A 54,825-nucleotide genomic window follows, 5' to 3' on the forward strand; every position below is an offset into this window, starting at 1 on the left:
AATTCCCCGATTTCGGGCTGACGCCCGAGCAGCGCCGCGAGGCGGTGCGCGGCCACTATTACGAATGGCCGGGAATGGATGGCCCGAGCGGCGAGATCTGGTGCTACAGCGACCGGTTTTCCTATCGCCCCGGCGAGACGGTAACGCTCTTCGTCAGCGCGTCGGCGCCGCAATTCAGCCTTGCCGTCATCCGCGACGGCGAGAGCGAAACAAAAGTTTTCGAGGGAGCGGGCCTGTCGGCGCGCTGGCAGGATACGCCCGACCAATGCTCGGTCGAAGGCTGCAACTGGGAGGCTTCGTTCGAATTCCGCGTCGGCGTCGACTGGCCGTCCGGCGCCTATCGCGTGACGCTCTCGGCCGAAGGCCGCGACGGGACGCCAATCCACAGCCATCATCTCTTCATCGTCACACCCCTGCCCGGCCGCAAGCCCGGCCGCCTGCTGCAGGTCGCCGCGACCGGTACCTGGCTCGCCTACAACACGTGGGGTGGCTCGAACCACTATCAGGGCATAACCGGCCCGAACCGCGATCAATACGCCACGACGGTCTCGACGCAGCGACCCTGGTGCCGCGGCTTCGTGGTACTGCCTAAGGACGCGCCGCGCGTGCCGCTGGAAGTCGCGGTGCCGCCGAAGACCGTGCCACGCTATCCGCATATGGAGTGGGCCTTCGCCACTGGACATTCGAAGAAATATGCCTCTTCGGGCTGGGCGAGCTATGACAGCCATTTCTTTCGCTTCGCCGAGCGCGCCGGCTATCAGGTCGATCTCGCCAACCAGCACGAGCTCCATTTCTCGCCCGAAATCCTCGACGGCTACGACTGCGTCGTCTTCGTCGGCCACGACGAATACTGGACCTGGGAGATGCGCGACGCCGTCGACAATTATATCGAGCGCGGCGGGCATGCGGCGCGCTTCGCCGGCAATTTCATGTGGCAGACGAGGCTGGAGAACCAAGGCCGCCGCCAGGTCTGCTACAAATACAAGGCACGCGCGGAAGACCCGGCCTATCGCGGCGGCGACGTCACCCGCGCAACCAATTCCTGGGAAGCGCCTGAGATCGGCCGTCCAGGCAGCGCCACCTTCGGCCTCAATGCGACCCGAGGCGTCTATGCCGGCTGGGGCGGCTGCGCGCCGCGGGGCGTGCGTGGCTTCCCGGTCTACCGGCCCGAGCACTGGGCCTTTGCCGGCACCGGCATCTATTACGGCGACCTGCTCGGCGCCGACAGTCATGTCTACGGCTATGAAGTCGACGGCCTCGATTTCGAGATCCGTGGCGGCCTGCCCTACCCGACCGCGACCAGCGGCGCGCCGGACGGCTTGCAGGTGCTGGCGGTCGGCATGGCGAGCCAGGTCGAGGAAAGCGCCGACATCCCGATCGAGGACCAGTTCCTCGCCGACGAGGATGGCCGCTTCACCGCCGAGACGTTGTTCGGCGAGGCGAGCGACGCCAATCTCGACAAGGTCAAGCGCGGCAACGGCATGATCGTCAATTTCCCGCGCGGCAAAGGCGAGGTCTTCCACGCCGGAAGCTGCGAATGGGTCGCCGGCCTGCTAAGGCAGGACGCGATGGTCGAACGCGTGACCAAAAATGTTCTCGACCGCTATCTCGGAAAGTCCTGACATGTCGAAACTGGAAGTCCAGCCCGTAGCAGAGGCCGAAGCGCGGCCGCCGTCGCATCTGTTCTACCTCTCCAGCCTGCGCCGGCCGCTCGTCGACCGCGCCGAGGGCATCTATTTCTGGACGAAGGACGGCCGCCGCTTCATCGACGGCTCGAGCGGGCCGATGGTCGCCAATATCGGCCATTCCAACCGCAACGTGCTCGACGCCATGAAGCGGCAGATGGACAAGACCACCTTCGCCTACCGGCTGCATTTCGAGAACGAGCCCGCCGAAGAGCTTGCGCGCGCGCTGGCCGGCAAGCTGCCCCAAGGCATGGACCGCATCTTCTTTGTTTCCGGCGGCTCGGAAGCAACCGAATCCTGCATCAAGCTCGCCCGCCAATGGGCGGTCGCCACCGGCCAGCCCAAGCGCTGGAAGGTGATCACCCGCTTCCCGTCCTATCATGGCGGCACGCTGGGCTCGCTTTCCGTCACCGGCGATGATGCGCTGGCCGAAACCTTCACGCCGATGATGAAGGTGATGCCGACAGTGCCTGCACCCACAGCTTGGCGCGACCGCGACAATCTCTCGATGGAGCAGCGCGGCATCCGCTACGCCGACATGCTGGAGGAAAAGATTCTCGCAGAAGGCCCGGAAAGCGTTTTGGCCTTCATCATGGAGCCGATCGGCGGTGCTGCGACCGCAGCCCTTGTCGCGCCCGACAGCTATTATCCGCGCATCCGCGAGATCTGCGACCGCTACGGCATTCTTCTGATTCATGACGAAGTGATGAGCGGCGCCGGCAGGACAGGCAAGTTCCTCGGCGGCGACCACTGGAACTGCAGGCCCGACATCGTCGCCCTCTCGAAGGGGCTGGGCTCCGGTTACGCGCCGCTCGGCGCCCTCGCCGCGCCGATGCGCCTGGTCGAGCCGCTGCTGGCCTCCGGCGGCTTTCAGCACGGCCACACCTACGCCGGCAATCCGCTTGCCTGCGCCGCCGGCCTCGCCGTGCTCGGCGAGATGGACCGGCTCGACCTCATCGCCAACGCCGCCGCGATGGGCGAGGTGCTGATGGCAGAGTTGAAGGGCTTGCAAAAGCGCTTCCCCTTCATCGCCGACGTGCGCGGCAAGGGCCTGCTCACCGGCGCCGAAATGGTCGCCGATCCGGAGACACTGAAGCCCATCGATCCGGCCAGCAAGGCGACGCAGCGCCTTCTCGACCACGCCTATGCGCGCGGCCTGATCATCTATGGCCGCAAGGTCAAGGGCGGCGTCGACGGCGACAATTTCATGGTGGCGCCGCCGATGATCATCACCAGAGACCAGATCGGCGAGATGATTTCCATCATCGGAGATTCGCTGGAGGCGCTGGCGGAGGAACTCGATCTGCCGGTGGAGGGATGAGAAAGGTGTTTTGATGCCGGCACCAATCACCCTCCGCCCCGGCACCATCGATGATGTCGAAACCATCCACGCCGCCCTGCTGCGCCTCGGTACCGATATCGGCGCGCATCAGGAAATCACTTCGACGCCCGAGGATCTGCGCCGCTACGGCTTCGGCGCCAAACCCGCCTTCTCGACCCTGATCGCTGAGATCGACGGCGAGTTCGCCGGGCTTTGCCTGCATTTCCCGATTTTCTCGACCTGGATGGGCCGTCCCGGCGTCTATGTGCAGGACCTTTACGTCGAGGATCGTTTTCGCGGCCGCCGCATCGGCGAAAAACTGCTCAGACGCGTGGCGAAGGAGTGCCGCGCGGCCGGCGGTGGCTATCTGAGGCTGTCCGTCGATACCGACAATGAGACGGCCAAGGCCTTCTACGAAAGACTGGGCATCGGCCGGTCGAGCTACGAGCAGGTGCAGAAAATCGTCGGCGATGCCTTTTTCGCGTTTGCCGATACACCGGAGGAATGACGATGAAAGCCTTCTATGCCGAGGAGCAGAAGCGCCATGACCCGAAAGCTTTCCTCTCCAGCGGCGCGCAGCAGCCCAACCCGGAAAAGCCGGAGCGGATTGAACGATTGTTAGCCGGCGCAAGATTGGCCGGCTTGACGGTCGAACGTCCAGGCAATCATGGACTTGGCCCGATCGCCGCGGTGCATACGCCTGAATATCTCGATTTTCTCAAGCACATTTTTGCGCGCTGGCAGCGCATCGAAGGCGCCTCGGCGGAAGTCATCCCGAACATCCACCCGATCGCCCGCGCCGGCTCCTACCCGGCCTCGGCGGTCGGCCAGGCCGGCTACCACATGGCCGACACCGCCTGCCCGATTTCGGCCGAGACCTGGAACAGCGCGCTGTGGAGCGCCTGGAGCGCGGTAGAAGCTGCCGAAGCGGTGATGGCCGGCGCGCCTTCGGCCTATGCGCTCTGCCGCCCGCCCGGACATCACGCCTTCGCCGATGTAGCCGGCGGCTTCTGCTTCATCAACAATTCGGCGGTCGCGGCGCAGGTGCTGCGCAAGAACGCCGCCCGCGTCGCCATCCTCGATGTCGACCTGCATCACGGCAACGGCACGCAAGGCATCTTCTATGCCCGCCCCGACGTGCTCACCGTCTCGCTGCACGCCGATCCGGTGCGTTTCTACCCGTTCTTCTGGGGATATGCAGACGAGCGCGGCGAAGGTTCCGGCCTCGGCTACAATCTCAACCTGCCGCTTCTGCGCAAGTCCGGCGACGCGGCCTTTCTGGAAGTGCTGGCGACGGCCTTCCGGCGCATCCGCGCCTTCGCGCCGGAAGCGCTCGTCGTGGCGCTCGGCCTCGATGCTTTCGAGGGCGACCCATTCGGCGGCCTGTCGGTGACGACGCCGGGCTTCTCGCGCATCGGCGAAGCGATCGCCGGACTCGGCCTGCCGACGGTCATCGTCCAGGAAGGCGGCTATCTCTGCGATGCGCTCGGCGACAACCTCACCGCATTCCTCACCGGCTTCGCCGGCAAGCAGAGTTAGAAGCAATTCCAGGAAAAGTGTGTAGCGGTTTTTCGTCCGGAATTGCGTAAAGCTAAAAAACTACGAGCGCTGCTGCCGCAGCATCGCGATCACGCGGTGCACGCTTTCGAGCGTCTCCTCGATCTCGGCCGCCGTGTTGTAATGGGCAATGCCGATGCGCACGACGCCCTGCTCGGCGGGTATTCCGAGCTGGTGGACGACCTCCCACGCATAATTGTGGCCGGACCAGACGAAGATGTTCTCGGCATTCATCTGCCGCACGATCGTTTCCGGCGCGATGCCTTCGACGGTGAAGGAAACGGTCGGCACCCGCTCGGCGAGGCGTTCCGGATCGGTGATGCCGTGGATCACCAGGCCGTCGATGCTGGACAGGCCTTCGATCAGTTGCCGGGCCAGCGTATTCTCGTAGGCCATCGAGACCTCGAACGCCTTGGCGATCCGCTGCCGCCGCGACCCGCTCTCGCCGGCGGCAGTGCCGAGATCGGCGAAATAGTCGATTGCCGCCGTCAACCCGGCCATCAGCTCGATCTGCGGCGTGCCGAGCTCGAACCGCTCGGGCAGGACGTTCGACGAGCAGCGGCATTTGTAAGGCTGGAGCGCGTCGATGACGTCGCGCCGGCCCCACAATATGCCCAAATGCGGCCCGAAGAATTTATAGGCCGAGCAGATCAGGAAATCGCAGCCGAGCGCCTGCACGTCGACCAGCCCGTGCGGCGCGAATTGCACGGCATCGACATAAACCAGCGCGCCGGCCTGTTTAGCTGCCGCCGTCAGCGCCTTCACCTTGTTGATCGAGCCGGTGAGATTGGAGGCATAGTTCAGCGCGACAAGCCGCGTCTTTTCCGAAAGCAGTCCCTTGAGCGCCGTCTCCTCCACCTGCCAGCTCCGCTCGTCGAACGGCAGGAAGCGCACGACAAGGCCGAGATCCTCGGCAAGCTGCAGCCAGGGCGAGACATTGCCCTCATGGTCCATGCGCGTGACGATGATCTCGTCGCCAGGTTTCATCATCCGGCCAAGCGTGCGCGACATGTGGTAGGTCAGCGTCGTCATGTTGGCGCCGATGACGATCTCCTCGACGCTCGGTGCGTTCAGGAAATCGGCCATCGCGGCATGCGCAGCGTCGACCACTTTTTGGGCCGCGACCGTCGTTTCAAAGAAACCACCGAGATTGGCATTGGTCGTCAGCAGGCAGCGGGATACTGCGTCGGCCACCGCTTGTGGCACCTGTGTGCCGGCGGGATTGTCCAGATAGATGCGGCGACGCCCGTCATCGGTCAGCGAAAGCGCCGGAAACTTGCCGCGTACGGCTTCGATCGGAAATTCTGCCATCGTCTCCATCCCTTTGTTTTTCTCGCTTAAGGGCATGGATTGCCGACACGTTGGTGGATGGCGTCGACCGCTTTCTGCATCTCATCCGTCCAAGCGACATCGACCGAGGACAGCGCCGTCCCGAGCTGCGCGATCGTGGTCGCGCCGACGATGTTCGCGGTCACGAAGGGCCGGCTCGCCACATAGGCGTTGGCGAAAAGCGCTGGCTCCATGCCGAAGGAACGTGCCAGCTCATTGTACTGAAGCAGCACCTCCGCCGCGTTCGGCGTCTCGTAGCGCTGGCCTCGATTGAACAGCTGCGAGCGCGAGCCCTGCGGTCGCGCGCCATGATCGTATTTGCCGGTGAGATAACCCTGCGCCAACGGCGAATAGGGAAGAAACGCGATCTCCTCGCGCTCGCAGACCTCCGCAAGGTTCACCTCGAAGGTGCGGTTGACGAGGTTGTAGGCGTTCTGCAGCGAGGCGACGCGCGGCCCGGAGCCCTTCTCGGCTTCGAAGACGAAGCGCATGACACCCCAGGAGCTTTCGTTCGATAGGCCGAGATGGCGGATCTTGCCGGCTTTCACCAGGTCCTGGAAGACGGCGAGCGTCTCGGCAATCGGTGTTTCGTCTGCGGGCGCGGCTGCGGCATTGGCCCGGCGCGCCACCGCTCCGATCCGCGTCGGGTTCGAACCCCACGGAATGTCCCGGTCCGGCCAGTGGATCTGGTAGAGGTCGATATAGTCGGTGCCGAGCTTGGCCAGCGATTTCTCGACCGCGTCGAAAATGTCGGCGCGCACCAGCTTCGACGGACGATCGCCGCGGAACCATGCGTTGGCCGTGCGGCCGACCACCTTCGAGGCAAGGATGACCTTGTCGCGGTTTCGATTGGCCTTCATCCAGCTGCCGATGATCCTCTCGGTTCGCCCTTGCGTCTCTGCCTTGGGCGGGATCGGGTAAAGCTCGGCCGTGTCGATGAAATTCACCCCGCGCGAGAACGCCAGATCCATCTGCGCGTGGCCCTCGGCCTCGCTGTTCTGCTGACCCCAGGTCATCGAGCCGAGGCAGATTTGCGAAACAAGGAGATCGGTCCGACCGAGGCGGCGCTTATGCATGGAATTCTCCGGCGGGAGGTTTGCGCGGACAGCGCGGGGAGGAAGTTGAACATAGAGCAAAACGCTTGCGTTTTGCAAAGTCGCCCAGTTTCGAGATTGGCCGAAGCGTCAGTCAGTTCGTCATTCTAGGGCGGAGCAAGGAGCGAAGCGACGCGCGCAGACCCTAGAATCCATTCCGTTACCCTAAAGCGTTGCAACGATTACAGAATTCTGCACCGTTGCACTCTACGTTGAAGGTCACGGAATGGATCCTTGGGTCCGCGCTCCGCTTCGCGTCGCTACGCCCAAGGATGACGAATATTGGAGAGGCTCCAGCCAATTTCGATAGCGAAGTCTCTGATGGAGGGAACTACCGCCTCGCCCCGGCCTGCGCCCGCCGCTTGGCCTCGTCGATCAGCATGTTGGCAACCTGCATGCGGATCATGGCACGCTGGCGCAGATGCGGCGCGACCCGGTCCGGATGGTTGGCGAAGGCGAAGTTACGGCGGATGCGACTGAAATCGGCGTTCTTGGCCGGACGGTCGAGGCCGAGCTCGCCGGCGATCGCTTCGGGATCGATCGGCGGCAGCTTCTCCTCGGGCCACTGCTCTTCGCCGGCAAGCGTCAGTTTCGCCTGGTCGAGAAGTGCTGCGAACTCGGCAGCGAGGTCGGCGGCGGACTCGCGATATTCGGCGGCGACGCTCTCGCCGGCGACCTTGATGCGGCCGGAATGCAGTTCATCGGCCACGGACAGATAATCAAACGGGATGGACGGTCGGGCGCCCTCGTCCTCGCCCTTCTCCGAGGCGACGATCAGGTCGTCGAGCAACGAAGCGAAATCGAGCTTGTTCCCGGTGCCGATCTCAACCTCCCTGTCGTGACGGCATGCAGTGATGCCGCCAAACATAGTGGGCTCTCGTTAAGAATGAATTCTGGCGATATTGACAATTGGCGGCTTTTCCGCCCGGCAAAATGGCATCGGAAAATAAAAAGCCGGACTGCTCATTCATGCAGTCCGGCAAGTCGCCAGGAGTGGCGAGGAAAAAGCCAGCCATGTGCCAGCACAGGTGCCTACGGTCGAGCCTGCCGAAAAGTTTCACGGAAAATCGATTGTGGCGGGAAAAATTGTCGCGGCATGGCAGCCATGCAAATGCTGCACTGCACAATTTTAACAAATCGGCTATATGCTAAGGTCGGGAGGACCAACTGGGGCAACTGAGTCATGGGGTTCTTCACTGAAATGTTCGCTCGGCCGAGGCCGCAGGAACACCAGCGTTACCGCTCGGCGCTTGCGCTTCTGAACGCGATGAGCAATGCGGACCGCGCCGATATCGGCGTCAAGCCGGCGGATTTTCCGCGCATCGCGCGCGAAATGTCGATCCGCTGAGCTGAGCCAAAGAGGTTTCCCGGAATCCCGGGAAACCTCCAAGCCATTCAAAATCAACGACTTCCGAGGAAAGTCTGCTTGCTGAGCGGCACGCCATTGTGGCGCAGGATGTCGTAGGCCGTGGTGACGTGAAAGTAGAAATTCGGCATCGCCAGGTGCAGCAGATATTGCAGGCCAGGCAGCGTGGTTTCGCGGCCGCCGAGCCGCACTTCGACCGTCCTGTCCTCAGATCCTTCCAGATCGGCCGCCGCAAATGTCGCCAGATAATCGAGTGTCTTGGCGATCCGGGCCTGCAACTCGGCAAAGCTCGCTTCATTGTCCTCATATTTCGGCACCTCGCGCCCGGCGAGCCGCGACGGCGCGCCCTTGGCATGGTCGGTGGCGATCTGGATCTGCCTGGCCAGCGCGAACATGTCGGGCGCCAGCCGCGCCGTGAGGAACACCTGCGGATCAATCTTGCGTTCGCCGGCATTCTGCTCCGCCGCCGTCAAGACGCTGGCCAGCGCCTTCAGCCTGGCGGAAAAAACGCCCACCGATATGTCGTACATGGAAATGGTCACGGGCAATCTCCCCACGCGGCCCAGCGCCGCGGGCCGTGAACTAGCGCCTCCCGCCACGATTCTTCAAGCGGTCCTCCCCATGGCGTCACCGCGCCGCCGCAATCGCCGTGGTAGTATTTTCGTTACCGAGCGGAGGATCGATGAAAAGAGCCACTTTCGCAGCGACTGTCTTTTTCTCATTGGCCGGCCTCACGCATTCCGCGTCCGCGGCGGATGCGCCCTATGTCGATGACCGATCAAGCGCCGATGCGGTCGTCCGCTCGCTTTACAGCGCCATCAACCGTCACGAATTCGCCCGCGCCTGGGGCTATTTCGGCGATACGAAGCCGGCAAAGGACTTCAATGCCTTCGTCAAGGGTTACGACGGCACCGACAGCGTCGAAGTCAAGACTGGCGCCATCTCGGAGGACGGTGCTGCCGGCAGCATCTATTACAGCGTCCCGGTCGCCATCCAGGCGACCGACAAAAAAGGCGAGGCCAAGGTTTTCGCCGGCTGCTACACGGTCCGCCAGGTCAATGCGCAGATCCAGGAGCCGCCCTTTCAGCCGATCTTCATCGACAAGGGCGCGTTGAAGCCGTCGACCGAGGATTTCGACAGCGCCGTGCCGGCAAGCTGTGGCGACGGCCCGCCGCCGCCGAAGAAGGACGAGGCCCTGGAGCAGGCCAAGAAGGCCTTCCTCGCCACCTATGGCGACCAGTGCGACAAGCAGGATCCTGACGGCAAGCCGATCGGCGAGCCAGAGGCTCATTCCATCCACTATAAGGACAAGGACGCCCAGCCCAGCGACCCGGAGCGCGAGACGCGGCTGTTCCGTTTCTTCTGCTCGATGGCCGCCTACAACGAGACGGCGGTCTACTACATCACCGACGACGTCGATGGCGTCTCACAGTTGCAGTTCACCGAGCCGGACCTCGACATCCGCTACGAGAACAACAACAGCGAAAGCAAGGTCGAATCGATCCATATCATCGGGTTCAAGACCAGCGGCTGGGCGACCAATTCGGACTATGACGACAACACCAAAACCATCACCACATCGAACAAATGGCGTGGCGTGGGGGATGCCTCGTCATCGGGAACCTACCTTTTCCGCAACGGCGATTTCTCGCTCGTCCAGTACGACGTCGATGCATCCTATGACGGCGAGCAAAATCCGCAGACGGTCATCGACTACAACACGGCGCCTTGAGGCGCTGCAGCGCAATCACGGCGCTTTCGTCAGCATCCAGTTCAGCGTGCCGCGCCAGTCGACCATGCGGATCGGCGTGCCGTGCGTGCCGGTCTCGAAGCGTACGAAGCGGGTCGGATAAGCCTTCCTGGCCAGAATCGAGCGGAAGAAGGCTTCCTGCTTCTCCACCGGGAAGACCACGTCATGGCTGCCCTGGCCGAAGAACACCGGCACGCGGCGCTTGAAGGCGGGGCTGGTGAGAAAGCTGTCGTCCCACAGCGATCCGAGCAGCAGCAGCCCGCTGATGCGGCCGCCCGTGTCCTTGCGCGCGGCGAGCTTCCAGCAGATGATCCCGCCCATCGAGCCGCAGGCGACGAAGATTTTCGCGCTCGGCGATGTCTCGGCATAGTGGTCGATGAGCGCCGCGATCTGCGCCGCGCCCTTGTCGCCGAAATCGGGGAAATCGGGCGAAAGATAGAGCCCGTTGTTGGCGGCCATCAGGTTCTTGATGCGATTGAAATTGCCGCCGAAGGTGAAGTCGTCCACGCCTTGCTTGCGGCTGCCGCCTTGACCATGCAGGTAGAGAACGATGATGGAGGCGCCCTCGGTCCTGCCCACCGCGACATGCCTGATATCGCCGGCGTCGGTCTTCAGCATCAGGTCCTGCTGCACCTTGCGCACCCCGGGATCGGTATACTGCGCATGCACGCGCCTTTCCGGCACCTCGTCGCGCTGATTGATGTCGCGCATCTCGCGATAGTCGAGGACGGTGTAAGCGCCGTTGTCGCTCGTCGACAGTGTCGCCGGATATCCGAAGAGATCGTCCTTGAACGATTTCAGCGAAAGCGTTTGCCCCTCGGCCGTCGAGAGGGAAAGCGCTGTCACGGCGATCAGGGCGAAGAAAAGTCGGAAACGCAAAGCCATGCCGAGAGGCATGCGAAATTCGGCTCCGCTTTGTCAATCCTGCAGAACGCCGCCCGCCCCTTCCAGCGCCTCGCGCGTGTCGACATCGATCGAGGCGCCCTGCCCGATTTCGACATCGACGACGTCGAGACCCTCGGCCTCGACCAGATGCCGCGCCCCGGTATCGCCCTCGAGCTGCGCGACGGCCGCGAAAAGCGAGCGCGGCAAAAGCACCGGATTGCCGCGCTTGCCTTGGTGCGAAGCGCGCACCACGGAGCGACCGTCGGAGCTGCGGAACGCGTCGATCAGGCTGTCGAGGTCCCCCGACGAAACGCCCGGCATGTCGCCAAGCACGATCAGGGCGCCGGCCGCGTCGGGCGCGACCTTCGCGATGCCCGCCTTCAACGACGAAGCGAGGCCATCGGCGAAATTCGGATTGTCCGCGAATGTCACGCCAAGACCGCCAAGCGCCGAACGCACGCGCTCGCGCTGATGGCCGGTGACGACGACGGTGGCGGCGGCCTTCGAGGCCAGCGCACGACCGGCGGTGCGGCGCACAAGCGGCTCGCCGTCGAACAGCGCCAAAAGCTTGTTCGGCCCGCCCATGCGGCTCGAGCGGCCGGCGGCCAGAAGCACGATATCGACTTTCAGCGCCGACCTTGCCGGCTGCGGCGCCGGCTCGCGCGGCTGCGGCCTGGTCGGGATTTCCATCAAGAGCCCGCCGACCCCCATGCCGGCAATGTCGCTCGCGGTTACTTCAAGCCCGGCAACCAGGCGATCGAGCACCCAGTCGAAGCCATTCTCCTTCGGGCTGCGCGCGCAGCCGGGCGCGCCGACGATGCGCTTGCCGTCGAGCGTCCCCAGCACCAGCAGATTGCCGGGGTCGACCGGCATGCCCGCGCGGACGACGGTACCGCCGGCACGCTCGATCGCGGCCGGCACGACATCGGCGAAGTCGCTCATCGCCGAGGCGCCGAAGATTACCACCATGTCGTTGTCGCGCGCCAGCTGAGTTGCGGCCGCGGCGACCGGAGCCACGACGTGCGGCGTGCGCCGTTCAGCCGTCAGTCGGCCGCCGAAACGCGCCAGCCGGGCCTCGGTAACGCGCAGCGTCTTGTCGAGCACGCTCGGCTTGACGCCGGGAAGGATCGTCTGGATGACGCCGACAGTTATGGGGCGATAGGCATTGACGGCAAATATCTCGCGACCGGCACAAATCCTCACCACGGTGTCTACCAGGCTTGCGGCGACGGCAAAGGGGATGATCTTGACCGTCGCCACCATCTGGCCCTTCTCGACCGGCGCATGCTGCACCAGCGTCGCGATGGTGATGGCCGGATCGACGGCATTAATGGCGTCGATCATCCCGGCGTCGACGGTAAAGACGCCTGAGACTTCCGCATGCAAGTTCACCCGACCGGTCGCGGCCGGCTTGACCTCGACGTTGCGGTGACGCATGGCGGAGGCGATCTTCGCGGCTGCGACATCCTCGCCCAGATCATCCTCGGCAAGCACCGCGGCGACGACTTCGCCGACGCCCGCCGCCTTGAGCGCAGCGATATCGTCTCGGCTCAATCGGTGCGCCTTGCGGAAGCGTTTTTCGCCGGCGGTGGTCGCATGCGCCAGCACCGCCCCTTCCGCCTCGTCGATCGGAACCGGTCCGAATTTCACGCCACGGCGCCTTTTGCTTCGAAACCGCGCGAGCGGAAGGCGTGGATCGTCTGCGCAAGGACGGCGACGGCGATCTCGGCCGGACTGGCAGCACCGATATCGAGGCCGATCGGCGCGTGGATGCGGGCGATCTGGTCGGCACCGGCGCCGAGCGCCAGCAGGCGTTCGACACGCTTGGCGTGGGTTTTGCGGCTGCCCAACGCCCCGACATAGAAGCATCGCGCGTCGAGCGCCGCCTTCAGCGCGAAATCGTCGATCTTCGGATCGTGGGTGACGGCGGCAAGGGCGGTATAGTTGTCGAGCGGCGCACGCTTCAGCACATCCTGCGGCCATTCGGCATGCAGCGCGACGTCGGGGAACCGTTCCGGGGTCGCAAACGCGGTGCGCGGATCGATGATCTCGACCGGATAGCCGGCGATCCTGGCCATCGGCGCCAGCGCCTGGCTGATATGCACGGCGCCGATCACCACGAGGCGCGGACGCGGCAGATGCGCGTTGAGGAAGAACGTCCGCCCTTCCGCCTCCACCGACCTCGAATTGCCGGTACGGAACGCGTCAGCGATCGCAGTCCCGAGATCGCCCGCAACATGGTCGCCCTCGCGTACGATGCGGTCGCGACCGTCGCCCAGGTCGGTGACAAGCACCGCGGCGCGGCGGGCGCGGCGTTCTTCGTTCAGTGTCTTCAGGACGTAGGGATCCATCTGTGATCAGCCCAGCCTTTCGACATAGACCTTGATGCGGCCGCCACAGGACAGGCCCACCTGCCAGGCGGTCTCGTCGGCGACGCCGAATTCCAGCATCCTGGCCTTGCCCGAGCCGATGACGTCCATCGCCTCGGTCACCACGGCGCCCTCGACACAGCCGCCGGAGACCGAGCCATGGAAATTGCCCTCGGCGTCAATAACCAGATGGCTGCCGACCGGGCGAGGCGCCGAACCCCAGGTCTCGACCACGGTCGCGATGGCGACATCCTTGCCGTCCTTCATCCAGCCTTCCGCGATGATCAGCGGATCGCGGGCCTCGTCGAGATAAATGCTCTCATCCATCGTCGCTTCTCGCAAAGTCTGTTTTTCAAGGGAAACCTTGGTCGTCCCTACGGTAAACGTTGGTTTCCCGCCAAGGAAACATATGGCTACGCAGCCTGCCTCCCGCCAGCTTGCCGCCAGCGGCGCGGGTCGACCGAAGCCGCCGGCCGCTGGTCGAGCGAGGCGCAAAGATCGGCCAGCGCGTCGAGATTGTGCACTGCCCGGAACTCATCGACATAGGGCAGCATCGCTTTCACGCCACGGGCGCGGGCCTCAAAACCGTCGAAGCGCAGCAGCGGATTGAGCCAGATCAGCCGCCGGCAGGATTTATGCAGCCGCTCCATCTCCTGCGAAAGGCCGGCGACGTCGTCGCGCTCCAGCCCGTCGGTGATAAGAAGCACCACGGCGCCCTGCCCCAGCACGCGCCGCGACCACAGCCGGTTGAACTCGGCAAGCGTGTCGCCTATGCGGGTGCCGCCCGACCAGTCCTTCACCGCCGCCGAGCATTCGGCCAGCGCCTCGTCGGGATCGCGATGGCGCATCTGGCGGGTCAGGTTGGTCAGCCGCGTGCCGAAGACGAAGGCGTGCACGCGCCGGCGCTTCTCCGTCAGCACATGCAGGAAATGCAGGAAGATGCGCGTATACTGGCTCATCGAGCCGGAAATGTCGGCCAGAACGACCAGCGGCGGATGCGCTTCGCGCGGAGACCGGAATTTCGGCAGGATAAGCTCGCCGCCGGTGCGCGCGGCCGAGCGCATCATGGCGCGCGGATCGATGCGACCCCCTTGCGCGTCCGCCCTGAAGCGCCGCGTGCGGATCAGATCGAAGGGCAGGCGCAAGGCCGCGATCGCCTTTTTGGCTTCGGCCATCTCCGCCGCATCCATCTGGGCAAAATCCTTGCCGCGCAGCACCTCGTTGCCGGAAAAGGTGAGGCGCGCATTGACCTCGATCTCCGGCACTTCCCGGACCGGTTGATTCTTCTGATGGCCCTCGAACATCGCCTGGCTGACGCGGTTTTCGGCAGCCCGCGGCTTCTGCTTCTCAGCGTTGTTCGCAGCGACCGGCGAAAACATCGCCAGCAGCTTCTCGATCAGCTCGCGCGATTTCCAGAACAGGCGGAAGGCCTCGTCGAAGACAGGATGGTCCTCGCGCCGCGAGACGAGCACTGCATGCAGCGTCCAGTAGAAATCGTCGCGCGAGCCGATGCCGGCGGCAAGCACCGCCTCGATGGCGTCCTTCACGGAAGCCGGACCGACGCGCATGCCTGCCTTGCGCAACGCACGCGCGAAATAGACGATGTTGTCGGCGATGCGCCCATCGGCGAGCGCTTCCTTGGGTTCCGGACGCGGCACAGGCATCGCGCCTACTCCGCCGCCGACAGCTCGGCCTTCACCTCATTGAGGATGCGCCGGCCCTCGCCCTCGCCGATACGGGCGATGTCGTCCTGATATTTCAAAAGCACGCCGATGGTGTCCGACACGGTCTCCGGATCGAGCGCCACCTTGTCGAGTTCGGTCAAGGCGCCGGCCCAGTCGATGGTTTCGGCGACGCCGGGCGCCTTGAACAGCTCGACCTGGCGCAGCTTCTGGATGAAGGACACGACCTCCGCCGACAGCCGGCGGTTCGCCTGCGGCACCTTGCGCCGCACGATCTCCAGCTCGCGCTCGGCGTTCGGATAGTCGACCCAGTGATAGAGACAGCGACGCTTCAGCGCGTCGTGAATCTCGCGTGTCCGGTTGGTGGTGATGATGACGATCGGCGGCTCTTCCGCCTTGATCGTGCCAAGTTCCGGAACTGTTACCTGGAAATCGGAAAGAATCTCGAGCAGGAACGCCTCGAAAGCTTCGTCGGTGCGATCGAGCTCGTCGATCAGGAACACCGGCGCGGCACCCGCCTTCCCGGTCAGCGCGTCGAGCACCGGGCGGCGGATCAGGTATTTCTCGGAAAAGACGTTACGCTCCATATCGGAGCGGACGACCTTGCCCGCCGCCTCCTCCATGCGGATCTCGATCATCTGCGCGGCGTAATTCCACTCATAGACGGCCGAGGAGACGTCGAGCCCTTCATAGCATTGCAGGCGGATGAGCCGGCGGCCGAGCGTGTCGGCCAGCACTTTGGCGATCTCGGTCTTGCCGACGCCCGCCTCGCCTTCGAGGAACAAGGGCCGCTTCATGCGCAGTGAAAGAAACAGCACCGTCGCCAGCGAACGGTCCGCGACATAATCCGCGCCTGTCAAAAGATCGAGCGTTTCGTCGATCGTTTTCGGCGCGGGGCGCGGCGCGGTCATCTTGTCTCCGTGGATCCCGCTTGCACGTTCAAAGAAAATGATAGCCGCGGTTGTGGTAGATCAGCGGCCGCAAATTATCGCCGATGCGCAGGCCTGTCACCTTGCCAAAAAGCACACGGTGGGTGGCAAGGTCCTTGCTATCGATGATCTCGCAGTCGAACACGGCCAGCGCGCCTTTCAGCGTCGGGGCGCCGGTCGAGATCACATCCCATTCGGCAAGCGCGAAGCGCTCCTCCACCGGCAGGCCGGTGATGCCGGAAAAGGCGACCGATACGGCTTCCTGGTCCGATGCGAGGGTGTTGAGCGCGAACTTGCCGTTCTTGATGAAAGCTTCGTTCTTAGCGTTCTCGCGGTTGAGGCAGACCAGCACCGTCGGCGGGGTGTCCGAGACCGAACAGGCGGCGATCACCGTCGCGCCCCTTTTGCCGCCGGGCCCGTCGGTCGTCACCACATGCACATGGCCGGCAAAATGCGCCATCGCATCGCGATAATGCTGCGGCCCGATATCATTGATCTTCAGCACCCGATGTCCACCTGTCGAAACCAGTTCGTTATATATGGCGGCATATTGCACGCCACAAGTTGCATAGCATGGGCGAAGTGCTTGACCGCAATCCGCAAATTCGCGTGTTGCGCAGCGCTTAGCCAGCCTTTAGGCATTTCCTGGAACAGTGTCGGGACTGTATTCCCGGCATGGAGGATCTCTTAGCCCGAATGCGTCTTCTCACGACGACATCAGCCGTGCTGCTCTGGTTGTCGCTGGCCGCGAGCGCCGACGCTGAGACGCTGGTCGGCGTTGCCGCGCCGCTTTCCGGCTCATCGGCGATCCTCGGCAAGCAGATCGAGGCCGGCGCCGGCCTTGCGGCGGAAGCGAACGGCATCGCGATCAAGGCCGTGGACGATGCCTGCACCGCCGATGGCGGCGCCGCAGCAGCGAAGGAATTCGTCGACGCCAAGGTCAATGTCGTGGTGGGCTTTCTCTGCACCGACGCGATCGAGGCGGCGCTGCCGATCCTGAAGGATGCCAACATCCCGGTCATCACGGTCGGCGTGCGCACCGAAAGCCTGACCGACCGGCGCGCCAAGACCGGCTGGCCGGTCTACCGGCTCGGCCCGCGCGGCGACGATGAGCGCAATGCGGTCGCCGCCAAGCTAATCCAGCTCTGGCGCGACGACCTGTTCGCCATCGTCGATGACGGCACCATCTATGGCCGCGAGCTGGCCGAGACCTTTCGCGCCGCAGCCGAGCAGGCTGCCTTGAAGCCGGTCTTCACCGACACGTTCCGGCCGCAGCTCGACAACCAGATCGGGCTGATCGGCCGGTTGAAGAAGGCCGGCGCGACCAAGGTGTTCGCCGGCGGCGACGGCGAGGATGTCGCCATCATGGGCCGCGACGCCGCCCAGCTCGATGCCGGCATCACCTTTGCCGGAGGCGAAAACCTGCGCACGCCGCCGGGCGATGTGCCCTATGCCGTCGGCACGCTGATGATCGCCCCCCCGGAATGGTCGGAGATCGCCGATCCCAAGGTGGTGCAGGGTTTCGCAGCGAAGAACATCGTGCCGGACGGCTACACGCTTCCGGCCTATGCCGCGGTCGAGGTCGCCAAGGCCGCGTTGGCCGGTGCGGAAAGCACTGGACAGCCGCTCGTCGAAGCGCTGACCGGCCGTGAATTTGCGACCGCGATCGGCACCGTCCGCTTCGACGACAAGGGCGATCTCAGCCAGAACCCGTTCCGCCTCTTCCGCTTCGACGGCACGCATTTCGTGCCGCTGGAGGACAAGTGATGTTCCGCACCGGTCCGCGCAATCTGATCACCGACGTTGCCGGCCTTCGCGTCGGCAATGCCGCCGAAGCCAGGCTCAAATCCGGCGTCACGGTGGTGCTGTGCGACGAGCCCGCCGTGGCCGGCGTCCAGGTGCTGGGCGGCGCGCCGGGCACGCGCGAGACCGACCTGCTCGAGCCGCAGAATTCGATCGCGATGATCCACGCCGTCGTTCTGTCCGGCGGCTCCGCCTTCGGCCTTGACGCCGCCTCGGGCGTACAGGCGGCGCTGCGCGAAAAGAACATCGGTGTCGAGGTCGGCGGCTTCCGCGTGCCGATCGTGCCGGCCGCGATCCTGTTCGACCTGCGCAATGGCGGCGACAAGGATTGGGGCCGTTACCCGCCCTATCGCGAGCTCGGCTATGAGGCCGTGCAGACGGCAGCAGTGGATTTTGCCATCGGCACGGCTGGCGCCGGCACCGGCGCGCTGACCTCCGGCCTGAAAGGCGGGCTGGGCTCCGCCTCGACCGTGCTCGATAGCGGCGTCACCGTCGGCGCGCTCGCCGCCGTCAATCCGACCGGCTCGGTGACGGTCGGCCGCAGCCGCCATTTCTGGGCGGCGCCTTTCGAGATCGGCGACGAGTTCGGCGGCCTCGGCTACCCAGCCCCATTGCCCGAAGACGCCAGGAAGATCCTGCTGAAATATCGCGACAGGCAAATGGGCGGCGAGGCCGAAGGCGGCAGCACCACCATCGCCGTCATCGCCACGGACGCCGTCCTGACCAAGGCCGCGGCCAAGCGACTGGCGATTTCGGCGCATGACGGCTTCGCACGCGCCATCTGGCCAACGCACACGCCGGCGGACGGCGATCTCGTCTTTGCCCTGGCGACCGGCAGGAGCGGCATCGAGCTCGGCGCCGATGCCGCGATCGACCTGTTCGCAGCCGCCGGCGCCACCATGGCGCGCGCGATCAGCCGCGGCGTCCATGCCGCGACGCCCGCCGACGGTGATTTGTTTCCGGTTTGGTCGTCGCGTTGACGGCCGATCAAGTCGGATCGGATTTTTCTTCCTCGAAGGTGACCGCGACATCCGAATTCGCGGAGAGCCATACCTTCTGGCCGTCGATCTCCGCGACCAGGGCAAGCGAAATGTAGTGGTGATGGTTCTTGTGCGAGCCCATGCCGCTGTCGGCCTTGGTCAGCTTGATCCGATCACCCTCGACCTTGTCGACGGTGCCGATATGGACGCCGTCGGCGCCGATCACTTCCATGTGTCCGCGTATCTTGCTGATGTCGGTGCTCATGCTGGTTCTCCGCTGAATGGCGATTTGCCCTTTCGGATGCGAGACGGCCGACAATAACAAATGAACGCCGGATTGGATGCATCGCACGGCGCGCCTCGTTCATCGTGGCGTGATAAGCATGACGCTGATGAGACAGATGACAAACCGTCTTGCAGCGCTCGTCGCGGTCAGTACCTGGTTTGCGCGGCAGCGGCGTTGAGCATTGGGCCTGGCTCTGTTAGGACGCGGCCGACGCTTCTCCCAGGCAGGACTTAGAAAACGGATGATCCCTCGTTATTCCCGGCCGGAAATGGTCGCCATCTGGTCGCCCGAAAACCGCTTCCGCATCTGGTTCGAGATCGAGGCGCATGCCTGCGATGCGCTGGCGGAGCTGGGTGTCATTCCGAAGGAAGCGGCGAAGACGATCTGGGAAAAAGGCGGCGCGGCCAAATTCGACGTCGCCAAGATCGACGAGATCGAACGCGTCACCAAGCATGACGTCATCGCTTTCCTGACCCATCTCGCCGAATTCGTCGGACCGGATGCCCGCTTCATCCACCAGGGCATGACCTCGTCGGACGTGCTCGACACCTGCCTTGCGGTGCAGCTGACCCGGGCCAGCGACATCCTGCTTGCCGATATCGACGCCTTGCTTGCGGCGCTGAAGCGCCGCGCCTTCGAGCACAAGGACACCGTCACCATCGGCCGCAGCCACGGTATCCATGCCGAGCCGACCACCTTCGGCGTCAAGCTGGCGCAGGCCTATGCCGAGTTCTCGCGCTGCCGCGAGCGGCTGGTGCACGCGCGGGAGGACATCGCCACCTGCGCCATTTCCGGCGCGGTCGGCACCTTCGCTAACATCGAGCCTTATGTCGAAGAGCATGTGGCGGCAAAGCTTGGCCTGAAGCCGGAGCCGGTGTCGACCCAGGTGATCCCGCGCGACCGCCACGCCATGTTCTTCGCCACGCTTGGCGTCATCGCCTCGTCGGTCGAACGCCTCGCCATAGAGATCCGCCATCTGCAGCGCACCGAAGTGCTGGAAGCGGAAGAGTATTTCTCGCCGGGCCAGAAGGGCTCGTCGGCTATGCCGCACAAGCGCAACCCGGTGCTGACCGAAAACCTCACCGGCCTTGCCCGGATGGTGCGCGCCTACGCCATGCCGGCGATGGAAGACGTGGCGCTCTGGCACGAGCGCGACATTTCGCATTCCTCGGTCGAGCGCATGATCGGGCCGGATGCGACGGTAACGCTGGATTTCGCGCTGTCGCGCCTGACCGGCGTCGTCGACAAGCTGCTCGTCTACCCCGAGAACATGGAGAAGAACCTCAACAAGTTCCGCGGTCTGGTGCACTCGCAGCGCGTGCTGCTGGCACTGACCCAGGCCGGCCTGTCACGCGAGGACGCCTACCGCCTGGTGCAGCGCAACGCCATGAAAGTGTGGGAACACGGCGCCGATTTCCTGGAGGAACTGCTTGCCGACAAGGACGTGACGGCGGCGCTGCCCGAAGCCGAGATCCGCGAGAAATTCGACCTCGGCTATCATACCAAGCATGTCGACACGATCTTCAAGCGGGTGTTCGGAGAGGCTTGAAGCCGAACAAAGGCGCGCGCTGGCGCCCAGCTGGAACACCCCTCATCCGCCTTGTCGCTCCGCGACAAGCCACCTTCTCCCACAAGGGGAGAAGGGGGAATTTGGGGCCCGCGCCTCAACTAATCACCAACGCCGCGATTGGCGCCGGCTCTGGCGCGGTTTTCTCTTCTCCCCTTGTGGGAGAAGGTGGATCGGCGCGCTAGCGCCGAGACGGATGAGGGGTGCTCCAGCTTGACGCAGGCGTCGCTCAAGCCTTCCCAGGCACCGTCCTGATCACCGTGCCCCACGGGTCCTCACGGCTCGTCTCCTGCTTCACATTGTCCGAGCGCATCTCGACCCAGGCGAGGCCCGAGCGCGACGGATCGCGGCGGCCGGCGCCGGCGCTCTGCCAGGCATTGGCGCCGATATGGTGGTGGTAATGGCCGGACGACAGGAACACCGCCTGGCCGCCATATTTGGCGACGGTGTCGAAGCCGAACTGGTCATGCCACCAGGCCTCCGCGTCCTCCGGCCGACCGACGCGCAGATGCACATGGCCGACAATGGTGTTTTCCGGCGCGCCCTGCCAGCCGGCATCGCCCGCCGGGACGCTGCCCACCACCGCCTGCAGGTTCAGCCGCTCGGTCGCCATGGCAATTCTGTCGCCGTTCCATTTCCAGTCCTGCGGGCGACGATCCGCATAGATCTCGATGCCGTTGCCCTCCGGATCAGTGAGATAGAGCGCCTCGCTGACCAGATGGTCGGAGGCGCCCTCGATGCCGATGCGATTAGCGGCGGCGTGGCTGATCCAGCGGCCAAGGTCCGCACGCGACGGCAAAAGGAAAGCGGTGTGAAAAAGGCCGGCGCTACGCGGATCGTCGGGCTTGGCCGACGAATCCTGTTCGAGCACCAGCAATGGCCGATTGGCTGCGCCGAGCGTGATCGCGCCGTCGGCGCGGCTCAGTTCCTGCAGGCCGACGACGGCGCGGTAATAGGCCGCCAGGCTTTCGGCATCGCGCGCCTTTAGCCCGACACGCGACACGCTGACCGGGGTGGTCGCGGCAAAAGGCAGTTCGCTCATCAAACTCTCCGTTCGGGCAGCGCTTATCCCAGCATGGGATTGTCGTGGCCACCAGCCATTGTTCCTTGTTCCCCTCCAAATCGTCGATTGCGATCGTTCACACAAGAGAGCAAGAATCGAACAAGTTGTTCACAATTGTGATCGCTCCGAATTTTCCGACAGGGTTGCAGCCAAGAAAGCCGCTCGCTACATCGGCGCCATGAAAGTCAAAGACGCAGATATACTGATCGTGCCGGGCTACACCAATTCCGGCCCCGAGCACTGGCAGACCCGCTGGCAATCGAAACTGTCGACGGCGCGCCGGGTCGAGCAGGCGGAATGGACCAAACCCGTGCGTGAGGACTGGACGGCGAGCGTGGCCAACGCCGTCAACGAGGCCGAGCGGCCCGTGGTACTTGTTGCGCACTCGCTGGGCGTGACGGCGGCGGTGCAGGCCATCCCGCAATTCAAGAAGCCGGTCGCCGGCGCCTTCTTCGTCGCGCCGCCCGACGTCTCCAATCCGGAAATCAGGCCAAGGCATCTGATGACCTTCGGCCCCTATTCGCGCGATCCCCTGCCTTTTCCGTCCATCGTGATCGCCAGCCGCAACGATCCATTCTGCGCCTTCGCAGTCGCCGAGGACATTGCCGCCGCCTGGGGATCGCTCTTCATCGATGCCGGCGAGGCCGGCCATCTCAACCACGACGCCGGCTTCGGCCCGTGGCCGGAGGGTTCGATGACTTTCGCCAAATTCCTGACGGAGTTGAAGGAGCCGTAACGCCGGTTTCAGGAGCCGATCGAATCCCGCATGCTCTTCAGCAGCGTTTTCGCGCCGAGCGAGATCAGCGTGTGGTCCGAGCCCATGGCGAGCAGCCGAAAACCCATCGACACGACACGCCCGGCAATCGCCGGTTCGATGACATAGATCGCGGCATGCTTGCCGGCCTTGCGGGTCCGCTCGGCGATCGACGCGACCGTCTCCATCATGCTTTCCAGCGTCGAATTGATGGTGGTGCCGTTCGACCAGGCGATCGAGAAATCCGACGGACCGACGAAGATGCCGTCGATGCCGGGCGTATCCAAAATACCGTCCAGCGCCTCGAGGGCAGCCCGCGTCTCGACCATGGCAAAAGCCATGGTGCGCTGGTTCGTGTCGCGCAGCCATTCGGCATGGTCGCCCTTGCCATGGCGCGGGAAAGCATAGGTCGGGCCCCAGGAGCGTTCGCCCAGCGGCGGATATTTCATCGCGGCGGCGAATTGCCTTGCATCGGCCACGGAGTTCACCATCGGCGCGATCACCGCCTCGGCGCCGAAATCGAGCGCGCGGCTCGCCATGTCGAAGCGCCCGACCGGAATGCGCACCAGCGCCGGCTTGTTGGCGGCTAGAACCGGCACCAGGCCGCGCAGCACGCTGTCCTCATGGTGGCCGCCATGCTGCATGTCGAGCGTGACGGCATCAAAACCCTGCTTGGCGATGATCTCGACCGTCAGCGCGTCCGGCACGCCCGACCAGGCGGTGAACAGCGTTTCGTCGGCGGCCAGGCGGGACTTGAGCGACATCGGAAGTTTCCTTGTGAACAATCCGCAGTTTTGGCCGGAAACGACGCGAAGGCAAAGAAAAACCGCCCGGTTTGGCCGAGCGGTCGATTGGTCCAGTCAGAGCACTTCCAGGAAAAGTGTGTATCGGTTTTCCGTCCGGAATTGCGTAAAAACAAAGAGATAGAGAATGATGCCGAAAAGCGCGAAGCGGTTCTCGGACGACACCATGTCCGCACAGCCTCAGCTGTTCTTGATCTCCTCGATCGCCTGCGCCATCAGCTCGTCCATGGTGCGGCGGATCTGATGGTCGGACTGGGCGACGCCGGCCGCGTCAAAATCCGTGCGTATCTTGCGGAAAACATCGTGGTCGCCCGCTTCCTCGATATCGGAGACCACCACTTCCTTGGCATAGGCTTCGGCATCGGCGCCGGATTTGCCCAGTTTCTCGGCGGCCCACAGGCCAAGCGCCTTGTTGCGGCGCGCCGCGGCCTTGAAGCGAAGCTCCTCGTCGAAGGCGAATTTGCGCTCAAAACCCTCTTCGCGGTCTTTCATGCTGCTCATAACGTCCCTCCGATCAATCCGATTCGCTTGGCGGTGAATATGTGTGGTGGGCAAGCACAAACCAAAAGGCCGCGGGCCGGTCAATATGCTTCGTCGCATGCTGCGCTGCGGCATTTCAGTCCCGAAAGCGGTTGATTCGCGGGATTTGCCGATTGAGCAAACAAGACGATTGCGATAACACCGGCATTGAACGCCGCCTTCGCCATACTAATTTAGGCAGACGGGCAGGAACCGGTCACTCGCCGCTTGCCCGCAGATCCAGAGAAAAAATCAAATGAAAAATCGCCGCCGCATTTACGAAGGCAAGGCCAAGATCCTCTATGAGGGCCCTGAGCCGGGGACGCTGATCCAGTTTTTCAAGGACGATGCCACCGCTTTCAACAAGAAGAAGCATGAAGTGGTCGATGGCAAGGGCGTGCTCAACAACCGCATTTCCGAACACATCTTCAACCACTTGAACCGGATGGGCATCCCCACCCACTTCATCCGCCGGCTCAACATGCGTGAGCAGTTGATCAAGGAAGTCGAGATCATCCCGCTCGAGGTGGTGGTTCGCAATGTCGCCGCCGGCTCGCTATCCAAGCGCCTCGGCATCGAGGAAGGCACGGTGCTGCCGCGCTCGATCATCGAATTCTACTACAAGGCCGACGCGCTCGACGACCCGATGGTGTCCGAAGAGCACATCACCGCCTTCGGCTGGGCAAGCCCCCAGGAAATCGACGACATCATGGCTTTGGCCATCCGCGTCAACGACTTCCTGTCCGGCCTGTTCCTCGGCGTCGGCATCCAGCTGGTCGACTTCAAGATCGAATGCGGCCGCCTGTTCGAGGGCGACATGATGCGCATCGTCGTCGCCGACGAGATCTCGCCGGACTCCTGCAGGCTGTGGGACGTCGCCACCCAGGACAAGCTCGACAAGGACCGTTTCCGCCGCGACATGGGCGGTCTGGTCGAAGCCTATCAGGAAGTTGCCCGCCGTCTCGGCATCATCAACGAGAACGAGCCGCCGCGCCCCACGGGCCCCGTGCTCGTCGCCTCTTCCGAGGCGCCGAAGGGCCTGAAGCACTGAACATTGACGGGCCTGCCGGACAATGGCAGGCGTTTCCCAAACGACGATCTGCCCAGGAGCATCGATGAAAGCCCGTATCACCGTGACCCTCAAGAACGGCGTCCTCGACCCGCAGGGCAAGGCGATCGAGCACGCGCTCTCCGGGCTGGGCTTCGACGGCGTCGGCCAAGTGCGGCAGGGCAAGGTGTTCGACATCGAACTCGCCGGAACCGACAAGGCCAAGGCCGAAGCCGACCTAAAGGCCATGTGCGACAAGCTTCTGGCGAACACGGTTATCGAAAACTACGCGGTGGAGATCGCCTGACAATGAAATCAGCCGTCGTCCTTCTGCCTGGCCTCAACCGCGACCGCGACATGATCGCGGCGCTGACCAAGATTTCCGGCCAGGCGCCGGCGACCGTCTGGCAGACCGACACAGAAATCCCCGATGTCGACCTGATCGCTATCCCGGGCGGCTTCTCCTTCGGCGACTATCTGCGCTGCGGCGCCATCGCGGCGCGCATGCCGGTGATGCGAGCGGTCGCCGAAAAGGCGGCCAAGGGCGTGACCGTTATCGGCGTCTGCAACGGCTTCCAGATTCTGGTCGAGGCGGGACTGCTGCCCGGCGCCCTGATGCGCAACGCGTCGCTGAAATTCGTCTGCCGGCAGGTGAAGCTCGAGATCGCCAACGCCAACACCATGTTCACCCGCGGCTACCAGCCCGGACAGGTGATCCGCTCCCCGGTGGCGCATCATGACGGCAACTATTTCGCCGATGCCGAGACCCTTGCCCGGCTAGAAGGCGAAGGCCAGGTGGTGTTCCGCTATGCGGAAAACACCAATCCCAACGGCTCGATCAACGACATTGCCGGCATCGTCAACGACAAGGGCAATGTGCTCGGCCTGATGCCGCATCCGGAAAACCTGATCGAAGCGGCGCATGGCGGCAATGACGGACGGGCGCTGTTCGAAAGCGCGCTCGGCATCGCTGCCTGATCCTTTAACATCCTATCGGAACGCGGGGGCGGACTGACCATGAGACTGACGATCGCTCGCCTTGCTCTCCTGGCCGCCGCCGGGCTCGCCTTGGCTTCCTGCCAGTCCAGCCCCAAGACCACGCCGATTCCCTCAGGCAAGAGCGCCTCGCTGCTCGCGATGGAACAGGTTGCCATCGCAGCGCATAAATGCTGGATCGCCAGCAAGGACCCGGCCTTCAAGCCCTACCAGATGGCCAATGAGCTCAATTCCTACAGCGGCACGCCGCGCTTCCTGCTGGTGCCCGCCAAGCATTATGGCGGCAAGCCGCTGCTGGTCGTGCAGGCGCAGGGAAATTCCCGCCGGGTCGACGTGTTCGGGCCGCTGATGAACGAGCCGCTCGGCGCGCGCATCGGTTCCGACATCGCCCGCTGGCAGGCCGGCAATCCGTCCTGCGCGGCTGCCGCCTGAGGTTGTCATGGCCCGGTTCCTGCAGACCGCGGGACTGGCTGTCGGGCTGATTGCGCTTGTTCTGCAATTCGCCATCACTATCCCGGCATCGATGGCCGCAGGCCGCGGCCTGCTCAGCTCGATCGTCTTCTATTTCAGCTTCTTCACCGTCCTGACCAACATCGCCGCTGTGATGGTGCACGCCTCGCTGCTGTCACCCGCCGGCTATGCCTGGTTCCCGGCCTTTGCCGGACCGCGGACGCGGACTGGCGTCGCCGTGGCCATGACTTTGGTTTTCATCGTCTACACCACAGTCCTGGCGAAGCTCTGGCAGCCGCGGGGTTTGTTCCTGCTCTGTGACGTCCTCTTGCACTATGTGACGCCGGCGCTGTTCGTGCTGTGGTGGCTGGTGGCGGGCGCCGATGGCAGGCGGCAGTGGAGCGACATCACCTGGTGGATGATCTATCCGGTCGCCTATCTCGCCTACGCGCTGATACGCGCGCCCTTCGCCGGAGAAATACCCTACCCATTCCTCGACGTCGCCAAGAACGGCGCCGCCAGCGTTGCCATTTCGGCGCTTGGCGTCACGGCCCTGTTCATCGCATTGTGCGTGCTCGCCGTGCTTGTCGATCACGGTATCGGCCGGTTGCGAAGAAAGCCCGCAACCCGAAGATAGACCATCATTCCCAAAATGGCCTGATGCCTTCGCTATGGGCGTCGCAGCGCGAGACGCCGATATCCTTGAGCTGCTCGTCCGTCATCTCCATGAGCGCGAGGCGGCCGCGCCTGCGCTCCAGCATCCGGTCGATCTGCCTTACGACGGAACGGAGCACAACCGCCATGCGGCCGACGAACCCGCGATGGGCCAAGGGATCGACCTGCGCGCCAAAAGCCGGGCGAGCATAGCGAATTGTCTCGATTGTATCCATTGTCATTCTGCCTTGTTCCGATTGTACCTTCCCAATCGCGAGATCGATATGAATTGACTCATCGCGCGGTGCAATATAGAAAATTGTCACCATGACAAATTGGCTCCCCGATCTTTCCTCTGGCTCCGGTCCGCTCTACCAGCGTCTTGCTGACAGCATTGAGTCAGATATCGACAAGGGCGTCATCGACGCCGGTGCAAAACTGCCGCCGCAGCGCGACCTCGCCTATGACATCGGCACGACCGTCGGCACCATCGGCAGGGCCTATCAGCTGCTGCGCGAGCGCGGCCTGGTGAGCGGCGAGGTCGGCCGCGGCACCTATGTGCTAGGCCAGCGCGCCGCAGACCCGAAGCCGGATTTGGAACCTGCCATCCAGGGCACGCGTCCCATCGATGCGCCGAGCGGCAAGCTGCGCTTCGACAGCACCGCCGCGCCCGATGTCGGCCAGGGCGCGGTGATTGCCGACATGCTGGCACGCACGGCGCAGGAGCATCCGCACGACATTTCGAGCTACACGCGGGACTTTCCCGAACGCTGGTACGAAGCCGGAAGCCGCTGGCTGGCACGCAATGCCTTCCGCCCCTCGCTCGATTCGATCGTGCCGACGCTGGGCACCCATGCTGCGGTCATGGCGGCGATCGCGGCGCTGACCATGCCCGGCGACTACGTGGTCTTCGAGCACCTCACCTATTCGCAGATCGCGCGCAGCGCAGGGCTGATCGGCCGCCGCACGGCGCTGGTTTTGACTGATGAGGGCGGTATCGACCCGGATGATTTCGAGCGCGTCTGCGCGCAGAAACATCCAAAGCTGATGTTCCTGATGCCGACCGCGAAGAACCCGACGCTGGTGACGTTGTCGGCGGAGCGACGGCAGGCGATCGCCAAGATCGCGCGTGAGTACAATGTTGCGCTGATCGAGGACGATCTTTACGGCGAGCTCACCGACGACCCGACACCGCTGCTGGCCGAATATGCGCCCGAGCGCACGATCGTCGCCGGCGGCCTGTCGAAGTCGGTCGCGGCAGGCGTGCGCGGCGGCTGGCTTTCCTGCCCGCCGGCCTATCGCCACCGCATCCGCGTCGCCCACAAGATGATGACCGGCGGCCTGCCCTTCCTGCTGGCCGAGGTCGGCACGCGGCTGGTGATGTCGGGCCAGGCGGGCGAGATCCGCAAGCGCTGCATTGGCGAAATCCAGGTGCGCCTCGCTATCGTGCGCGAAGTGCTGGCGGGTTTTGATTTCAAGGCGCGCGACAACGTGCCCTTCGTCTGGCTGACCTTGCCGGACCCGTGGCTGTCCGGCACTTTCAAGAACGCCTGCCTGGCGCAAGGCGTGCTCATCGACGACGAGGACGAGTTCAAGGCCGGCCGCTCCGAGCAGGTCTTTCACGGCGTGCGCTTTGGCGTGTCGCAGCCGCGGCAAAGCTCGGATGTCGCCGGCGGCGTCGCCGTCATCCGCCGCCTGCTTGACGAAGGCCGCGCCGGCTACGACAGTTTTTCCTGATCAAGCTGGCGAGCTCTAGGCCCTGGCCTCCGCCGGCAGGGGCCGTTTTCCGGCTTTTTTCCTCATCCGGTGGGGTGTATCGCGCGAAAGCTTGCGATAAGAGAGGACTCGAAAACTCCCCTCTTCCACGGACAAAACTTGCCGCTCATGACCATTTCCAATTCCGTGCCGATCACCCCCGAGCTCGTCGCCGCGCATGGGCTGAAGCCGGACGAATACCAGCGCATTCTCGATCTGGTCGGCCGCGAGCCAAGCTTCACCGAGCTCGGCATCTTCTCGGCGATGTGGAACGAGCACTGCTCCTACAAGTCCTCCAAGAAATGGCTGCGCACGCTGCCGACCAGCGGTCCGCAGGTCATCCAGGGTCCAGGCGAGAATGCCGGCGTGGTCGACATCGGCGACGGCGACTGCGTCGTCTTCAAGATGGAGAGCCATAACCACCCCTCCTACATCGAACCTTATCAGGGTGCCGCGACCGGCGTCGGCGGCATCCTGCGCGACGTCTTCACCATGGGCGCCCGGCCGGTGGCTGCGATGAACGCGCTTCGCTTCGGCGCGCCGGATCATCCCAAGACCCGGCACCTTGTCGCGGGCGTGGTTTCGGGCGTCGGCGGCTACGGCAATTCCTTCGGCGTGCCGACCGTCGGCGGCGAGGTCAATTTCGATGCTCGCTACAACGGCAACATTCTGGTCAACGCCTTCGCGGCGGGTCTCGCCAAGACCAACGCCATCTTCCTGTCGCGGGCCAAGGGCGTCGGCCTGCCGGTCGTCTATCTCGGCGCCAAGACCGGGCGCGACGGCGTCGGCGGCGCCACCATGGCCTCGGCCGAATTCGACGACAAGATCGAGGAGAAGCGGCCGACCGTGCAGGTCGGAGATCCCTTCACCGAAAAATGTCTGCTGGAGGCCTGTCTCGAGCTGATGGCGTCGGGCGCCGTCATCGCCATCCAGGACATGGGTGCGGCCGGCCTCACCTGCTCGGCGGTCGAGATGGGCGCCAAGGGCGATCTCGGCATCGAGCTCGACCTCGACAAGGTGCCGGTGCGCGAGGAGCGCATGAGCGCCTATGAGATGATGCTGTCGGAAAGCCAGGAGCGCATGCTGATGGTGCTGCGCCCGGAAAAGGAAGAGGAGGCCGAGGCGATCTTCCGCAAATGGGGGCTCGACTTCGCCATCGTCGGCAAGACCACCGATGATCTGCGCTTCCGCGTCATCCATCAGGGTGACGAGGTCGCCAATTTGCCGATCAAGGACCTGGGGGACCAGGCGCCGGAATATGACCGCCCCTGGGTCGAAGCGAAGAAGCCGGCGCCGCTTGCCGCAAACGACGCGCCGAAGGCCGATGTCGCCGACGCGTTGCTCAAGATGCTGGGCGGACCGGACCTCTCTTCGCGCCGTTGGGTGTGGGAGCAGTATGACACGCTGATCCAGGGCAATTCGTTGCAGCTTCCAGGCGGCGATGCCGGCGTCGTGCGCGTCGAAGGTCACCCGACCAAGGCGCTGGCCTTTTCCTCCGACGTCACGCCGCGCTACTGCGAGGCCGATCCTTACGAAGGCGGCAAGCAGGCTGTGGCCGAATGCTGGCGCAACCTGACGGCAACGGGCGCCCTGCCGCTTGCTGCCACCGACAATCTCAATTTCGGCAATCCGGAGCGGCCGGAGATCATGGGTCAGCTCGTCGGCGCCATCAAAGGCATCGGCGATGCCTGCCGCGCGCTCGGCTTCCCGATCGTGTCGGGCAATGTCTCGCTCTACAACGAAACCAATGGCCGCGGCATCCTGCCAACCCCGACGATCGGCGGCGTCGGCCTCATCGCCGACTGGTCGAAGATGGCGCGCATCGGCTTTGCTGCCGAGGGCCAGATGATCGTGCTTGTCGGCGCGCCACCGACATGGGGCAGCCATCTCGGCCAGTCCGCCTATATGCGTGACATCCATGGCCGCGCCGACGGTCCGCCGCCGCCCGTCGACCTCGCGCATGAGAAGCGCGTCGGCGACCATGTGCGCTCGCTGATCGCTTCCGGCATCGTGACATCGGCCCACGATGTCTCCGACGGCGGCCTGGCGGTAGCGCTGGCCGAAATGGCTATGGCCTCCGGCATCGGCGCCACCATCCCCGGCCTCACCGGCACCGACCCGATTCCGGTCTGGTTCGGCGAGGACCAAGGCCGCTATCTATTGACGTTATCGATCGACCCGCAAAGCGGCGAATGGGACAGGATCCGCGAGGAGCAGAGCAAGCTCGGCATCTTCGCGCCATGGATCGGCACCACCGGCGGACGTGAATTGAAGCTGGGTGACGCACGGCCGATCCCGGTCAGTGAATTGACCGCCGCCCATGAGGGCTGGTTCCCGCGCTTCATGGATCAGGCCAGTTGACCAGAAACATGTCTCCCGAAAGTGTGCAGCGGTTTCGGGAAAAAGACATGCCTACGACAAAAGACCTAAATCATGTCGCATAAATCCTTTTTTATGCGACATGATTTAACCGCCAGGGCGCTGGTCGCAGTCGTCTTCTGGCCGTCTCTGTTCTTCTTCTGGTTTCTCGGACCGTTCGCCCTGTTCCTGCTGTCGACGACCTCGAGCGAGGTCTGCCCCCGGCTAGAAACCCGCGCCGAGTTCCTGGCGGCGGCAAACGGCACGCTGCCGATGCTCATCGTGCAGAGCCTGATCTACGCGGTTCCAATCGCCTGCCTCGTGCTGTGGAACAGGTTTTCTCCGGAGCCGGCGCGGGCAAAGCACATCGCGACCTGCATCAAGCTCTTTGCCGTTGCCGCCGCGGTCGGGGCGGTTTGGGACTATGGCTCGTCCTTGATCTGCGACGGCTACGGTCAGGCCTTCTTCTCAACTGCATGGCGGATGACGAGCTATCTTCCCATCGTCGGCCTGCTGATCAACGTCCCGCTCTACGTGCTGGTCTTCAGCCTCGGCCGCGCCTATTCGACGCGCGATGACATCAGCGAGGACGGTGTGGTTCATCCGAGCCCGGATAATTCCTAGGCTTCCTTCTGCGACGGAACGGCTTCAATCCGGGCTGGAAAGGTTCTAGGCTCTACCCCGAGTCACACCACACAGCCTGCCCGCTTGAAACAGGATTTTGCCATGGCAATGGATGCCCACGACATCGAAAAACTGATCAAGGAAGGCATTCCCGACGCCAAAGTGACCGTCCGCGACCTGGCCGGCGACGGCGATCATTATGCGGCCGAAGTGGTGGCCGAGAGTTTCCGGGGCAAAAGCCGCGTCCAGCAGCACCAGATGGTCTATGACGCGCTGAAGGGCAAGATGGGCGGTGTCCTGCATGCTCTGGCGCTGCAGACCAGCGTTCCGGACTAGTGCTTGAAATCTGACGGCTCGTATTGGAGTTGTAGGTCCCTTAGCGCGGAAATTTGCCGGGGATGACCAATTTTTTGAGTCCTTCGCGAATCCCCGTGTAGGCCTTTTCGTTGCGTTGAACCATGAGCGCGATGGCCGCCTCGGATGCCTTGTCAGGGTGACCTGAATCAAAGGGAGGAGACGGGTCGTACTCGATCCCGAGTTGGATGGCTTGCGCGACCTCCGGTCCAGCAAGTTCGGCGACGATGCGGAATGCGAAGTCAATCCCCGAAGTGACGCCGCCCGAGGTGAAGACATTGCCGTCGCGCACTACCCGGCCCTTTTCGTGACTGGCGCCGACCAAGGGGAGCAGATCGACGTAGGCCCAATGTGTCGCAGCCCTACGTCCCTTCAACAACCCGGCTGCACCAAGAAGAAAGGCGCCCATGCAAACAGAGGTTACATATTCTGCCTGCTCGCCCTGGCGGCGAATGAAATCGATCGTCTCGAAATCGGCGAGAGCTTCTACGACGCCTGCGCCACCGGGCAGGCAAATCAGGTCTAGCTGGGGACAGCTCTGAAACGTGCAGGTGGGCATGATGCCGAGACCGCGGTCGCTCGAAACCGGTAGCATGGTCTTCGCGACAACGTGGGTTCTCGATTGAGGGAACTTGCTGGCCGCAGAGATCGAGGCAGGCGTTCCAAGCCGGCTCAAGACTTCAAACGGGCCAGTAAAGTCGAGTTGCGTGATTCCAGGGAAGATCACGAAGCCGATATCGAAACCGGACATGCCGCATTCGCCTCCAAATGCCCACACGCCGGCTTGGCGCAGTGGAGATCATCGCGCTTGGTGAAGATATGCGCAACGGGTCACAGCTCCGAGGGGCAGATCTGGGCCGGGAGACGTCTTCCGCGTCGGGCACCAAGCTCAGATTCATCACTACGAATCCACCGTCACTCGGTTTGGCCCAAACCGCGCCGACTTTTGCGCCATTGGGCCAGCGTCACGGCTAACGTCTTGTTTCAGCCAACCTATGGGTTTATTTGAAGGACATGCTTCGAGCCTGACTCCCACAGGCATGAAAGGATTGTCCATGACCGGCATCAACGACTACATCGATAATGAAGTGAAGAGCAACGACGTCGTGCTCTTCATGAAGGGCACCCCCGGCTTCCCGCAATGCGGGTTCTCCGGCCAGGTGGTGCAGATCCTCGATTATATCGGGGCCGACTACAAAGGCGTCAACGTGCTCGACTCGGCCGAATTGCGCCAGGGCATCAAGGATTATTCCAACTGGCCGACCATCCCGCAGCTCTATGTGAAGGGCGAATTCGTCGGCGGTTGCGACATCGTGCGCGAGATGTTCCAAGCCGGTGAATTGCAGGACTTCCTGGTCGAAAAGGGCGTCAGCGTCAAAGGCGCCGCCTGATCGGATTGCGTCGGCGACCGGCCGGCGGACACTAGCTTCCGGGGCCGCCCCCACCTCGGCATTGTAGTTCTCGGATTTGAGAACGAGACGAATGGATGCGCCGGTAATCCGGCGCATGTTCGTTTGAAGAATCGGATTTCGCGGTGGACAAGCAGGCAGCAGCGCAGCAATCGGCAACAAGCTTGCCCATTCCGCGCTGGGAATTCATCGCGCTCTGCGCGGCGCTCATGGCACTCAACTCCCTGGCCATCGACATCATGCTGCCGGCGCTTCAGCAGATCGGCGCCTCGCTCGGCGTCGAGAGCGAGAACCACCGCCAATATGTGATCACCGCCTATATGCTTGGCTTCGGCGGCGGACAGCTTTTCTTCGGACCCATTTCGGATCGCTTCGGGCGCCGTGCGCCATTGGTCTTCGGCCTTGTCGTCTACGTCGCCGCCGCGGCTGCCGCCGCCGTCGCGCCGAGTTTCGCCCTGTTGCTGACCTGCCGCCTGATGCAAGGCTTCGGCGCGGCGGCGACCCGCGTCATCGCCGTCTCGATCGTGCGCGACACGTTCGAAGGGCGGCGCATGGCCGAGGTGATGTCCCTGATCTTCATGGTGTTCATGGCAATTCCGGTGGTCGCGCCCGGCATCGGCCAGTTCGTCATGCTGTTTGCCAGTTGGCATTGGATTTTCGTCACCATGGCCATCGGTGCGCTGGTCGTGTCGGCGTGGGCGCTGTTGCGCCTACCCGAGACGCTGCATCCGGAATATCGCCGGCCGCTGACGGTAAGCTCCGTCGCCGGCGGCTTCCGCATCGTGCTCACCAACCGCCTCACGCTTTGCTACGCCTTTGCCAGCACCTTCATCTTCGCGGCCATGTTCGGCTTCATCAGCTCGGCCCAGCAGATCTATATCGACATCTTCCATGTCGGCGAATTGTTCCCGCTGATCTTTGCCGGCGTCGCCGGCGTGCTGGCTTTCTCGAACTATCTGAATTCGCGGCTGGTCGGACAGATCGGCATGCGCCGCCTATCGCAAGGCGCGCTGCTTGTCTTCCTGTGCATCAGCCTTGCCTGGCTGGTGGTCTCGCTGGAGATGCAGATGCCGCTCTGGCTCTTCGTCACCTTCTTTGCCGGCGCGATGCTGCCATTCGGCGGACTGGGCGCGAATTTCAATGCCCTGGCCATGGAACCGCTCGGCGAGCTCGCCGGCACCGCCGCGTCCATCCTGGGCTTCATGCAGACCTTCCTCGGTGCCCTCATCGGCGCGGCGATCGGCCAGGCCTATAATGGCACGGTTACCCCTCTGGCCGCCGGCTTCTGCAGCGTCTCGGTCGCCGCTTTGCTGATGATCCTGATCGCCGAGCGTGGCAAGATGTTCCAGCCCCACAATCCCCCAGTATCGGGGCACGTCACCGATCTGCATTAGACGCTGTGTGGCCGGCACCCTTGCCGGCCAGAGCCGGCACGGGCCCCTACTCGGCCCAGAGCTCGTGTCGCAACTCGTCCCAGCTTTGCTTGTCCGGTGCCACCAGCAGGCCGCCATCGACATGCGAGGGCAGGTAGGCGCTGCCGTCGACGCGCGCGACGTAGCCGCCGGCCTCCTGGTGGATCAGCGCGCCCGCGAGATGATCCCACGGCATCAGCTTGTTGTAGAGCACGAAATGGGCGTGGCCGCTGGCCAGAAGCCGGTATTCATGCGCCGCGCAGCGATAGGCGAATTGCGACAGCGTCTTGGTCTGGTTGCGGGCGAGCCGCGAGCGTTCGGGCTCTTGAAGAAACTGCCAGGAAACGGAACCGGTCATCTGCGACATCGGCACCGGCGCCGCGACGCGAACCTTCTCCAGCGCGCCATGCGCATGGCGGATATGGCTGCCGGCGCCTTTGGCGCTGATCAGCCAGTCCTTGCCCACCGGGTCATGAATGATGCCGGCGACGGTCTCGCCGTTGACGACGACGCCGGCCATGACGCCGAACAGCGGCACGCCGGAAGCGAAATTGAAGGTGCCGTCGACCGGATCGATGACGAAGGCAAGCGCAGCATCGCCAAGGCCAGACAGCAGCGCCGGGTTATCGGAGCAGGCTTCCTCGCCGACCACCATGGCGTCCGGATAACGTTCACGCAGCCGGGCGGTGATCAGCCTTTCGGCGTTGACGTCCGCCTCGGTGACGAGGTCGGCGGCGGACGTCTTCTGGCGCACGTCGCCCTCGCCCAGCCGGCGGAAGCGCGGCATGATTTCGGCGTTTGCGGCACCGGCGAGAAGCTCGGCCAGCCAGTCGATCGCGTTATCGTCAAATCGCATCAGAAATGTCTTGTCCCGGGTTTGCATCGAGGCCCGCGAAGTCGAACAGCTTCCTGTCCATGAGATGCGAGGGCCTTACATTGGCCATCGCGCGGATCATCGTGTCCTTGCGGCCCGGCATGCGCTTCTCGATGTCGTCGAGCATCGCCTTCATGGCGTTGCGCTGCAGCCCTTCCTGGCTGCCGCAGAGGTCGCACGGGATGATCGGGAATTTCATCGCGTTGGCGAATTTTTCGAGGTCGGCCTCGGCGCTATAGGCGAGCGGCCGCAGCACCATGACGTCGCCTTCGTCATTGAGGAGCTTGGGCGGCATGGCGGCGAGACGCCCGCCATGGAACAGGTTCATGAAGAAGGTTTCGAGGATGTCCTCTCGGTGATGGCCAAGCACCAGCGCCGAACACCCTTCCTCGCGCGCGATGCGGTAGAGATGGCCGCGCCGCAGCCGGGAGCAAAGCGAGCAATAGGTGCTGCCCTGCGGCAGCTTGTCGGTCACCACCGAATAGGTGTCCTGGTATTCGATGCGGTGGGCAATGCCGTTGGCGTTGAGATAGCCGGGCAGGATGTGCTTCGGGAAATTCGGTTGGCCCTGGTCGAGATTGCAGGCAAGCAGCTCGACCGGCAGCAGGCCGCGCCATTTGAGGTCGAGCAAAAGCGCCAGCAGGCCGTAGGAATCCTTGCCGCCCGACAGCGCCACCAGCCAGCGTTCGCCCGGCTTCACCATGGCGAAATCCTCGATCGCCTGGCGGGTGAGCCTCAACAGCCGCTTGCGCAGCTTGTTGAACTCGACCGAGGACGGCACGTCGCGGAACAGCGGGTGGAAACCGCCGTCGGTCTCATCGTCGATCGCCTCGAGGGATTTGACATCTGGCAGCATATTCATGGCGCCGGCCCCATGGTTCTGTTGGCGCCCGGCTTAGCGGACCTGACCGCCAAAGAAAAGGCCGCCTCGAAAGGCGGCCTTGGATGCACCGGCTGATTGATGTCGATCAGCGCGAGTAGAATTCGACGACCAGGTTCGGTTCCATCTGCACGGCGAACGGAACGTCCGAAAGGCCGGGAACGCGAGCGAAGGTCGCGGTCATCTTGTTGTGGTCGGCTTCGATGTAGTCCGGCACGTCGCGCTCGGCGAGAGCGACCGATTCCAGCACGATCACGAGCTGCTTCGACTTCTCGCGCACCTCGATAACGTCGCCCGGCTTGCAGCGATACGAGCCGATGTTCGTGCGCTTGCCGTTGACGTTGACATGGCCGTGGTTGACGAACTGACGGGCGGCGAAGATGGTCGGCACGAACTTGGCGCGGTAGACCACCGCGTCGAGACGCGACTCGAGCAGGCCGATCAGGTTCTCGGAAGTATCGCCCTTGCGGCGGTTGGCCTCTTCATAAACCTTGCGGAACTGCTTTTCCGAAACATCGCCATAGTGACCCTTCAGCTTCTGCTTGGCGCGCAGCTGCAGGCCGAAGTCGGAAAGCTTGCCCTTGCGGCGCTGGCCGTGCTGGCCGGGGCCGTATTCACGCTTGTTGACCGGGGACTTCGGGCGGCCCCAGATATTTTCGCCGAGACGGCGGTCGATCTTGTATTTCGCGGATTCGCGCTTGCTCATCGCATTCCCTTTCAAAACAATATACCCGGAGCCCCATGGCTCCGGGCGAAGGAAACGCGCCCTCCTCTGGCCTCCGTTTTCGAGACCTGACAGGGTTTTCTACGCAAAGCGACGGAAAACCCACGGGACACGTCAAAAGAAACCACCGGGCGTCGCCACCCGGTGTTGGTGGGCCTGTTAAACAGAGATTTAACCGGTGTCAAGCTTACGGCTGGCAGCGCGGGTCGCAACCCGATAATTTCCCGCGTGGCGTGCGGTGCCGGTTGTGGCGAAGGCCGTCGGCAGCAGAGCGGCTTGTGCTTTCAAGGAGCTGCCCTGCTCTGCCATCTTAAATGAAGGGACTGGAGCAGAGGAGTCCGAATTCCCATGAAGAAGTTCTTCCTTACCCTGACCGGGGCCGCTGTATTGGCGGGGTCTATGGCGGTCATGACCCCGGAACCTGCCATGGCCAGGCATTGGAGCGGCCACAGGCAGATATGCCGCGTCGTGGTGACGAAAAGAGTGGTCTGGCGCCACGGCCATCGCCACGTCATCCGCTACAAGATCAAACGCTGCTGGTGGCGCCGCTAGCTCATCTTGCGCCAAAAAAAGAGTTGACGGAGGCCCGCGGCCGACGCCGCGGGCCTTTCATTCGACCTACGACTTCTTGCTGGGCAGACTTTTGCGCTTGGTCTCGGCGAACTCCTCGAGCTGCTTTTCGCTCATCGATTCATACATTTCGCGCGAAGCGCCCTTGAGCTCGCTCTTCTTCGTCTCGCCGCGCTTGGCGGACAGCGCTGCGCCGGCGGCCTTTTGCTGGGCTTGCGATTTGGCGGGCATGGCGGTTTCTCCCTTTGCTGTGAGAAGAAACGCCGGGCTGAAGCGGCAGTTCCAGCGGCAGCGGCTCGGCCCGCCGGCTGCGTGAGTTGGCCATTAGGCGGCCGACCTTGGCGGGATCCTGGCAAGCCTTCCCGCGCCCGGAATGCCAGTGTAGGACGGTTGCATGAAATCCCTGAACGATCCCTCACAGGCGCTTTCCACCGGCCTTGCGGAAATCCGCGCAGAATTCCACGTGCCGGATGGATTTCCGGCTGCGGTAATCGCCGCGGCGGAGGCGGCGGCAAAGCGTGTGCCCGACCAGCATGCCGACCGGACGGCAATGCCCTTCGTCACGCTCGATCCGGCGAGTTCCACCGATCTCGACCAGGCCTTCTCGATCGAGGCCAGCGGCGGCGATCTTCTCTTGCACTATGCCATTGCCGACGTGGCCTGGTTCGTCGAGGACGGCGACGCGATTGATCTCGAAGCCTGGGGCCGGGGCGAGACACTTTACTTGCCGGACGGCAGGGCCGGGCTCTACCCGCCGGTGCTCGCCGAGGCCGCGGCAAGCCTGTTGCCCGATGGGCCGCGTCCGGCAGTCGTCTTCACCGTTCGGGTCGCCGAGGACGGTGCGGTGAAATTGGATGGCGCGGAGCGCGCCATCATCCAAAGCCGCGCCAAGCTCGCCTATGACAGCGTGCGGGCCGCCGACGTTCCGGCCGGCTTCGCGGAACTGGCGCGGCGTATGGCGGCAAACGAACAACGCCGCGGCGCTTCGCGCGTCGATCCGCCCGAGCAGGAGGTGGAAAGGCTCGTCGACGGCACGTTCCGGCTTTCGTTCAGGCCGCTGCTGCAATCCGAGCAGGACAATGCAGCACTTTCCCTGGCCGCCAATATGGCGATTGCCGACGCCATGCTGGCCCACAAGACCGGACTGTTCCGGGTGATGCCGGGGCCGGACGCCTCAAAGGTGCAACGGCTGCGCAACGCGGCACAGGCGCTCGGCCTGTCCTGGCCGGCCTCCACCAGCTTGCGCGACTATCAACGCACGCTCGATCCGGCCGACCCGAAACAGGCGGCGCTAATGCTGGAAATCCGCCGCGCAGGCAACGGCGCGTCCTACCAACCCTATCAGGAGGGCACCGTCCCCTGGCATGAGGCGATGGCCGCGACCTATGCCCACGCCACCGCGCCGCTCAGGCGGCTGGCCGATCGCTACGTCCTGCGCTGCGCGCTGGCGATCGCCAATGGCCAGCCCGTGCCGCAGGCCGTCACCGACGCCTTCGCCAGATTGCCGAAGGTGATGGGGCGCGCGGATGCCCGTGCCTCGCAGATCAGCCACGCGGCAATCGACCTTGCCGAGGCGGTCATGCTCAAGGGACATGAGGGCGAGACGTTCGAGGCCGTCGTCACCGACTTCGTCGACCGTGGCGTGCGCGTGCAGCTTGCCGACATGCCGGTCGTTGCCAGCGTGAAGGCTTCAGGGCTCAGACAGGGCGACGGCCTGACGCTAAGGCTGGTTTCGGCCGATCCGGATCAACGCAGCATCGTCTTCGAACCTGCCGCGCCGGCTTGAGCGCTAAGGCGCGGTCAGTCCAAAGCCCTGGATGAGCCGCCTCGTGGCGAAATCCACCTTGCCCGAGGTGAAGACGGCAAGATCGGGCTCACTTACGCCGGATGTGTCCCCAACGGGTTCAAGCAGCGACATGGCGCGCCGCGCGATCGCTTCGGCCGGATCTATCCAGTCGACCGGCCAGGGCGCGGTCTTGCGCATGCGGTTGGCGAGAAACGGGTAATGCGTGCAGGCAAGCACGACGATGTCGGTGCGGTTGCCGTCGCGCTCGATGAAGCAGGGCGCAATTTCGGCACGCACGGCTTCTTCGTCGACGAAACCCTGGCGCATATAGATCTCGGCGAGCCCCGCCAGCCGATCGCTGCCGACCAGGCGCACATGGCATTTCTGCGCCCATTTGCTGATCAGGTCGCGCGTGTACTGGCGCTTCACCGTGCCCGGCGTCGCCAGCACCGATACCAGGCCGGAGCGGGTGCGTTCGGCCGCCGGCTTGATCGCCGGAACGGTGCCGACAAAGGGATGGCCGGGGAATTTGTCGCGTAGCGCATCGATCACCAGCGTCGAGGCTGTATTGCAGGCAATGACCGAAATCGCCGGCTGGAGCCGGTCGAGCAATTTGCCGAACAGCGCAAGGATGTGTTCCTTGAGCGCCGGCTCTTCCCAGGCGCCATAGGGAAACGCCGCGTCGTCGGCGACATAGACGAAGCGGCGGTCGGGCATCAGCACGCGTGCCTCGCGCAGCACGGTCAGCCCGCCGACGCCGGAATCGAACATCAGGATCGGGCGCTCGCTTGATCGATCGCTCATTGTCATCCGGTTATGAGAAACGACAGGCCCGGAATTGGACCGACGCGCTTCTATCGCGAATGATCGTGGTCTTGAAGAGGCGAATGCGAGCAGCTTTTGCGCAGTCGCTAGAACATGATGCCGAAAAGTGCCAAGCGGTTTTCGGACGACATCATGCTCTATCTCACTCATATCCCGCGCTTGCCAAAGCCGGCGGGGCGCGGCCTGCCGAAGGGCTGCGGCGCGGGCGGAATGTGAGCGGCTGAAGCGGCAACCGCGGCGCGCGGAGCGGCCGGCGCAGCGGCGTGTGCAGCGCGCGTCGATGCCGGCAGCGGGCCATCGAAGTCGAAGACATCGGTCAACTCATCGATGTTGCTGCCCGCGACGGGCTTCGCCCACCAAATCGTGCACCAGAGGCCGAATACCGAAAACCCAAGCAGGTTCAGCCCGCCCGGAATGCTCTCGGGGTCGCCGAATTTGACGACCAGCAGCACGCCTGCCTGCAGAAGGGCGTAGACGGCCGAAAGGGCGATGTAGGCCCACAGGATCCAGCGGCGTCCGTTGGCGTCGCGGGTGCGGCGCGAGGCGATGTTGCCGCGAAGCGCGACGAAGATGAGAGAGGCGATGAGAACCGCGCCTGCCATGCCCTGGCGCGACGGACCCGGCCCTGAATTGAGCAGCCCTTCGAAACCGATCGTGCTGACAATGCAGATGACGATCACCACGGTTTCGGCTACGGCGAGACCGAGAGAGTAAAGGAAAAAGCGCAGTCGACCAATATTGGACGTAAACATGTGCCACCCCCACTATTGCAGCAAGGATGAGGCGCAACCGAATAAAATTCGGTTACTTCAAATGCTCACAGCTTACCGATCTTAACTTTCTTCGTCTTTGGCGCGACTGCGCGCGCCGGCCGGCAATCGTCTCGGATCGTCGCCGGGCGAGCCGTCGCCGCGCGGCATGGCCGGCGAAAACCTGTCGAGCGAGGAAATGATTCCGCGCAGCACCTTGAGCTCGGGCTCGGCGAAGCCCGGGCGCGTCAGCACTGCGCGCAGATTGTCGACCATCTTCGGCTTCTTTTCTTCTGGGCGAAAATAGCCGCGCGCTTCCAGCGCGTTTTGCAGGTAGGCGAACAGGCTGTGCAGCTGCTCCTTGGGCGCCGGTACCAGCTCCGGCCCGGAGAAGTTGGTCTGGGTCTCGTCGGCGAGGCCCGACTTCATCCATTCATAGGACATGAGCAGCACCGCCTGGGCGATGTTGAGCGAGGAAAAGCCGGGATCGACCGGAAAGGTGACTATCTCGTCGGCGAGCCCGACCTCGTCATTGTAAAGGCCGAAGCGCTCGCGGCCGAACAGGATACCGGTGCGCAGCCCGGCCTCGCTGCGCGCCCTTAGCGCCCTGCCTGCTTCCACCGGACCGCGCACCGGCTTGAAGCCGTCGCGCTCGCGCGCTGTCGTGGCGAAGACGAAGTTCAGGTCGGCGACCGCCGAGGGCAGATCGTCGAACACCCTGGTGGCGTCGATGACATGGTCGGCGCGGCTGGCGGCCGCGCGCGCCTTCTCGCTCGGCCAGCCGTCGCGCGGGTTGACCAGCCTGAGCTCGGATAAGCCGAAATTCGCCATGGCCCTCGCGACCATGCCGATATTCTCGCCGAGCTGTGGCTCGACCAGGATGATCGCCGGTCCGGTCTTGGTTGTGTCTTCGATGGCTGGCATGGGTTGTGGGTAACCGGGGTTTGCGGCGTTTCGGCGTCCCCTGCCACATCCGGATCGAAAAATGAAGCATTCACAACAGCGGCACCCGTCTGCCCCGGCGCGGATCGCGGTTTGCGCGCTGAAAAAGCCTTTGATATACGCTCCGCATCCCCGGCCGAAGCCATGCGGGCAAGGCCGTTCAGATCCCCCAGCAACGAGGCATTCTTTCCATGGCGAAGATCAAGGTGGCGAACCCGGTCGTCGAGCTCGACGGCGACGAGATGACCCGCATCATCTGGCAGTTCATCAAGGACAAGCTGATCCACCCCTATCTCGACCTGAAGCTGGAATATTACGATCTCGGCATCGAGCACCGCGACGCCACCAACGATCAGGTGACGATCGATTCGGCCAATGCCATCAAGAAATGGGGCGTCGGCGTGAAATGCGCGACGATCACCCCCGACGAGGCGCGCGTCGAGGAATTCAAGCTGAAGAAGATGTGGAAGTCGCCCAACGGCACCATCCGCAACATTCTCGGCGGCACCATCTTCCGCGAGCCGATCATCATGAAGAACGTGCCGCGCCTGGTGCCGGGCTGGACCAAGCCGATCGTCGTCGGCCGTCATGCCTTCGGCGACCAGTACCGCGCCACCGACTTCCGGTTCCCCGGCAAAGGCAAGCTGACGATCAAGTTCGTCGGCGAGGACGGCCAGGTCATCGAGCATGACGTCTATGACGCGCCGGGCGGCGGCGTGGCCATGGCCATGTACAATCTCGATGAGTCGATCCGTGAGTTTGCCCGCGCCTCGCTGAACTACGGCTTGCTGCGCAATTTCCCGGTCTACCTGTCCACCAAGAACACCATCCTCAAGGCCTATGACGGCCGCTTCAAGGATATCTTCCAGGAGGTCTACGAGAAGGAGTTCGAGGCCGAGTTCAAGGCAAGGAAACTCTGGTACGAGCACCGCCTGATCGACGACATGGTCGCTTCCAGCCTGAAATGGTCGGGCGGCTATGTCTGGGCCTGCAAGAACTATGACGGCGACGTGCAGTCCGACACCGTGGCGCAAGGCTTCGGCTCGCTCGGCCTGATGACCTCGGTGCTGATGACGCCGGACGGCAAGACGGTGGAGGCGGAAGCCGCGCACGGCACCGTGACGCGCCACTACCGCCAGCATCAGAAGGGCGAGGAAACCTCGACCAATTCGATCGCCTCGATCTTCGCCTGGACGCGCGGCCTCGCCCACCGCGCCAAGCTCGACGACAATGCCGAGCTCAAGCGCTTCGCCGAGACGCTGGAAAAGGTCTGTATCCAGACCGTCGAGAGCGGTTTCATGACAAAGGACCTGTCGCTGCTGATCGGTCCCGACCAGCCCTGGCTCTCGACCACCGGCTTCCTCGACAAGATCGACGAGAATTTGCAGAAAGCGATGGGGTAAACCCACATTCGGCATACCGAAGGCTCCGGAAGGAGCCTTCTTTTTTGGTACTCCGACGAGCGGAGGGGAGCGCTGATCGATGGCCAAGCCAATTCTCTACGGCGCGGACTACAGCGTCTATGTGCGCATCGCACGGATGACGCTGGAGGAGAAAGGCGTCGGCTACGAGCTCGTTCCCCTCGACATCTTCGCCGCCGAAGGCATCCCGGCCTGGTATCTGGAACATCACCCTTTCGGCCGCATCCCGGCCTTCGAGCACGACGGTTTTCGACTGTTCGAGACCGGTGCGATCACGCGCTATGTCGACGAAGCCTTCGACGGCCCGGCCTTGCAGCCGGTCGACGCGCGCGGCCGCGCCAGGATGGTCCAGATCAGCGGCATGCTCGACGCCTATGGTTATCGTGCCATGGTCTGGGACGTCGCCGTCGAGCGGCTGGAGAAAACGCAACCGGATGAGCAGCTGATCGCCAGCGGACTGAGCCAGGCTGAGACGGTGCTCAAGGTTTTGACATCGCTGAAGGCGAAAGGGCCGTGGCTGCTAGGCGAGCAACTGACACTGGCCGACCTGCACGCGGCACCGATCGTCGCCTATTTCGTCAAGGTCGCGGAAGGGCGCGATCTGATGGCAAGGTTTGCAGATATGCGCGATTGGTATGCGCGGATAGCCGGACGGCCGAGCTTTATGCGGACGGAAAAGGTCGCTTAGCCGAGCGAATTTGCGAGGCGCTGGCGCAGCCCCTCATTGCCCTGTCGGGCATTTCTCCCCGTAAAAACGGAGAGAAAGAAGCGGTTGCAACGCTGGCTATTGGCGAAAGCCTATGTGACAGCGCCCTTCTCCCCGTTCAACGGGGAGAAGATGCCGGCAGGCAGATGAGGGGCAGCGCCGCCTTTGGCAGACTGGAGCCGGCTCGAACTGGGCCGGTCTCGCTCCCTTAAGCCGCCTCCAGCGCCGCCTTCACCGCCGCGATCGCGTCGTTGGCCCTGGAGGCGTCGGGGCCGCCGGCCTGCGCCATGTCGGGCCGGCCGCCGCCGCCTTGACCGCCAAGCGCGGCGGACGCGACGCGCACGAGATCGACGGCGCTGAAGCGGCCGGTCAAATCGTCGGTGACGCCGACGACCACGCTCGCCTTGTTGTCCTCGCCGGCGCCGACAAAGACGACCACGCCGGAGCCAAGCGTCTTCTTGCCGGCGTCCGCCAGCGGCTTCAGGTCCTTCGGCGCGACGCCGCTGACTGCTTTGCCGAGAAAGCCGACGCCGGCGACGGTCTCGTTGGTGGGCGGAGCATCGGATACGGCCGGGCCGGCGCCAAGCGCCAGCTTCTTGCGCGCCTCGCTGAGTTCCTTTTCGAGCTTCTTGCGTTCCTCAAGCAATGTTTCGACGCGAGCCGGCACATCGGCCGGCGAGATCTTCAAGGTCGCCGCCGCGGCTTTCAGCCGCCTGTCCTGCTCGTCGAGATGCTTGCGCGCCGCCTCGCCGGTCAGCGCCTCGATGCGGCGCACGCCGGCCGCCACCGCGCTGTCCGACAGGATGCGCACAAGGCCGATATCGCCAGTCGATTTCACATGCGTGCCGCCGCAGAGTTCGACCGAATAGGGACGATTGGCCTTAGCGCCATGCAGGCCGGTGCCCATCGACACGACACGCACCTCGTCGCCATATTTCTCGCCGAACAGCGCCATGGCGCCCTCGGCGATGGCGTCGTCGACCGACATCAGCCGCGTCGTCACCGGGCTGTTCTGGACGACGATCTCGTTGGCCATGCGCTCGACCTCTTCGAGCTCGTCGGCCGAGATCGGCTTGTTGTGCGAGATGTCGAAGCGCAGCCGGTCCGGCGCCACCAGCGAGCCCTTCTGCGCGACATGGGTGCCCAGCACCTCGCGCAACGCCTCGTGGATGAGATGCGTCGCGGAATGGTTGGCGCGCAGCTTCGAGCGGCGGGCGTGGTCGACCTTGAGTTCGACAGCCACACCCGTCTTGACTGTGCCTTTGGCCACCTTGCCCAGATGCACGAACAGGCCGTCGGCCTTCTTCTGCGTATCGGAAATCTGGATCGAGAAGCCCTCGCCGGAGATCACGCCGGTATCGCCCATCTGGCCGCCGGATTCGCCATAGAACGGCGTCTGATTGACGATCACGGCGACCGCGTCGCCCTGGGACGCGCTATCGATCGCTTTGCCGTCCTTGACCAGCGCCTGGACGATGCCTTCGGCCTGCTCGGTCTCATAGCCGAGGAACTCGGTCGCGCCGGTCTTTTCCCGCACGGAAAACCAGACCGTCTCGGTCGCGGCTTCACCCGAGCCAGCCCAATGCGCGCGCGCCTCGGCCTTCTGCCGCTCCATCGCGTCGGTGAAGCCGGCGATATCGACCGAGATGCTGCGCTGGCGCAGCGCATCCTGCGTCAGATCGAGCGGGAAGCCGTAGGTGTCGTAGAGCTTGAAAGCGGTCTCGCCGTCCAGCATATCGCCGGCTTTGAGCGTCTCGGTCGCGTCCGAAAGCAGGCCGAGGCCGCGCACCAGCGTCTTGCGGAAGCGTGTTTCCTCGAGCTTCAGCGTCTCGGTGATCAGCGCCTCGCCGCGCACCAGCTCGGGATAGGCCTGGCCCATCTCGCGCACCAGCGCCGGCACCAGCTGCCACATCAGCGGATCCTTGGCGCCGAGCAGCTGCGCGTGGCGCATGGCGCGGCGCATGATGCGGCGCAGCACATAGCCGCGCCCCTCGTTGGAAGGCAGCACGCCGTCGGCCACCAGGAAAGAGGACGAGCGCAGGTGGTCCGCGATGACGCGGAAGGATGCTGCATTCTCCTGGTTGTGGCCGTGCCCGAGCGCCGAGCACGTCGCGTCGATCAAATGCTTGAACAGGTCGGTCTCGAAGACGCTTTCGACGCCCTGCAGGATGGAGGCCATGCGCTCCAGGCCCATGCCGGTGTCGATCGAGGGACGCGGCAGGTCGATGCGCTCTTCCTTCGTCACCTGCTCATACTGCATGAACACCAGGTTCCAGAATTCCAGGAAACGGTCGCCGTCCTCTTCCGGGCTGCCGGGCGGGCCGCCCCAAATATGCTCGCCGCGGTCGATGAAGATTTCCGAACACGGCCCGCATGGGCCGGTGTCGCCCATCGCCCAGAAATTGTCGGAAGTCGGGATGCGGATGATGCGGTCGTCGGAGAAGCCGGCGATCTTCTTCCAATAACCCGCCGCCTCGTCGTCGGTGTGATAGACGGTGACCAAGAGCTTGTCTTTCGGCAGACCGAATTCCTTGGTGATCAGGTTCCAGGCAAGCTCGATCGCGCGCTCCTTGAAATAGTCGCCGAACGAGAAATTGCCGAGCATCTCGAAGAAGGTGAGATGGCGCGCCGTGTAGCCGACATTGTCGAGGTCGTTGTGCTTGCCGCCGGCGCGCACGCTCTTCTGCGCAGTCGCGGCGCGCGAATAGGGGCGCTTCTCCAGCCCGGTGAAGACGTTCTTGAACTGCACCATGCCGGCGTTGGTGAACATCAGCGTCGGATCGTTGCGCGGCACCAGCGGGCTGGAGGCGACGATCTCGTGGCCCTCCTTGCGGAAGTAGTCGAGGAATGTCGACCGGATGTCGTTCACGCCACTCATTGCATACTGCCTTTTTCGCAAGAACCGCCGGCCTGGCCGGCGGCAAATGGGCTTTGGTGTTTCAGAAGATAGATTGGCCTTTTAGCGATAGCTCTTGTGCCTGTCCAGAAACACGGAAAACAGGCGTGTCGCTCAAAACCGCGCAAGCGGTTTTGGGAAAACGACAGGCACAAGCATGGACCAAAGCGCATTGCCTGAATTCATTGCAGTGCGGCCAATCGGCCGACGAGCGGCGGCTCAACATCGCCCGCAAAACGCAAAACCGCCGGCGCGAAGGCCGGCGGTTCGGGTACGCAGTACTCAAGAACTCGATTACATAAGCACAAGCCGATAAACCAGGATTGTGGCCGAACTCCGGCTAAGCCAACCAACTGCTCTCGGGCGCCCTCGGACCACGCGGACCCCAAAATCCCCGGGGCACGCCCTTTACAAGGCGCCGGCCTCGTCCTCAAAACCGTCGTCGCCGCCTTCGGAGCCGCCATTCTCGAGGAATTTCTCGGCGATCAGTCCGGCATTCTGGCGCAACGCAAGCTCGACCTCACGCGCCGTGTCGGGATTGTCGCGTAGGAACAGCTTTGCGTTCTCGCGACCCTGGCCGAGGCGCTGGGAATTGTAGGAGAACCAGGCGCCCGACTTTTCGATGACGCCGGCCTTGACGCCGAGATCGATCAGCTCGCCGGTCTTCGACACGCCCTCGCCATACATGATGTCGAACTCAACCACCTTGAAGGGCGGGGCCAGCTTGTTCTTCACCACCTTGACGCGGGTCTGGTTGCCGACGACCTCGTCGCGGTCCTTGACCGAGCCGATGCGGCGGATGTCGAGGCGCACCGAGGCGTAGAATTTCAGCGCGTTGCCGCCGGTGGTCGTCTCGGGCGAGCCGAACATGACGCCGATCTTCATGCGGATCTGGTTGATGAAGATGACCATGGTGTTGGAACGCGAGATCGAGGCGGTCAGCTTGCGCAGCGCCTGGCTCATCAGGCGAGCCTGAAGACCGGGCAGCGAATCGCCCATCTCGCCCTCGATTTCAGCGCGCGGCGTCAGTGCCGCCACCGAGTCGACGACCAGCACGTCGATGGCGCCCGAACGCACCAGCGTGTCGCAGATCTCCAGCGCCTGCTCGCCGGTATCGGGCTGCGAAATCAAAAGGTTTTCGAGGTCGACGCCAAGCTTGCGGGCATAGACCGGATCGAGCGCGTGCTCGGCATCGACGAAGGCGCAGATACCGCCCTTCTTCTGGGCTTCCGCCACCGTGTGCAGCGCCAGCGTTGTCTTGCCCGAGCTTTCCGGCCCGTAGATCTCGATGATGCGGCCGCGCGGCAGGCCGCCGACGCCGAGCGCGATGTCGAGGCCGAGCGAGCCGGTCGGCACGGTTTCGATCTCGACCACCTGCTCGTTGGCGCCGAGCCGCATGATCGAGCCCTTGCCGAACGCGCGCTCGATTTGCGACAGCGCCGCGTCCAGAGCCTTTGATTTGTCCACTGCCTTATCCTCTACAAGCCGCAAAGAATTCTGAGCCATGATACATCACCCCTTGGTCGTCAATGAAGGCCGGACAATCCGTGATCCCTGCTTGTTTTGTACCTTTTTTGTTCTCATTTGGCAAGGGGCAACAAATATCTGAAAAATAATCAATATCTGGATTTGTTCTATTTTTGTCTCACCAGGGCTGGTGCGGAGTGCAACCACCGGTCCAGAAGAGATTTCGATACCCGGCCGTCCGAATCGCAACCCCGATTGCAGGGCGACGCGCAGAAACCTAGTGTGCGGCCGCACGATCAACGAAAGTCACCGACCCGAAATGCCGACATCCCCAGCAATCCTGGCGCTCGGCGGCGCCCATATCGACCGGCGCGGCCAGGTCTCGGGCGTCTATGTGCCCGCGGCTTCGAATCCCGGCATCATGCGCGAGGACGTCGGCGGCGTGGTTTTCAACGCGCTGCGCAGCGTGGTGAAGCGCGGCGTGTCGGCCTCGCTGATCTCGGTGCGTGGCGGTGACGCTGCGGCGGACACAGTCGCCTCGGCGATCGACAACGCCGGGATAAAAGACCTTTCGGTGGTGTTCCTCGACCGCACGACGCCGAGCTACACGGCGCTGATCGATGCCGAAGGCGAGTTGATCGTCGGGCTTGCCGACATGGCGCTCTACGACCTAGCCTTCCCCAAACAAATAAGGCGCGCCAAGGTGCGCGAGGCGATCGCCGCCACCGACGCCATCCTGTGCGACGCCAACCTGCCGACGGCGGCGCTGGAGCGTCTGCTGGCGCTTGCCGGCGGCCGGCCGGTCTTCGCCATCGCCGTCTCGCCGGCCAAGGTCGTCCGCCTGGCGCCGCTGCTCGACAACCTGTCGCTGCTCTTCATGAACCGCCGCGAAGCCGCCGCGCTGGTCGGCGCCGAGCCATCCGGCAAGGCCCTCGTCGACGCGCTCAGGCGGGCAGGCCTGAATGCCGGCGCGGTCACGTCCGGCAGCGCTCCAGTGCTGGGCTTCGACGACACCGGAAGCTTCGAGATCGATCCGCCCGCGCCGCGCAAGGTGGCCGACGTGACCGGCGCCGGCGACGCCTTGACCGGCGCAACCGTCGCCGCCTTGCTGCGCGGCCTGCCGCTGCGCGCCGCGCTGCGCGAAGGCCTTGCCGCGGCGATGCTCGCCATAGAGAGCCCGCAGGCCGTGCCGTCCTTCACGATCGCCAACTTCACGCAGGCGCTTGCCCTTGTGCCGGAGCCGCGGGAAGTGGCATAGGGCCACCACTGCCGAAGCAATCCCTTCGGATCGGAGACAGCCATGACGCCTGATACCGCCCGCCCCTTCGTCGATATCCATCCGCCCGTGGCGGAGGCGCTTGCCGCCGGCCGGCCCATGGTGGCGCTGGAAAGCACCATCATCACCCACGGCATGCCCTACCCCGACAATGGCGCCATGGCCGCCAAGGTCGAGCAGATCATCATCGATGGCGGCGCGGTACCGGCGACGATCGCCGTGGTCCAGGGCCGTATCAAGGTCGGCCTCTCCGACGGCGAGCGCGAATCGCTTGCCATGACCGGTGACGCCATGAAGCTGTCGCGCGCCGATCTCGGTTTCGCGGTCGCTCAAACGCGCACCGGCGGCACCACGGTTGCGGCGACCATGATCGCCGCGCATATGGCCGGCATAAAAGTGTTCGCCACCGGCGGCATTGGCGGCGTCCACAAGGGCGCTGAGAAAAGCTTCGATATCTCGGCCGACCTCGACGAGCTGGCGCGCACGCCGGTCATCGTCGTCTCGGCCGGCGCCAAGGCGATCCTCGACATCGAGAAAACGCTGGAAGTGCTGGAAACGCGCGGCGTGCCGGTTATCGGCCATGGCTGCGAGACGATGCCCGCCTTCTGGTCGAGGCAGTCGCCCTTCCGCGCGCCGTTGACGCTCAATGCGCCGGAAGACATCGCGCATTTCTACAGAACGCGCCAAGCGCTGGGCCTGGGCGGCGGCATCCTCGTCGCCAACCCGGTGCCGCAGAATGACGAAATCCCGGCCGCCGAGATGGACGGCTACATCCAGGCCGCGCAAAAGGCTGCCGAGGCGCTCAACGTCACCGGCAAGGCGGTGACACCGTTCCTGCTGTCGAAGATCCTGAAGCTGACCGGCGGTCGCAGCCTCAAGACCAACATCGCGCTGGTCGAGAACAATGCGCGGCTGGCGGCGGAGATCGCCAAGGCGTTATAGAACGTTCAAGTTGCGGCAGCCCGGCCAACCGCAATGGCCGAGTTCCTTCACACCCCCTCTGTCCCGCCAGCATTTCTAACTTTCACTTCCCCGCCCTTCGTCCCGCTTCATAAGCCCGCCGCGCCCACACTGCCATCTCGTCAGGATCATCGAAGGCCTCGTCGGGAATGCTCCAATAGGGCATCGCCACCTCCTTGCCGTGGCGCGAGCCGGTATAGGTCCATTGCTTGCAGCCGGCGGCTTCGAAGTCGGGAATTGTTTCCTCGTCCGCCTTGAGCATCAGCTCGCCACGCACGACGACCGCGACGATAACGCCGTCGCAATAGATGCCCTTGCCGCCGAACAGTTTTCGGATGGCGATCGGTCCAAGGCTTTCGAACAGTTCTTCAAGACGCGCATTGTCCATGCCGCGATCATCTCATCCGTCACCGGCCTTGTCATCGCCGCAACCAAAAGCATGCTGACAGGTTGAAATCTGAAAACGGAGTTCCCGCCATGCCCGTCCTGCTCAAAGGCTCCTGCCGCTGCGGCGCCGTCCGCTTCGAGGTGGAGAGCCACACGCCTGTGCCCTTCATGCTCTGCTACTGCTCGATCTGCCGCAAGCAGCAGGGCGGCGGCGGGTTCGCCATCAATCTCGGCGCCGACTACGAGACGCTTGATATCAGGGGCAAGCGCAATCTCGGCGTCTACCGGGCCGAGATCGAGGACGACGAGCATCCGCATTGCGAGGTCTCGACCGGCGAGCGCAATTTCTGCAGGAAATGCGGCGCAGCACTCTGGCTCTACGACCCGACGTGGCCGGACCTCGTTCACCCCTTCGCCTCGGCGATCGACACCGACCTGCCGACACCGCCAGAAAAGGTGCATCTGATGCTGAAATACAAGGCGAACTGGGTCGAGCCGGTCGTCGGCAAGAACGACAAGGCATTCGACGTCTATCCGGAGGAATCGATCGCCGACTGGCACAGGCGGACAGGGATGTGGGTTGATTAGGGCAATTCCAGCAAAGCTGCGCAGCAGTTTTCCGCCCGGAATTGCATCAAGACAACCATTTGGCGACAGGAGGCAGAAATGAACCTCACGACGCACAAGAAATTCAAAGGCGATCGTTTGATGCCTTGGGGCAAGGGCACGGTCGTCTCGGACGCCAAGGGATATGTTTTTCTGTCCGGCAACACCGCCACCGTCGACGACTACGATCCCTCGAAACACCAGGGCGGTGCTGTCGGCGACGCGGCAACGCAGTGGCGCGAAATCCTGGCCAACATCAAGTCGGACCTGGAGGAACTTGGCAGCTCGCTTGATCATTTGGTCAAGGTGACGTTCTACGTCAAAGGGCCTTTTCCGTCCGGCGGCGTTCTCAGCTCACCCAACTTTCGTCTGGACGTGCTGGACGAATTCTTTGCCGAACATTGCCCGAAGCACTGCAGCTACAACAACCCGCCGCCATCGGAGGTAATCGGCGTCGTCGCCCTGGCGCAGCCAGATCTTGTTGTCGAGCTTGTCGTCATCGCCGCATTGCCGGACTGAGCGGGAGCGTTGGCGCCTGATCAGGCCGAGGCGCGTGCCTCGGCAAGCGCCTTGAGGTCGGCAGGCTTCAGCTCGACGGATTCGCCGCAGCCGCAGGCCGAGCTCTGGTTCGGATTCTTGAAGGTGAAGCCGGTGCGCAGCGTGGTCTGCTCGAAATCCATCTCGGTGCCGAACAGGAAGAGCGCGGCTTCCGGCGCGACATAGACATGCGCGCCGTCGCGTTCGATATGGTCGTCCTTGGGATTCGGCTCGGTCACAAGGTCGACCGTGTACTCCATGCCGGCGCAACCGCCTTTCTTGATGCCGAGCCGGATGCCATGCGCGCTATCGCGCGCAGCCACGATCTCGCGCACGCGGTCGGCGGCCTTGTCGGTCATGGTGATGACGGCGAAGCGTCCCATATTTTTTCCTTCTCCATTCCATGCAGGTTCAAGGCCTGCCGAATGATTCTCACCTAAAATGGTGAAGTTTTACGACTGGCGCAAGGCCATCGGCCTCAATACCACCCGACCGCGACCTGCGCTTCTTCCGACATGCGGTCGGGCGTCCATGGCGGATCGAACACCATGGCGACCTCGACACCGGACACGCCCTCGACGGCGCCGACGGCGTTCTCGACCCAGCCAGGCATCTCGCCGGCCACCGGGCAGCCCGGCGCGGTCAGCGTCATATCGATCTTGACCGAACGGTCGTCCTCGATGTCGATCTTGTAGACGAGGCCGAGCTCATAGATGTCGGCCGGAATTTCCGGGTCGTAGACGGTCTTCAGCGCCGAAACGATGTCGTCGGTCAGCCGCGCCAGCTCGTCGGCGGGGATCGCCGAGGCCGAAACGATGCCGTTCGCGGCCGTTTCCGGCGCTTTTTCCGCGGTGGTGCTCATGTCGTCCATCATCATCACCCGAAGAACTTTCGCGCCTTTTCCAGGGCCTCGGCCAAAGCATCGACTTCGGCTCTGGTATTATACATGCCGAACGATGCCCTGCATGTGGAGGTGACGCCGAAGCGTTTCAACAGCGGCTGGGCGCAATGCGTTCCGGCCCGGACCGCGACACCTTGCCGATCGATCACCATCGACACATCATGCGCATGGATACCCTGCAATTCGAACGAGATGATGGCGCCCTTGCCGGGCGCGTCGCCGAAGATGCGCAGCGAGTTGATCGCCCGCAGCCGCTCATGCGCGTAAGCCTTGAGGTCCGCCTCGTGCGCGGCGATCCGCTCACGGCCGACCTTCTCCATATAGTCGAGCGCGGCGCCCAGGCCGATCGCCTGGACGATCGGCGGCGTGCCGGCCTCGAAGCGGTGCGGCGGCTCGTTGTAGGTGACGATGTCTTCCGTCACTTCCTCGATCATTTCGCCGCCGCCCATGAAAGGCCGCATCTCTTCCAGCCTGTCCTTCTTGCCGTAGAGCACGCCGATGCCCGACGGGCCATAGACCTTGTGGCCGGTGAAGACGAAGAAATCGCAGTCGAGATCCTGCACGTCGATCGGCATGTGCACGGCGCTCTGGCTGCCGTCGACGAGGACAGGAATTCCACGCGCATGCGCGATGCGCACGATCTCCTTGATCGGCGTCACCGTGCCCAGCGCATTCGACATCTGGGTGATGGCGACCAGCTTGGTGCGGTTGCTCAGGCGCTTTTCGAATTCCTCGATGTGGAAGGCGCCGAGATCGTCGACCGGCACCCAGACGAGCTTCGCGCCCTGCCGCTCGCGGATGAAATGCCAGGGCACGATGTTGGAGTGGTGCTCCATGATCGAGAGCACGATCTCGTCGCCCTCGCCGATCCGCGGCATGCCCCAGCCATAGGCGACCGTGTTGATCGCCGAGGTGGTGTTGGAGGTGAAGACGATATTGTCGGTGCTTGGCGCGTTGAGAAACCGCTGCACAGACTTGCGCGCATTCTCATAAGCGTCGGTTGCGGCGTTCGACAGGAAATGCAGGCCGCGATGCACGTTGGCGTATTCCTGGGAATAGGCGTGCTGGATGGTGTCGAGCACCACCTGCGGCTTCTGCGCCGAGGCGCCATTGTCGAGATAGACCAGCGGCTTGCCATAGATCTGGCGCGACAGGATCGGGAAGTCGCGGCGGATCGCCTCGACGTCATAGGGAGCGGTTTCGATCTTCTGGTCCATCACAAGCTCTTCCGAGGCACCGCCTCACTCCGTCCAACACCCTCATCCGTCTTGGCGCTTCGCGCCAATCCACCTTCTCCCACAAGGGGCGAAGGTTAGGCGCTAGCCGTGCGTCGAAAACCAGCCGTCGAGCCGCGCTTCCAGCGCTTCGACCAGCGCCTCGTCGTCCAATTCCTCGATCACTTCGGCGACGAACGCCTTCACCAGGAGACCCCGCGCCGACTTCTCGTCGATGCCGCGCGCCATCAGGTAGAACAGATGATCGTGGTCGATCTCGGTGACCGTCGCGCCATGGCCGC

General features: G+C 63.8%; 61 protein-coding genes (2 of these 61 cut by a window edge). 30 read left to right on the plus strand and 31 right to left on the minus strand.

Going from position 1 to position 54,825, the window contains the following annotated elements; translation table 11 throughout:
- The 4 genes in view from LB523_RS10085 to LB523_RS10100 are tightly spaced (at most 13 nt apart) and all read left to right on the plus strand, a layout consistent with a single transcriptional unit that may run on beyond the window.
- On the plus strand, positions 1-1,622 hold the 3' portion of the coding sequence (locus LB523_RS10085; protein WP_224602511.1) for a N,N-dimethylformamidase beta subunit family domain-containing protein. The gene continues 19 nt to the left of window position 1, outside the view; only the last 1,622 of its 1,641 coding nucleotides appear in the window; its start codon lies off the left edge, out of view; it ends in the stop codon at positions 1,620-1,622.
- 1 nt (position 1,623) lies between these two features.
- Entirely contained in the window at positions 1,624-3,006 is a 1,383-nt protein-coding gene (locus tag LB523_RS10090) for an aspartate aminotransferase family protein (RefSeq protein WP_224602513.1), read from the plus strand.
- Between the two features lie 13 nt (positions 3,007-3,019).
- The gene (locus tag LB523_RS10095) at positions 3,020-3,514 is read left to right on the plus strand and encodes a GNAT family N-acetyltransferase (protein ID WP_224602514.1); all 495 of its coding nucleotides are present in this window, start codon (positions 3,020-3,022) and stop codon (positions 3,512-3,514) included.
- A 2-nt stretch (positions 3,515-3,516) separates the two neighbouring features.
- On the plus strand, positions 3,517-4,545 hold the full coding sequence (locus tag LB523_RS10100; RefSeq protein ID WP_224602515.1) for a histone deacetylase family protein: 1,029 nt from the start codon (positions 3,517-3,519) through the stop codon (positions 4,543-4,545).
- Positions 4,546-4,605: 60 nt separating this feature from the next.
- Here LB523_RS10100 and LB523_RS10105 read toward each other — a convergent pair whose 3' ends face one another.
- From LB523_RS10105 to LB523_RS10115, 3 genes are all read right to left on the minus strand, one after another.
- A complete protein-coding gene (locus LB523_RS10105; protein WP_224602516.1) occupies positions 4,606-5,874 on the minus strand; it encodes a cysteine desulfurase-like protein in 1,269 nt (422 codons plus the stop codon).
- Between the two features lie 26 nt (positions 5,875-5,900).
- Positions 5,901-6,968: an aldo/keto reductase gene (locus tag LB523_RS10110; protein WP_224602517.1), complete on the minus strand. Its 1,068-nt coding sequence runs from the start codon at positions 6,966-6,968 to the stop codon at positions 5,901-5,903.
- A gap of 349 nt (positions 6,969-7,317) precedes the next feature.
- Complete coding sequence (locus LB523_RS10115; RefSeq protein WP_411966448.1) at positions 7,318-7,854, minus strand: hypothetical protein; 537 nt, start codon at positions 7,852-7,854, stop codon at positions 7,318-7,320.
- Between the two features lie 315 nt (positions 7,855-8,169).
- Here LB523_RS10115 and LB523_RS10120 point away from each other — a divergent pair, with 315 nt between their 5' ends.
- Entirely contained in the window at positions 8,170-8,334 is a 165-nt protein-coding gene (locus tag LB523_RS10120; protein WP_140546832.1) for a DUF1127 domain-containing protein, read from the plus strand.
- 53 nt (positions 8,335-8,387) lie between these two features.
- On the opposite strand, the gene LB523_RS10125 is transcribed toward LB523_RS10120, so the two are convergent.
- The gene (locus LB523_RS10125; protein ID WP_224602518.1) at positions 8,388-8,894 is read right to left on the minus strand and encodes a DUF1993 family protein; all 507 of its coding nucleotides are present in this window, start codon (positions 8,892-8,894) and stop codon (positions 8,388-8,390) included.
- Positions 8,895-9,034: 140 nt separating this feature from the next.
- On the opposite strand from LB523_RS10125, the gene LB523_RS10130 reads away from it, so the two are divergent.
- Positions 9,035-10,084: a DUF1176 domain-containing protein gene (locus LB523_RS10130; RefSeq protein ID WP_224602519.1), complete on the plus strand. Its 1,050-nt coding sequence runs from the start codon at positions 9,035-9,037 to the stop codon at positions 10,082-10,084.
- 15 nt (positions 10,085-10,099) lie between these two features.
- Here LB523_RS10130 and LB523_RS10135 read toward each other — a convergent pair whose 3' ends face one another.
- The 7 genes from LB523_RS10135 to LB523_RS10165 all read right to left on the minus strand — a co-directional run bounded on the left by LB523_RS10135 (position 10,100) and on the right by LB523_RS10165 (position 16,472).
- Positions 10,100-10,987 carry an alpha/beta hydrolase family protein gene (locus LB523_RS10135; RefSeq protein ID WP_224602520.1) on the minus strand — a complete coding sequence of 296 codons (888 nt, stop codon included), beginning with the start codon at positions 10,985-10,987 and terminating at the stop codon, positions 10,100-10,102.
- Between the two features lie 33 nt (positions 10,988-11,020).
- Positions 11,021-12,637, minus strand: coding sequence for an NTP transferase domain-containing protein (locus LB523_RS10140; protein WP_224602521.1), 1,617 nt, complete (start codon positions 12,635-12,637; stop codon positions 11,021-11,023).
- Positions 12,634-13,338, minus strand: coding sequence for an XdhC family protein (locus LB523_RS10145; RefSeq protein ID WP_224602522.1), 705 nt, complete (start codon positions 13,336-13,338; stop codon positions 12,634-12,636). The genes LB523_RS10140 and LB523_RS10145 overlap by 4 nt, the downstream gene beginning before the upstream one ends.
- A gap of 6 nt (positions 13,339-13,344) precedes the next feature.
- Entirely contained in the window at positions 13,345-13,683 is a 339-nt protein-coding gene (locus LB523_RS10150) for an XdhC family protein (protein WP_140722749.1), read from the minus strand.
- Between the two features lie 86 nt (positions 13,684-13,769).
- A complete protein-coding gene (locus LB523_RS10155; protein ID WP_224602524.1) occupies positions 13,770-15,020 on the minus strand; it encodes a vWA domain-containing protein in 1,251 nt (416 codons plus the stop codon).
- Between the two features lie 5 nt (positions 15,021-15,025).
- Positions 15,026-15,949 (minus strand): AAA family ATPase, encoded by a 924-nt coding sequence (locus LB523_RS10160; protein ID WP_224525682.1) that lies wholly within the window; start codon positions 15,947-15,949, stop codon positions 15,026-15,028.
- Positions 15,950-15,977: 28 nt separating this feature from the next.
- Complete coding sequence (locus tag LB523_RS10165; protein ID WP_095765215.1) at positions 15,978-16,472, minus strand: flavin reductase; 495 nt, start codon at positions 16,470-16,472, stop codon at positions 15,978-15,980.
- A gap of 191 nt (positions 16,473-16,663) precedes the next feature.
- Between LB523_RS10165 and LB523_RS10170 the strand changes: the two genes are divergently transcribed.
- Positions 16,664-17,734, plus strand: coding sequence for a branched-chain amino acid ABC transporter substrate-binding protein (locus tag LB523_RS10170; RefSeq protein WP_224602525.1), 1,071 nt, complete (start codon positions 16,664-16,666; stop codon positions 17,732-17,734).
- Positions 17,734-18,750 (plus strand): P1 family peptidase, encoded by a 1,017-nt coding sequence (locus LB523_RS10175; protein WP_224602526.1) that lies wholly within the window; start codon positions 17,734-17,736, stop codon positions 18,748-18,750. Before LB523_RS10170 ends, LB523_RS10175 begins: the two co-directional genes overlap by 1 nt.
- A gap of 7 nt (positions 18,751-18,757) precedes the next feature.
- On the opposite strand, the gene LB523_RS10180 is transcribed toward LB523_RS10175, so the two are convergent.
- Entirely contained in the window at positions 18,758-19,015 is a 258-nt protein-coding gene (locus LB523_RS10180) for a DUF2171 domain-containing protein (protein ID WP_140546895.1), read from the minus strand.
- 262 nt (positions 19,016-19,277) lie between these two features.
- Between LB523_RS10180 and purB the strand changes: the two genes are divergently transcribed.
- The gene (gene purB / locus LB523_RS10185) at positions 19,278-20,585 is read left to right on the plus strand and encodes an adenylosuccinate lyase (RefSeq protein WP_224602527.1); all 1,308 of its coding nucleotides are present in this window, start codon (positions 19,278-19,280) and stop codon (positions 20,583-20,585) included.
- A gap of 247 nt (positions 20,586-20,832) precedes the next feature.
- Here the strand turns inward: purB and LB523_RS10190 are convergent, their stop codons facing one another.
- Positions 20,833-21,645 (minus strand): VOC family protein, encoded by an 813-nt coding sequence (locus LB523_RS10190; RefSeq protein WP_224602528.1) that lies wholly within the window; start codon positions 21,643-21,645, stop codon positions 20,833-20,835.
- 199 nt (positions 21,646-21,844) lie between these two features.
- On the opposite strand from LB523_RS10190, the gene LB523_RS10195 reads away from it, so the two are divergent.
- On the plus strand, positions 21,845-22,402 hold the full coding sequence (locus tag LB523_RS10195; RefSeq protein WP_224601396.1) for an RBBP9/YdeN family alpha/beta hydrolase: 558 nt from the start codon (positions 21,845-21,847) through the stop codon (positions 22,400-22,402).
- An 8-nt stretch (positions 22,403-22,410) separates the two neighbouring features.
- Here LB523_RS10195 and LB523_RS10200 read toward each other — a convergent pair whose 3' ends face one another.
- The gene (locus LB523_RS10200) at positions 22,411-23,184 is read right to left on the minus strand and encodes an HpcH/HpaI aldolase family protein (RefSeq protein WP_095765209.1); all 774 of its coding nucleotides are present in this window, start codon (positions 23,182-23,184) and stop codon (positions 22,411-22,413) included.
- A gap of 219 nt (positions 23,185-23,403) precedes the next feature.
- Complete coding sequence (locus LB523_RS10205; protein WP_095765208.1) at positions 23,404-23,724, minus strand: DUF1476 domain-containing protein; 321 nt, start codon at positions 23,722-23,724, stop codon at positions 23,404-23,406.
- A 274-nt stretch (positions 23,725-23,998) separates the two neighbouring features.
- Between LB523_RS10205 and purC the strand changes: the two genes are divergently transcribed.
- The 5 genes from purC (at position 23,999) to LB523_RS10230 (ending at position 26,873) form a co-directional block, all read left to right on the plus strand.
- Positions 23,999-24,793, plus strand: a complete 795-nt coding sequence (purC, locus tag LB523_RS10210; protein ID WP_040995384.1) for a phosphoribosylaminoimidazolesuccinocarboxamide synthase — start codon at positions 23,999-24,001, stop codon at positions 24,791-24,793.
- A 64-nt stretch (positions 24,794-24,857) separates the two neighbouring features.
- Positions 24,858-25,097: a phosphoribosylformylglycinamidine synthase subunit PurS gene (gene purS, locus LB523_RS10215; protein WP_095765207.1), complete on the plus strand. Its 240-nt coding sequence runs from the start codon at positions 24,858-24,860 to the stop codon at positions 25,095-25,097.
- 2 nt (positions 25,098-25,099) lie between these two features.
- Positions 25,100-25,768 (plus strand): phosphoribosylformylglycinamidine synthase subunit PurQ, encoded by a 669-nt coding sequence (gene purQ, locus LB523_RS10220; protein WP_224525663.1) that lies wholly within the window; start codon positions 25,100-25,102, stop codon positions 25,766-25,768.
- 39 nt (positions 25,769-25,807) lie between these two features.
- Entirely contained in the window at positions 25,808-26,218 is a 411-nt protein-coding gene (locus LB523_RS10225; RefSeq protein WP_224602529.1) for a hypothetical protein, read from the plus strand.
- Between the two features lie 7 nt (positions 26,219-26,225).
- Entirely contained in the window at positions 26,226-26,873 is a 648-nt protein-coding gene (locus tag LB523_RS10230) for a Pr6Pr family membrane protein (RefSeq protein ID WP_224602530.1), read from the plus strand.
- A gap of 4 nt (positions 26,874-26,877) precedes the next feature.
- Here LB523_RS10230 and LB523_RS10235 read toward each other — a convergent pair whose 3' ends face one another.
- Positions 26,878-27,219, minus strand: coding sequence for a DUF1127 domain-containing protein (locus LB523_RS10235; protein ID WP_411966449.1), 342 nt, complete (start codon positions 27,217-27,219; stop codon positions 26,878-26,880).
- Between LB523_RS10235 and LB523_RS10240 the strand changes: the two genes are divergently transcribed.
- The 4 genes from LB523_RS10240 (at position 27,218) to LB523_RS10255 (ending at position 31,963) form a co-directional block, all read left to right on the plus strand.
- Entirely contained in the window at positions 27,218-28,627 is a 1,410-nt protein-coding gene (locus LB523_RS10240) for a PLP-dependent aminotransferase family protein (RefSeq protein ID WP_224602532.1), read from the plus strand. The two genes, LB523_RS10235 and LB523_RS10240, sit on opposite strands and share 2 nt — an antisense overlap.
- 147 nt (positions 28,628-28,774) lie before the next feature.
- Positions 28,775-31,006 carry a phosphoribosylformylglycinamidine synthase subunit PurL gene (gene purL, locus LB523_RS10245; protein ID WP_224602534.1) on the plus strand — a complete coding sequence of 744 codons (2,232 nt, stop codon included), beginning with the start codon at positions 28,775-28,777 and terminating at the stop codon, positions 31,004-31,006.
- Between the two features lie 93 nt (positions 31,007-31,099).
- Positions 31,100-31,627 (plus strand): hypothetical protein, encoded by a 528-nt coding sequence (locus tag LB523_RS10250; protein WP_224525647.1) that lies wholly within the window; start codon positions 31,100-31,102, stop codon positions 31,625-31,627.
- A gap of 102 nt (positions 31,628-31,729) precedes the next feature.
- Positions 31,730-31,963, plus strand: coding sequence for a BolA family protein (locus tag LB523_RS10255; protein WP_224602536.1), 234 nt, complete (start codon positions 31,730-31,732; stop codon positions 31,961-31,963).
- A gap of 40 nt (positions 31,964-32,003) precedes the next feature.
- On the opposite strand, the gene LB523_RS10260 is transcribed toward LB523_RS10255, so the two are convergent.
- Positions 32,004-32,732: a DJ-1/PfpI family protein gene (locus tag LB523_RS10260; protein ID WP_224525640.1), complete on the minus strand. Its 729-nt coding sequence runs from the start codon at positions 32,730-32,732 to the stop codon at positions 32,004-32,006.
- A gap of 304 nt (positions 32,733-33,036) precedes the next feature.
- Between LB523_RS10260 and grxD the strand changes: the two genes are divergently transcribed.
- Both grxD and LB523_RS10270 read left to right on the plus strand, forming a co-directional pair.
- The gene (gene grxD, locus LB523_RS10265) at positions 33,037-33,372 is read left to right on the plus strand and encodes a Grx4 family monothiol glutaredoxin (protein WP_059185116.1); all 336 of its coding nucleotides are present in this window, start codon (positions 33,037-33,039) and stop codon (positions 33,370-33,372) included.
- Between the two features lie 188 nt (positions 33,373-33,560).
- Positions 33,561-34,784 (plus strand): multidrug effflux MFS transporter, encoded by a 1,224-nt coding sequence (locus tag LB523_RS10270; RefSeq protein WP_411966454.1) that lies wholly within the window; start codon positions 33,561-33,563, stop codon positions 34,782-34,784.
- A 46-nt stretch (positions 34,785-34,830) separates the two neighbouring features.
- Here LB523_RS10270 and LB523_RS10275 read toward each other — a convergent pair whose 3' ends face one another.
- The 3 genes from LB523_RS10275 to rpsD all read right to left on the minus strand — a co-directional run bounded on the left by LB523_RS10275 (position 34,831) and on the right by rpsD (position 37,262).
- Complete coding sequence (locus LB523_RS10275) at positions 34,831-35,658, minus strand: inositol monophosphatase family protein (protein WP_224602538.1); 828 nt, start codon at positions 35,656-35,658, stop codon at positions 34,831-34,833.
- Positions 35,648-36,532, minus strand: a complete 885-nt coding sequence (ttcA, locus tag LB523_RS10280; RefSeq protein ID WP_224602822.1) for a tRNA 2-thiocytidine(32) synthetase TtcA — start codon at positions 36,530-36,532, stop codon at positions 35,648-35,650. Before ttcA ends, LB523_RS10275 begins: the two co-directional genes overlap by 11 nt.
- Before the next feature lie 112 nt (positions 36,533-36,644).
- Positions 36,645-37,262, minus strand: a complete 618-nt coding sequence (gene rpsD, locus LB523_RS10285) for a 30S ribosomal protein S4 (RefSeq protein WP_140840172.1) — start codon at positions 37,260-37,262, stop codon at positions 36,645-36,647.
- Between the two features lie 417 nt (positions 37,263-37,679).
- On the opposite strand from rpsD, the gene LB523_RS10290 reads away from it, so the two are divergent.
- On the plus strand, positions 37,680-37,832 hold the full coding sequence (locus LB523_RS10290; RefSeq protein ID WP_224602539.1) for a hypothetical protein: 153 nt from the start codon (positions 37,680-37,682) through the stop codon (positions 37,830-37,832).
- A 66-nt stretch (positions 37,833-37,898) separates the two neighbouring features.
- On the opposite strand, the gene LB523_RS10295 is transcribed toward LB523_RS10290, so the two are convergent.
- Entirely contained in the window at positions 37,899-38,081 is a 183-nt protein-coding gene (locus tag LB523_RS10295; RefSeq protein ID WP_095765193.1) for a DUF3008 family protein, read from the minus strand.
- A 163-nt stretch (positions 38,082-38,244) separates the two neighbouring features.
- Here LB523_RS10295 and LB523_RS10300 point away from each other — a divergent pair, with 163 nt between their 5' ends.
- A complete protein-coding gene (locus LB523_RS10300; RefSeq protein WP_224602540.1) occupies positions 38,245-39,636 on the plus strand; it encodes an RNB domain-containing ribonuclease in 1,392 nt (463 codons plus the stop codon).
- Positions 39,637-39,639: 3 nt separating this feature from the next.
- Here the strand turns inward: LB523_RS10300 and murI are convergent, their stop codons facing one another.
- The 3 genes from murI to LB523_RS10315 form a co-directional block, all read right to left on the minus strand.
- On the minus strand, positions 39,640-40,440 hold the full coding sequence (gene murI / locus LB523_RS10305; protein WP_224602541.1) for a glutamate racemase: 801 nt from the start codon (positions 40,438-40,440) through the stop codon (positions 39,640-39,642).
- Between the two features lie 167 nt (positions 40,441-40,607).
- A complete protein-coding gene (locus LB523_RS10310; protein ID WP_224602542.1) occupies positions 40,608-41,213 on the minus strand; it encodes a hypothetical protein in 606 nt (201 codons plus the stop codon).
- A gap of 81 nt (positions 41,214-41,294) precedes the next feature.
- Entirely contained in the window at positions 41,295-42,134 is an 840-nt protein-coding gene (locus tag LB523_RS10315; protein WP_224602543.1) for an RNA methyltransferase, read from the minus strand.
- Between the two features lie 209 nt (positions 42,135-42,343).
- On the opposite strand from LB523_RS10315, the gene LB523_RS10320 reads away from it, so the two are divergent.
- Both LB523_RS10320 and LB523_RS10325 read left to right on the plus strand, forming a co-directional pair.
- Complete coding sequence (locus LB523_RS10320) at positions 42,344-43,555, plus strand: NADP-dependent isocitrate dehydrogenase (RefSeq protein ID WP_095765188.1); 1,212 nt, start codon at positions 42,344-42,346, stop codon at positions 43,553-43,555.
- A 79-nt stretch (positions 43,556-43,634) separates the two neighbouring features.
- Positions 43,635-44,261 carry a glutathione S-transferase family protein gene (locus tag LB523_RS10325; RefSeq protein WP_224602544.1) on the plus strand — a complete coding sequence of 209 codons (627 nt, stop codon included), beginning with the start codon at positions 43,635-43,637 and terminating at the stop codon, positions 44,259-44,261.
- Between the two features lie 226 nt (positions 44,262-44,487).
- On the opposite strand, the gene alaS is transcribed toward LB523_RS10325, so the two are convergent.
- Positions 44,488-47,157 carry an alanine--tRNA ligase gene (gene alaS, locus LB523_RS10330; protein ID WP_224602545.1) on the minus strand — a complete coding sequence of 890 codons (2,670 nt, stop codon included), beginning with the start codon at positions 47,155-47,157 and terminating at the stop codon, positions 44,488-44,490.
- 125 nt (positions 47,158-47,282) lie between these two features.
- Here alaS and LB523_RS10335 point away from each other — a divergent pair, with 125 nt between their 5' ends.
- Positions 47,283-47,477 carry a hypothetical protein gene (locus LB523_RS10335; RefSeq protein WP_224602547.1) on the plus strand — a complete coding sequence of 65 codons (195 nt, stop codon included), beginning with the start codon at positions 47,283-47,285 and terminating at the stop codon, positions 47,475-47,477.
- A gap of 106 nt (positions 47,478-47,583) precedes the next feature.
- On the opposite strand, the gene recA is transcribed toward LB523_RS10335, so the two are convergent.
- Positions 47,584-48,681, minus strand: a complete 1,098-nt coding sequence (gene recA / locus LB523_RS10340) for a recombinase RecA (protein ID WP_095765184.1) — start codon at positions 48,679-48,681, stop codon at positions 47,584-47,586.
- A 280-nt stretch (positions 48,682-48,961) separates the two neighbouring features.
- On the opposite strand from recA, the gene LB523_RS10345 reads away from it, so the two are divergent.
- Together LB523_RS10345 and LB523_RS10350 are read left to right on the plus strand one after the other, a co-directional pair.
- Positions 48,962-49,900 carry a carbohydrate kinase family protein gene (locus tag LB523_RS10345; RefSeq protein WP_224602549.1) on the plus strand — a complete coding sequence of 313 codons (939 nt, stop codon included), beginning with the start codon at positions 48,962-48,964 and terminating at the stop codon, positions 49,898-49,900.
- A gap of 42 nt (positions 49,901-49,942) precedes the next feature.
- A complete protein-coding gene (locus tag LB523_RS10350; protein WP_224602551.1) occupies positions 49,943-50,860 on the plus strand; it encodes a pseudouridine-5'-phosphate glycosidase in 918 nt (305 codons plus the stop codon).
- Positions 50,861-50,942: 82 nt separating this feature from the next.
- Here the strand turns inward: LB523_RS10350 and LB523_RS10355 are convergent, their stop codons facing one another.
- Complete coding sequence (locus LB523_RS10355) at positions 50,943-51,266, minus strand: TfoX/Sxy family protein (protein WP_224602552.1); 324 nt, start codon at positions 51,264-51,266, stop codon at positions 50,943-50,945.
- Between the two features lie 89 nt (positions 51,267-51,355).
- Between LB523_RS10355 and LB523_RS10360 the strand changes: the two genes are divergently transcribed.
- Positions 51,356-51,853, plus strand: a complete 498-nt coding sequence (locus LB523_RS10360) for a GFA family protein (RefSeq protein ID WP_224602553.1) — start codon at positions 51,356-51,358, stop codon at positions 51,851-51,853.
- Positions 51,854-51,931: 78 nt separating this feature from the next.
- On the plus strand, positions 51,932-52,390 hold the full coding sequence (locus LB523_RS10365; RefSeq protein WP_224602554.1) for a RidA family protein: 459 nt from the start codon (positions 51,932-51,934) through the stop codon (positions 52,388-52,390).
- Between the two features lie 20 nt (positions 52,391-52,410).
- Here the strand turns inward: LB523_RS10365 and sufA are convergent, their stop codons facing one another.
- From sufA to sufD, 4 genes are all read right to left on the minus strand, one after another.
- Positions 52,411-52,791 (minus strand): Fe-S cluster assembly scaffold SufA, encoded by a 381-nt coding sequence (sufA, locus tag LB523_RS10370; protein ID WP_224602555.1) that lies wholly within the window; start codon positions 52,789-52,791, stop codon positions 52,411-52,413.
- A gap of 95 nt (positions 52,792-52,886) precedes the next feature.
- Positions 52,887-53,279 (minus strand): SUF system Fe-S cluster assembly protein, encoded by a 393-nt coding sequence (locus LB523_RS10375; protein WP_224602556.1) that lies wholly within the window; start codon positions 53,277-53,279, stop codon positions 52,887-52,889.
- 5 nt (positions 53,280-53,284) lie between these two features.
- Positions 53,285-54,526, minus strand: a complete 1,242-nt coding sequence (locus tag LB523_RS10380) for a cysteine desulfurase (protein WP_224602557.1) — start codon at positions 54,524-54,526, stop codon at positions 53,285-53,287.
- A 102-nt stretch (positions 54,527-54,628) separates the two neighbouring features.
- Positions 54,629-54,825: the end of a Fe-S cluster assembly protein SufD gene (gene sufD, locus LB523_RS10385; protein WP_224602558.1), read on the minus strand. The gene runs 1,075 nt beyond the window's last position; the window shows 197 of its 1,272 coding nt (coding positions 1,076-1,272); its start codon lies beyond the right edge, outside the window; it ends in the stop codon at positions 54,629-54,631.

Source organism: Mesorhizobium sp. ESP-6-4, from assembly GCF_020164735.1.
GTDB lineage: Bacteria > Pseudomonadota > Alphaproteobacteria > Rhizobiales > Rhizobiaceae > Mesorhizobium.

Coding starts and splice junctions, on each gene's coding strand:
- murI (WP_224602541.1), bottom strand. CDS start 40,440: ATGAGCGATCGATCAAGCGAGCGCCCGATCCTGATGTTCGATTCCGGC.
- purQ (WP_224525663.1), top strand. CDS start 25,100: ATGAAATCAGCCGTCGTCCTTCTGCCTGGCCTCAACCGCGACCGCGAC.
- LB523_RS10260 (WP_224525640.1), bottom strand. CDS start 32,732: ATGTCCGGTTTCGATATCGGCTTCGTGATCTTCCCTGGAATCACGCAA.
- LB523_RS10310 (WP_224602542.1), bottom strand. CDS start 41,213: ATGTTTACGTCCAATATTGGTCGACTGCGCTTTTTCCTTTACTCTCTC.
- grxD (WP_059185116.1), top strand. CDS start 33,037: ATGACCGGCATCAACGACTACATCGATAATGAAGTGAAGAGCAACGAC.
- LB523_RS10205 (WP_095765208.1), bottom strand. CDS start 23,724: ATGAGCAGCATGAAAGACCGCGAAGAGGGTTTTGAGCGCAAATTCGCC.
- LB523_RS10090 (WP_224602513.1), top strand. CDS start 1,624: ATGTCGAAACTGGAAGTCCAGCCCGTAGCAGAGGCCGAAGCGCGGCCG.
- LB523_RS10315 (WP_224602543.1), bottom strand. CDS start 42,134: ATGCCAGCCATCGAAGACACAACCAAGACCGGACCGGCGATCATCCTG.
- LB523_RS10105 (WP_224602516.1), bottom strand. CDS start 5,874: ATGGCAGAATTTCCGATCGAAGCCGTACGCGGCAAGTTTCCGGCGCTT.
- purC (WP_040995384.1), top strand. CDS start 23,999: ATGAAAAATCGCCGCCGCATTTACGAAGGCAAGGCCAAGATCCTCTAT.
- LB523_RS10240 (WP_224602532.1), top strand. CDS start 27,218: ATGACAAATTGGCTCCCCGATCTTTCCTCTGGCTCCGGTCCGCTCTAC.
- LB523_RS10100 (WP_224602515.1), top strand. CDS start 3,517: ATGAAAGCCTTCTATGCCGAGGAGCAGAAGCGCCATGACCCGAAAGCT.
- LB523_RS10360 (WP_224602553.1), top strand. CDS start 51,356: ATGCCCGTCCTGCTCAAAGGCTCCTGCCGCTGCGGCGCCGTCCGCTTC.
- LB523_RS10150 (WP_140722749.1), bottom strand. CDS start 13,683: ATGGATGAGAGCATTTATCTCGACGAGGCCCGCGATCCGCTGATCATC.
- LB523_RS10320 (WP_095765188.1), top strand. CDS start 42,344: ATGGCGAAGATCAAGGTGGCGAACCCGGTCGTCGAGCTCGACGGCGAC.
- LB523_RS10200 (WP_095765209.1), bottom strand. CDS start 23,184: ATGTCGCTCAAGTCCCGCCTGGCCGCCGACGAAACGCTGTTCACCGCC.
- LB523_RS10355 (WP_224602552.1), bottom strand. CDS start 51,266: ATGGACAATGCGCGTCTTGAAGAACTGTTCGAAAGCCTTGGACCGATC.
- LB523_RS10195 (WP_224601396.1), top strand. CDS start 21,845: ATGAAAGTCAAAGACGCAGATATACTGATCGTGCCGGGCTACACCAAT.
- LB523_RS10180 (WP_140546895.1), bottom strand. CDS start 19,015: ATGAGCACCGACATCAGCAAGATACGCGGACACATGGAAGTGATCGGC.
- LB523_RS10350 (WP_224602551.1), top strand. CDS start 49,943: ATGACGCCTGATACCGCCCGCCCCTTCGTCGATATCCATCCGCCCGTG.
- LB523_RS10225 (WP_224602529.1), top strand. CDS start 25,808: ATGAGACTGACGATCGCTCGCCTTGCTCTCCTGGCCGCCGCCGGGCTC.
- LB523_RS10275 (WP_224602538.1), bottom strand. CDS start 35,658: ATGCGATTTGACGATAACGCGATCGACTGGCTGGCCGAGCTTCTCGCC.
- LB523_RS10250 (WP_224525647.1), top strand. CDS start 31,100: ATGCGACATGATTTAACCGCCAGGGCGCTGGTCGCAGTCGTCTTCTGG.
- LB523_RS10235 (WP_411966449.1), bottom strand. CDS start 27,219: ATGGTGACAATTTTCTATATTGCACCGCGCGATGAGTCAATTCATATC.
- LB523_RS10375 (WP_224602556.1), bottom strand. CDS start 53,279: ATGGACGACATGAGCACCACCGCGGAAAAAGCGCCGGAAACGGCCGCG.
- LB523_RS10115 (WP_411966448.1), bottom strand. CDS start 7,854: ATGTTTGGCGGCATCACTGCATGCCGTCACGACAGGGAGGTTGAGATC.
- purB (WP_224602527.1), top strand. CDS start 19,278: ATGATCCCTCGTTATTCCCGGCCGGAAATGGTCGCCATCTGGTCGCCC.
- sufA (WP_224602555.1), bottom strand. CDS start 52,791: ATGGGACGCTTCGCCGTCATCACCATGACCGACAAGGCCGCCGACCGC.
- LB523_RS10130 (WP_224602519.1), top strand. CDS start 9,035: ATGAAAAGAGCCACTTTCGCAGCGACTGTCTTTTTCTCATTGGCCGGC.
- LB523_RS10120 (WP_140546832.1), top strand. CDS start 8,170: ATGGGGTTCTTCACTGAAATGTTCGCTCGGCCGAGGCCGCAGGAACAC.
- LB523_RS10175 (WP_224602526.1), top strand. CDS start 17,734: ATGTTCCGCACCGGTCCGCGCAATCTGATCACCGACGTTGCCGGCCTT.
- LB523_RS10110 (WP_224602517.1), bottom strand. CDS start 6,968: ATGCATAAGCGCCGCCTCGGTCGGACCGATCTCCTTGTTTCGCAAATC.
- LB523_RS10170 (WP_224602525.1), top strand. CDS start 16,664: ATGCGTCTTCTCACGACGACATCAGCCGTGCTGCTCTGGTTGTCGCTG.
- purL (WP_224602534.1), top strand. CDS start 28,775: ATGACCATTTCCAATTCCGTGCCGATCACCCCCGAGCTCGTCGCCGCG.
- LB523_RS10380 (WP_224602557.1), bottom strand. CDS start 54,526: ATGGACCAGAAGATCGAAACCGCTCCCTATGACGTCGAGGCGATCCGC.
- ttcA (WP_224602822.1), bottom strand. CDS start 36,532: ATGCTGCCAGATGTCAAATCCCTCGAGGCGATCGACGATGAGACCGAC.
- rpsD (WP_140840172.1), bottom strand. CDS start 37,262: ATGAGCAAGCGCGAATCCGCGAAATACAAGATCGACCGCCGTCTCGGC.
- LB523_RS10365 (WP_224602554.1), top strand. CDS start 51,932: ATGAACCTCACGACGCACAAGAAATTCAAAGGCGATCGTTTGATGCCT.
- LB523_RS10255 (WP_224602536.1), top strand. CDS start 31,730: ATGGCAATGGATGCCCACGACATCGAAAAACTGATCAAGGAAGGCATT.
- LB523_RS10160 (WP_224525682.1), bottom strand. CDS start 15,949: ATGACCGCGCCGCGCCCCGCGCCGAAAACGATCGACGAAACGCTCGAT.
- purS (WP_095765207.1), top strand. CDS start 24,858: ATGAAAGCCCGTATCACCGTGACCCTCAAGAACGGCGTCCTCGACCCG.
- LB523_RS10190 (WP_224602528.1), bottom strand. CDS start 21,645: ATGAGCGAACTGCCTTTTGCCGCGACCACCCCGGTCAGCGTGTCGCGT.
- LB523_RS10290 (WP_224602539.1), top strand. CDS start 37,680: ATGGCGGTCATGACCCCGGAACCTGCCATGGCCAGGCATTGGAGCGGC.
- LB523_RS10145 (WP_224602522.1), bottom strand. CDS start 13,338: ATGGATCCCTACGTCCTGAAGACACTGAACGAAGAACGCCGCGCCCGC.
- LB523_RS10135 (WP_224602520.1), bottom strand. CDS start 10,987: ATGGCTTTGCGTTTCCGACTTTTCTTCGCCCTGATCGCCGTGACAGCG.
- LB523_RS10295 (WP_095765193.1), bottom strand. CDS start 38,081: ATGCCCGCCAAATCGCAAGCCCAGCAAAAGGCCGCCGGCGCAGCGCTG.
- LB523_RS10230 (WP_224602530.1), top strand. CDS start 26,226: ATGGCCCGGTTCCTGCAGACCGCGGGACTGGCTGTCGGGCTGATTGCG.
- LB523_RS10095 (WP_224602514.1), top strand. CDS start 3,020: ATGCCGGCACCAATCACCCTCCGCCCCGGCACCATCGATGATGTCGAA.
- alaS (WP_224602545.1), bottom strand. CDS start 47,157: ATGAGTGGCGTGAACGACATCCGGTCGACATTCCTCGACTACTTCCGC.
- LB523_RS10155 (WP_224602524.1), bottom strand. CDS start 15,020: ATGCCTGTGCCGCGTCCGGAACCCAAGGAAGCGCTCGCCGATGGGCGC.
- LB523_RS10325 (WP_224602544.1), top strand. CDS start 43,635: ATGGCCAAGCCAATTCTCTACGGCGCGGACTACAGCGTCTATGTGCGC.
- recA (WP_095765184.1), bottom strand. CDS start 48,681: ATGGCTCAGAATTCTTTGCGGCTTGTAGAGGATAAGGCAGTGGACAAA.
- LB523_RS10300 (WP_224602540.1), top strand. CDS start 38,245: ATGAAATCCCTGAACGATCCCTCACAGGCGCTTTCCACCGGCCTTGCG.
- LB523_RS10345 (WP_224602549.1), top strand. CDS start 48,962: ATGCCGACATCCCCAGCAATCCTGGCGCTCGGCGGCGCCCATATCGAC.